52 protein-coding genes and 2 pseudogenes (1 of these 54 running past the window's edge) are annotated in these 56,510 nt (G+C 62.6%); 26 read left to right on the forward strand and 28 right to left on the reverse strand.

The window, feature by feature from the left end; translation table 11 throughout:
- From ACO550_RS06790 to ACO550_RS06810, 5 genes and pseudogenes are all read left to right on the forward strand, one after another.
- Window positions 1-667 (forward strand): sensor histidine kinase (locus tag ACO550_RS06790; protein ID WP_485994458.1); only part of this gene is annotated, 667 nt, incomplete at its 5' end.
- Window positions 652-2,017: pseudogene (locus ACO550_RS06795) on the forward strand (sigma-54-dependent transcriptional regulator). The gene ACO550_RS06790 and the pseudogene ACO550_RS06795, both read left to right, overlap by 16 nt.
- 416 nt (window positions 2,018-2,433) lie before the next feature.
- A complete protein-coding gene (locus tag ACO550_RS06800; RefSeq protein ID WP_315591603.1) occupies window positions 2,434-2,970 on the forward strand; it encodes a hypothetical protein in 537 nt (178 codons plus the stop codon).
- Window positions 2,971-3,005: 35 nt separating this feature from the next.
- Window positions 3,006-4,343 carry an MFS transporter gene (locus ACO550_RS06805; protein ID WP_315591602.1) on the forward strand — a complete coding sequence of 446 codons (1,338 nt, stop codon included), beginning with the start codon at window positions 3,006-3,008 and terminating at the stop codon, window positions 4,341-4,343.
- A gap of 4 nt (window positions 4,344-4,347) precedes the next feature.
- A complete protein-coding gene (locus ACO550_RS06810) occupies window positions 4,348-5,454 on the forward strand; it encodes an AI-2E family transporter (RefSeq protein ID WP_315591601.1) in 1,107 nt (368 codons plus the stop codon).
- Between the two features lie 21 nt (window positions 5,455-5,475).
- Here ACO550_RS06810 and ACO550_RS06815 read toward each other — a convergent pair whose 3' ends face one another.
- Window positions 5,476-6,210: an IclR family transcriptional regulator gene (locus ACO550_RS06815; RefSeq protein ID WP_315591600.1), complete on the reverse strand. Its 735-nt coding sequence runs from the start codon at window positions 6,208-6,210 to the stop codon at window positions 5,476-5,478.
- Window positions 6,211-6,372: 162 nt separating this feature from the next.
- Here ACO550_RS06815 and ACO550_RS06820 point away from each other — a divergent pair, with 162 nt between their 5' ends.
- From ACO550_RS06820 to ACO550_RS06855, 8 genes are all read left to right on the forward strand, one after another.
- The gene (locus ACO550_RS06820; RefSeq protein WP_315591599.1) at window positions 6,373-7,221 is read left to right on the forward strand and encodes a fumarylacetoacetate hydrolase family protein; all 849 of its coding nucleotides are present in this window, start codon (window positions 6,373-6,375) and stop codon (window positions 7,219-7,221) included.
- A 41-nt stretch (window positions 7,222-7,262) separates the two neighbouring features.
- On the forward strand, window positions 7,263-8,957 hold the full coding sequence (locus ACO550_RS06825; RefSeq protein WP_315591598.1) for a bifunctional 3-(3-hydroxy-phenyl)propionate/3-hydroxycinnamic acid hydroxylase: 1,695 nt from the start codon (window positions 7,263-7,265) through the stop codon (window positions 8,955-8,957).
- Window positions 8,954-9,805, forward strand: a complete 852-nt coding sequence (locus tag ACO550_RS06830) for a VOC family protein (RefSeq protein WP_315591597.1) — start codon at window positions 8,954-8,956, stop codon at window positions 9,803-9,805. Before ACO550_RS06825 ends, ACO550_RS06830 begins: the two co-directional genes overlap by 4 nt.
- A gap of 78 nt (window positions 9,806-9,883) precedes the next feature.
- On the forward strand, window positions 9,884-11,197 hold the full coding sequence (locus tag ACO550_RS06835) for an MFS transporter (protein WP_315591596.1): 1,314 nt from the start codon (window positions 9,884-9,886) through the stop codon (window positions 11,195-11,197).
- A gap of 113 nt (window positions 11,198-11,310) precedes the next feature.
- Entirely contained in the window at window positions 11,311-12,387 is a 1,077-nt protein-coding gene (locus ACO550_RS06840; protein WP_315591676.1) for a porin, read from the forward strand.
- 9 nt (window positions 12,388-12,396) lie between these two features.
- Window positions 12,397-13,119, forward strand: coding sequence for a class II aldolase/adducin family protein (locus ACO550_RS06845; RefSeq protein WP_315591595.1), 723 nt, complete (start codon window positions 12,397-12,399; stop codon window positions 13,117-13,119).
- Window positions 13,120-13,159: 40 nt separating this feature from the next.
- On the forward strand, window positions 13,160-14,164 hold the full coding sequence (locus tag ACO550_RS06850) for a tripartite tricarboxylate transporter substrate-binding protein (RefSeq protein WP_315591594.1): 1,005 nt from the start codon (window positions 13,160-13,162) through the stop codon (window positions 14,162-14,164).
- 42 nt (window positions 14,165-14,206) lie between these two features.
- Window positions 14,207-15,676, forward strand: coding sequence for an aldehyde dehydrogenase family protein (locus ACO550_RS06855; RefSeq protein ID WP_315591593.1), 1,470 nt, complete (start codon window positions 14,207-14,209; stop codon window positions 15,674-15,676).
- Here ACO550_RS06855 and ACO550_RS06860 read toward each other — a convergent pair.
- The 3 genes from ACO550_RS06860 to ACO550_RS06870 form a co-directional block, all read right to left on the reverse strand.
- Window positions 15,673-16,578, reverse strand: a complete 906-nt coding sequence (locus tag ACO550_RS06860) for an SDR family oxidoreductase (RefSeq protein ID WP_315591592.1) — start codon at window positions 16,576-16,578, stop codon at window positions 15,673-15,675. The two genes, ACO550_RS06855 and ACO550_RS06860, sit on opposite strands and share 4 nt — an antisense overlap.
- Window positions 16,579-16,637: 59 nt before the next feature.
- Window positions 16,638-17,075: a hypothetical protein gene (locus tag ACO550_RS06865; protein WP_315591591.1), complete on the reverse strand. Its 438-nt coding sequence runs from the start codon at window positions 17,073-17,075 to the stop codon at window positions 16,638-16,640.
- 126 nt (window positions 17,076-17,201) lie between these two features.
- The gene (locus ACO550_RS06870; RefSeq protein WP_315591590.1) at window positions 17,202-17,939 is read right to left on the reverse strand and encodes an SDR family oxidoreductase; all 738 of its coding nucleotides are present in this window, start codon (window positions 17,937-17,939) and stop codon (window positions 17,202-17,204) included.
- A gap of 188 nt (window positions 17,940-18,127) precedes the next feature.
- Here ACO550_RS06870 and ACO550_RS06875 point away from each other — a divergent pair, with 188 nt between their 5' ends.
- A complete protein-coding gene (locus ACO550_RS06875) occupies window positions 18,128-19,018 on the forward strand; it encodes a LysR family transcriptional regulator (RefSeq protein ID WP_315591675.1) in 891 nt (296 codons plus the stop codon).
- A gap of 44 nt (window positions 19,019-19,062) precedes the next feature.
- On the opposite strand, the gene ACO550_RS06880 is transcribed toward ACO550_RS06875, so the two are convergent.
- Window positions 19,063-19,944: a PhzF family phenazine biosynthesis isomerase gene (locus tag ACO550_RS06880; protein ID WP_315591589.1), complete on the reverse strand. Its 882-nt coding sequence runs from the start codon at window positions 19,942-19,944 to the stop codon at window positions 19,063-19,065.
- Between the two features lie 147 nt (window positions 19,945-20,091).
- Here ACO550_RS06880 and ACO550_RS06885 point away from each other — a divergent pair, with 147 nt between their 5' ends.
- Together ACO550_RS06885 and ACO550_RS06890 are read left to right on the forward strand one after the other, a co-directional pair.
- Window positions 20,092-20,595: a hypothetical protein gene (locus ACO550_RS06885; protein ID WP_315591588.1), complete on the forward strand. Its 504-nt coding sequence runs from the start codon at window positions 20,092-20,094 to the stop codon at window positions 20,593-20,595.
- Between the two features lie 38 nt (window positions 20,596-20,633).
- On the forward strand, window positions 20,634-21,293 hold the full coding sequence (locus ACO550_RS06890; RefSeq protein ID WP_485994464.1) for a DUF1294 domain-containing protein: 660 nt from the start codon (window positions 20,634-20,636) through the stop codon (window positions 21,291-21,293).
- Window positions 21,294-22,026: 733 nt separating this feature from the next.
- On the opposite strand, the gene ACO550_RS06895 is transcribed toward ACO550_RS06890, so the two are convergent.
- The 7 genes from ACO550_RS06895 to ACO550_RS06925 all read right to left on the reverse strand — a co-directional run bounded on the left by ACO550_RS06895 (window position 22,027) and on the right by ACO550_RS06925 (window position 28,093).
- A complete protein-coding gene (locus tag ACO550_RS06895) occupies window positions 22,027-22,701 on the reverse strand; it encodes a glutathione S-transferase N-terminal domain-containing protein (protein WP_315591587.1) in 675 nt (224 codons plus the stop codon).
- A gap of 1 nt (window position 22,702) precedes the next feature.
- Window positions 22,703-23,689, reverse strand: a complete 987-nt coding sequence (locus tag ACO550_RS06900) for a tripartite tricarboxylate transporter substrate binding protein (protein ID WP_315591586.1) — start codon at window positions 23,687-23,689, stop codon at window positions 22,703-22,705.
- 33 nt (window positions 23,690-23,722) lie between these two features.
- Window positions 23,723-24,703, reverse strand: coding sequence for an SMP-30/gluconolactonase/LRE family protein (locus ACO550_RS06905; protein WP_485994467.1), 981 nt, complete (start codon window positions 24,701-24,703; stop codon window positions 23,723-23,725).
- Window positions 24,704-24,711: 8 nt separating this feature from the next.
- Complete coding sequence (locus ACO550_RS06910; RefSeq protein WP_315591585.1) at window positions 24,712-25,563, reverse strand: amidohydrolase family protein; 852 nt, start codon at window positions 25,561-25,563, stop codon at window positions 24,712-24,714.
- A gap of 29 nt (window positions 25,564-25,592) precedes the next feature.
- Entirely contained in the window at window positions 25,593-26,606 is a 1,014-nt protein-coding gene (locus tag ACO550_RS06915; protein ID WP_315591584.1) for a tripartite tricarboxylate transporter substrate-binding protein, read from the reverse strand.
- Between the two features lie 79 nt (window positions 26,607-26,685).
- Window positions 26,686-27,501, reverse strand: coding sequence for a glucose 1-dehydrogenase (locus tag ACO550_RS06920; RefSeq protein ID WP_315591583.1), 816 nt, complete (start codon window positions 27,499-27,501; stop codon window positions 26,686-26,688).
- Window positions 27,502-27,529: 28 nt separating this feature from the next.
- Entirely contained in the window at window positions 27,530-28,093 is a 564-nt protein-coding gene (locus tag ACO550_RS06925; protein WP_315591582.1) for a carboxymuconolactone decarboxylase family protein, read from the reverse strand.
- A 148-nt stretch (window positions 28,094-28,241) separates the two neighbouring features.
- Here ACO550_RS06925 and ACO550_RS06930 point away from each other — a divergent pair, with 148 nt between their 5' ends.
- Window positions 28,242-29,129 carry a LysR substrate-binding domain-containing protein gene (locus ACO550_RS06930; protein ID WP_315591581.1) on the forward strand — a complete coding sequence of 296 codons (888 nt, stop codon included), beginning with the start codon at window positions 28,242-28,244 and terminating at the stop codon, window positions 29,127-29,129.
- A 75-nt stretch (window positions 29,130-29,204) separates the two neighbouring features.
- Here the strand turns inward: ACO550_RS06930 and ACO550_RS06935 are convergent, their stop codons facing one another.
- The 3 genes from ACO550_RS06935 to ACO550_RS06945 all read right to left on the reverse strand — a co-directional run bounded on the left by ACO550_RS06935 (window position 29,205) and on the right by ACO550_RS06945 (window position 33,546).
- On the reverse strand, window positions 29,205-30,137 hold the full coding sequence (locus ACO550_RS06935) for an MBL fold metallo-hydrolase (RefSeq protein WP_315591580.1): 933 nt from the start codon (window positions 30,135-30,137) through the stop codon (window positions 29,205-29,207).
- Between the two features lie 253 nt (window positions 30,138-30,390).
- Window positions 30,391-32,121 carry an L-arabinonate dehydratase gene (gene araD, locus ACO550_RS06940; RefSeq protein WP_315591579.1) on the reverse strand — a complete coding sequence of 577 codons (1,731 nt, stop codon included), beginning with the start codon at window positions 32,119-32,121 and terminating at the stop codon, window positions 30,391-30,393.
- 27 nt (window positions 32,122-32,148) lie between these two features.
- Window positions 32,149-33,546 carry a D-galactonate transporter gene (locus ACO550_RS06945; RefSeq protein ID WP_315591578.1) on the reverse strand — a complete coding sequence of 466 codons (1,398 nt, stop codon included), beginning with the start codon at window positions 33,544-33,546 and terminating at the stop codon, window positions 32,149-32,151.
- A gap of 245 nt (window positions 33,547-33,791) precedes the next feature.
- Here ACO550_RS06945 and ACO550_RS06950 point away from each other — a divergent pair, with 245 nt between their 5' ends.
- Window positions 33,792-34,880, forward strand: a complete 1,089-nt coding sequence (locus tag ACO550_RS06950) for a mannonate dehydratase (RefSeq protein ID WP_315591577.1) — start codon at window positions 33,792-33,794, stop codon at window positions 34,878-34,880.
- Between the two features lie 44 nt (window positions 34,881-34,924).
- Here the strand turns inward: ACO550_RS06950 and ACO550_RS06955 are convergent, their stop codons facing one another.
- Window positions 34,925-35,941 (reverse strand): LacI family DNA-binding transcriptional regulator, encoded by a 1,017-nt coding sequence (locus ACO550_RS06955; RefSeq protein ID WP_315591576.1) that lies wholly within the window; start codon window positions 35,939-35,941, stop codon window positions 34,925-34,927.
- Between the two features lie 295 nt (window positions 35,942-36,236).
- Between ACO550_RS06955 and ACO550_RS06960 the strand changes: the two genes are divergently transcribed.
- Entirely contained in the window at window positions 36,237-37,226 is a 990-nt protein-coding gene (locus ACO550_RS06960) for a tripartite tricarboxylate transporter substrate-binding protein (protein ID WP_315591575.1), read from the forward strand.
- A 20-nt stretch (window positions 37,227-37,246) separates the two neighbouring features.
- Window positions 37,247-38,380, forward strand: a complete 1,134-nt coding sequence (locus tag ACO550_RS06965; RefSeq protein ID WP_315591574.1) for an L-talarate/galactarate dehydratase — start codon at window positions 37,247-37,249, stop codon at window positions 38,378-38,380.
- Between the two features lie 95 nt (window positions 38,381-38,475).
- On the opposite strand, the gene ACO550_RS06970 is transcribed toward ACO550_RS06965, so the two are convergent.
- The 4 genes from ACO550_RS06970 to ACO550_RS06985 are packed head-to-tail and all read right to left on the reverse strand — an operon-like array spanning window position 38,476 to window position 41,604.
- Window positions 38,476-38,769 carry a Dabb family protein gene (locus ACO550_RS06970; protein WP_315591573.1) on the reverse strand — a complete coding sequence of 98 codons (294 nt, stop codon included), beginning with the start codon at window positions 38,767-38,769 and terminating at the stop codon, window positions 38,476-38,478.
- Window positions 38,763-40,298, reverse strand: coding sequence for an aldehyde dehydrogenase (NADP(+)) (locus tag ACO550_RS06975; protein WP_315591572.1), 1,536 nt, complete (start codon window positions 40,296-40,298; stop codon window positions 38,763-38,765). Before ACO550_RS06975 ends, ACO550_RS06970 begins: the two co-directional genes overlap by 7 nt.
- 4 nt (window positions 40,299-40,302) lie before the next feature.
- Entirely contained in the window at window positions 40,303-40,752 is a 450-nt protein-coding gene (locus tag ACO550_RS06980) for a nuclear transport factor 2 family protein (RefSeq protein WP_315591571.1), read from the reverse strand.
- Window positions 40,753-40,785: 33 nt separating this feature from the next.
- Window positions 40,786-41,604: an RraA family protein gene (locus ACO550_RS06985; RefSeq protein ID WP_315591570.1), complete on the reverse strand. Its 819-nt coding sequence runs from the start codon at window positions 41,602-41,604 to the stop codon at window positions 40,786-40,788.
- A 198-nt stretch (window positions 41,605-41,802) separates the two neighbouring features.
- Between ACO550_RS06985 and ACO550_RS06990 the strand changes: the two genes are divergently transcribed.
- From ACO550_RS06990 to ACO550_RS07000, 3 genes are all read left to right on the forward strand, one after another.
- Window positions 41,803-43,398: an IclR family transcriptional regulator domain-containing protein gene (locus tag ACO550_RS06990; protein WP_315591569.1), complete on the forward strand. Its 1,596-nt coding sequence runs from the start codon at window positions 41,803-41,805 to the stop codon at window positions 43,396-43,398.
- A 240-nt stretch (window positions 43,399-43,638) separates the two neighbouring features.
- A complete protein-coding gene (locus ACO550_RS06995) occupies window positions 43,639-44,817 on the forward strand; it encodes a UxaA family hydrolase (protein ID WP_315591568.1) in 1,179 nt (392 codons plus the stop codon).
- Between the two features lie 37 nt (window positions 44,818-44,854).
- On the forward strand, window positions 44,855-46,453 hold the full coding sequence (locus ACO550_RS07000; protein ID WP_315591567.1) for a UxaA family hydrolase: 1,599 nt from the start codon (window positions 44,855-44,857) through the stop codon (window positions 46,451-46,453).
- Between the two features lie 58 nt (window positions 46,454-46,511).
- Here the strand turns inward: ACO550_RS07000 and ACO550_RS07005 are convergent, their stop codons facing one another.
- Window positions 46,512-47,060, reverse strand: a complete 549-nt coding sequence (locus tag ACO550_RS07005; protein ID WP_315591566.1) for a 4-hydroxylaminobenzoate lyase — start codon at window positions 47,058-47,060, stop codon at window positions 46,512-46,514.
- A 113-nt stretch (window positions 47,061-47,173) separates the two neighbouring features.
- Between ACO550_RS07005 and ACO550_RS07010 the strand changes: the two genes are divergently transcribed.
- Window positions 47,174-48,154, forward strand: a complete 981-nt coding sequence (locus ACO550_RS07010) for a LysR family transcriptional regulator (RefSeq protein WP_485994582.1) — start codon at window positions 47,174-47,176, stop codon at window positions 48,152-48,154.
- 209 nt (window positions 48,155-48,363) lie between these two features.
- Here the strand turns inward: ACO550_RS07010 and ACO550_RS07015 are convergent, their stop codons facing one another.
- The 4 genes from ACO550_RS07015 to ACO550_RS07030 form a co-directional block, all read right to left on the reverse strand.
- Window positions 48,364-49,275: a hydroxymethylglutaryl-CoA lyase gene (locus ACO550_RS07015; protein WP_315591564.1), complete on the reverse strand. Its 912-nt coding sequence runs from the start codon at window positions 49,273-49,275 to the stop codon at window positions 48,364-48,366.
- A gap of 16 nt (window positions 49,276-49,291) precedes the next feature.
- A complete protein-coding gene (locus tag ACO550_RS07020) occupies window positions 49,292-50,683 on the reverse strand; it encodes a tripartite tricarboxylate transporter permease (protein ID WP_315591563.1) in 1,392 nt (463 codons plus the stop codon).
- Between the two features lie 33 nt (window positions 50,684-50,716).
- The gene (locus ACO550_RS07025; protein WP_315591562.1) at window positions 50,717-51,214 is read right to left on the reverse strand and encodes a hypothetical protein; all 498 of its coding nucleotides are present in this window, start codon (window positions 51,212-51,214) and stop codon (window positions 50,717-50,719) included.
- A gap of 81 nt (window positions 51,215-51,295) precedes the next feature.
- Window positions 51,296-52,585 (reverse strand): hydroxymethylglutaryl-CoA reductase, degradative, encoded by a 1,290-nt coding sequence (locus tag ACO550_RS07030; protein ID WP_315591561.1) that lies wholly within the window; start codon window positions 52,583-52,585, stop codon window positions 51,296-51,298.
- Window positions 52,586-52,714: 129 nt separating this feature from the next.
- Here ACO550_RS07030 and ACO550_RS07035 point away from each other — a divergent pair, with 129 nt between their 5' ends.
- Entirely contained in the window at window positions 52,715-54,103 is a 1,389-nt protein-coding gene (locus tag ACO550_RS07035) for an aminotransferase class I/II-fold pyridoxal phosphate-dependent enzyme (protein ID WP_315591560.1), read from the forward strand.
- 133 nt (window positions 54,104-54,236) lie between these two features.
- Here ACO550_RS07035 and ACO550_RS07040 read toward each other — a convergent pair whose 3' ends face one another.
- A complete protein-coding gene (locus ACO550_RS07040; RefSeq protein WP_485994584.1) occupies window positions 54,237-54,533 on the reverse strand; it encodes a tripartite tricarboxylate transporter substrate-binding protein in 297 nt (98 codons plus the stop codon).
- 159 nt (window positions 54,534-54,692) lie between these two features.
- On the opposite strand from ACO550_RS07040, the gene ACO550_RS07045 reads away from it, so the two are divergent.
- Entirely contained in the window at window positions 54,693-55,907 is a 1,215-nt protein-coding gene (locus tag ACO550_RS07045) for a transposase (protein ID WP_315591559.1), read from the forward strand.
- A 26-nt stretch (window positions 55,908-55,933) separates the two neighbouring features.
- On the opposite strand, the pseudogene ACO550_RS07050 reads toward ACO550_RS07045, so the two are convergent.
- A pseudogene (locus tag ACO550_RS07050) lies at window positions 55,934-56,239 on the reverse strand (Bug family tripartite tricarboxylate transporter substrate binding protein); the annotation flags it as partial.
- Between the two features lie 145 nt (window positions 56,240-56,384).
- Window positions 56,385-56,510, reverse strand: partial view of a LysR substrate-binding domain-containing protein gene (locus tag ACO550_RS07055; RefSeq protein WP_315591558.1) — the final stretch only. It continues 795 nt past the right edge of the window; 126 of the gene's 921 nt are visible here — the last part of the coding sequence; its start codon lies beyond the right edge, outside the window; its stop codon occupies window positions 56,385-56,387.

Consider the following 56,510-nt stretch of genomic DNA (forward strand, 5'->3'; position numbering starts at 1 on the left):
CAGGTTCAGCACGCTGGGGAAAATGGCTGCACAAATTGCGCATGAGATTCGCAATCCGGTAGGCGCAATGAGACTCAAGGCGGAGAATGCGCTCGCTGGCAATGAGGTACGCCGCGAAGCCGCGCTAAAGACAATTATCGAGCAAGTGGGGCGCATCGAATCGCAGGTCGGCAGCCTGCTTGCGCTTACGCAGCCGGTGACCGTCCAGCCGCAAGAGGTCGAACTGCGCGCCTGGTTGGACGATATTGTCAGTATCCATGGGGCACGTGCCGAGGACCGCAATATCAAACTCAGTGCCGAAGCCGAGACGGTTGGGAGTCCGCCGGTATTCGATCCCGGGCATCTGGCTCGTGCGCTCGATAATCTCGTTGTCAATGCACTGCTGCATGCACCATCGGCCGGTGGTCAAGTACTGATCCGCTGCCTGAAAGCAAGATCGGAAGAAGGCGAGCGGCTCAGGATCGAAGTCATCGATAACGGCCCCGGTGTCAATGCGGCGGATCGCGAGCGCATCTTCGAGCCGTTCGTGACAGGTCGTCCAGAGGGTTCGGGGCTGGGTCTGGCTGTCGTACGTGAAATTGCGGGGGCGCATGGCGGACGCGCCTACCTTGCCGAGGATTCGAGCGTGACGCGGTTCGTAATTGACTTGCCATGGCGACCATACTGATCATCGATGACGACGATGCTTTCCGTGAAGGCCTGGCGGAAACCGTACAGGATCTTGGGCACAGGCCGCTCGAAGCCCGTTCAGGCGAAGAAGCGTTTCAGTTGTTGCGCGAGTGCAATCGACCCGATTGCACTCGACTTCCGGTTGCCGGGCGCGGATGGACTCACCGTGCTCGAATCATTCCGCAAAACACCAGCCTTTCAAAACGTGCCGGTAGTGATGTTGACGGCGTACTCCAGTAGCGCCAACACCATCGGCGCAATGCGGCTCGGCGCGTTCGAACACCTGACCAAACCTGTGGGACGGGACAAGATCGCTGACCTGCTCCAGCGAATACTGTCCGCGCCGACGGACTTCCCAACGGTGCGGGCATTCACGGATGAGGTTCATGCTCGGGAGCCACAACTACTCGGTGTAAGCGACGCCATGCGTGAAGTGCAGAAGCGCATCGGCCGTGCGGCGGGCACCAACTCAACCGTGCTCATTACTGGCGAAACGGGAACCGGCAAGGAAGTCGCCGCGCTCGTGCTCCATCGTGCGTCTGCGCGTGCAAACGGCCCCTTCGTCGCCGTGAATTGCGCGGCAATCCCCGGGGATTTGCTTGAAAGTGAACTCTTTGGCCATGGTAAGGGCGCATTTACTGGCGCCCAGGGCGACCGAAAGGGCCGTGTAGAAGAGGCGCAAGGCGGCACGCTTTTTCTTGATGAGATCGGCGACATGCCGCTCACAATGCAATCCAAGCTCTTGCGCGTGCTCCAGGAGCGGCAAGTCACGCCACTTGGGACGAACCGCGTCGTGACGGTCGACGTACGCGTTATTGCTGCCACCCATCGTGATCTTGGCTCTATGGTTGAAGCGGGCACCTTTCGGCAAGATCTTCTGTTCCGCCTCAATGTAATCCCGTTACACCTGCCCCCACTGCGGGAGCGTGTGGCGGACATCCTGCCGCTTGCCGAGCATTTTCTGGCGTCAGCGTCCACCGACAGTCAGCGCAAGTATATTTCCGCCGATGCTCAGCGCATGCTCGCTACGTTTTCCTGGCCCGGCAACGTCCGGGAGCTTGCCAATGCAATCGAGCGAGCGAGTGCACTTGCGCCGAGACAGGTGCTCTCGTGCGACGACTTCGGTTTCCTTATGACGAGGAAAGTGGGCGCGGACGACGCAATACCCTTGGAACTCCTCGAACTTCCCCTTTTGCAGGCGATTGCTCGACTGGAGCGTGCGGCGATAGTTCACGCGCTTGCCGCGTCAGGAGGGAATCGCGCAGAGGCCGCGCGCAAGCTCGGCATCAGCCGCCAGTCCCTGTACACGCGGATGTCGAGTTTCGGGATATCCGAACGCACATCGTGAACGTCGACGTGTCAAGGAAACGGACACCATGCGTCCGATCCCTTGACGCTTTTGCAGGGCATCAGGGCTTCGAATCCCTGAAGACCTCGTCGAAGGAAACATGGCATAGCCATTGCAGATAACTCCTCACTACTCAAAGAGAGTAAATCAAGGAGTAAATCATGCAATGGACCAAGTACGCCAAACAGCGAATCGCCATCCGCTCCGTTAGCCTGATAGGTCTTGCAGCCACGCTTGCGGCTAGCGCCGGATGTGCAGCGCAGCCCCAATCCGACGGGGCAATGATTCCCCTGCCGCCCGTTGCGGAAGACGCTGCGCCACCTCCTCCAAACGTAGCTCCGCCGGCGCCTCCTCCTCGGCCCGGACGTAAGGATCGGCGGTCCACTGCGGAAGCGGTCCCGGCAACGCAAGTCACGTTGACACGCTTTCTCACCAATCCTGACGGCGATGTCGATGGCTTCCTCACCGGTGAAGGCTGGTTGGTGCGGTTCCCACCCCATATGGGCGCTCAGCTTACGTCGGTGGTTCGCAAGGGAGATGCCGTGCAGGTGAGTGGGTATCGCGACGCCGGAGGCAGCGTCAAGGCCGAACGTATCACCAACGTCCGAAGCGGGCAGGTACTTGTTGATCAACCGCCGCTACCGGATGCTCGCCCCCTGCCACGTAACCTGCGAGGGGCAGGTCTCTCACGCCTGAGTACCCAGGGCCAGGTCGCGTACGTTACAACCACAAGGCGAGGCGAGCCGGACGGCGTGATCCTCTCGGACGGCACGGTGATCAAACTCACGCCACCGGTCGCTCAACAATTCGCAGCGCTAGTCCGAACCGGCGCGACAGTGTCGGCGCAAGGCTACGGCACACGAAATCAGTACGGCACCGCCCTCCAGGCAACGTCGTTTGGATCCCCGGGCAACCTGACTCAGATCTACGACCGTACGCCGACCGCGCCCTGATCGGGCCTCTCGATAAGTACTGGTGGCTAGACACCATGAACCCCCGATACGCGCTCGAAGGGCTTGGCTTTTTCATGGCCGATGTGCAGGCGGGCATCGGACCATTCCTTGGCGTCTTTCTTCAGGCGCAGGGCTGGCACACAGATGCGATTGGGACCGTGATGGCCTTGGGAGGCATTGCCGGCATGCTCGCGACATCACCGGCCGGTGCGTTGGTCGACGCGACGCATCACAAGCGCGGCCTCATCATCGTCGCGGGTGTCATGACTACGCTTGCATCGTTGGTGCTGTGGCTGTCGCACAGTTTCTGGATGGTAGCCGCCTCCCAGGTTTTCACTGCTGTAACGGGCGCGGCGCTGGGGCCGGCCGTTGCCGGGGTTACGCTCGGCATGGTGCGCGAACAAGGATTCGACCGACAATTTGGCCGCAACCAGGTGGCCAATCATTCGGGGAACGTGGTAGCTGCGGCGCTCTCGGGGTGGCTGGGATGGCATTACGGCTTCGGCGCGGTTTTCGTGCTCGCCGGCGTGTTTGGCGTGATGACTGTGGTGTCGACGTTGCTCATTCCTCGTGACTCGATTGATCACGACAGCGCACGGGGTCTGGTGACTTCGTCAGCGACAGGGCATGAACAGGCGAGCGGATTTCGCGTTCTACTGAACTGCCGACCTTTGCTCCTGTTAGCCGGCTCGCTCGCGATATTCCATCTGGGCAATGCGGCAATGCTTCCACTCTACGGCCTCGCGGTCGTCGCGGCACGACAGGGTGACCCCAGCGCCTTTACTGCTCAAACGATTGTGATTGCGCAGCTTGTGATGGTATTCGCGGCGTTGTTTGCGAACCGCCTTATCCAGCGCGTCGGCTACTGGGGCGTGATACTGATTACGTATCTCGCGTTACCTGTCCGTGGACTTGTCGCTGGAATGTTCATTGCCGGGTGGGGAGTCTGGCCAGTACAGGCGCTTGATGGTATTGGCGCGGGCCTGCAAAGCGTGGCCGTGCCCGCGCTGGTGGTGCGGCTGCTGCAGGGAACCGGGCGGGTCAATGCCGGGCAGGGCATCGTCATGACCGTGCAAGGCCTCGGCGCCGCACTCAGCCCGGCTCTGGGTGGTGTCCTCGCTGAGCACTTCGGATACTCAACGGCCTTCCTTGCGCTGGGTGCCTTGTCAACAGGCTCGCTCGCGATCTGGCTTCTGTTTGGCGCATCGTTGAAACGGGCATGCGGCATTTGCCGTGATGTCACCAGAGCGAAGGGGGGCAGCCCGCTTGTCCTACAGGAAAATGAGCGGCCATCCGACAATCGCAACGAGCCGGCGGAGATACATTGCAAGGCGACCTGTACCGTGAGGGGCAAGTTCGACGCCGCCCAATAGAATCATGAAAAATGCGATCGGCACCGAGAAAAAGGCCTTCCTGTCTTTGACCATCCTGGTAACCGTGGCCTTTGTTTGGATCATGCTTCCTTTCTATGGGGCGATCTTCTGGGCCACGATTACGGCAATCATATTTTTTCCTTTGCAGCGTCGACTGACGGGTCTGTTGTGGGGAAACTCCAATCTTGCCGCGCTGGTCGCCCTCTTGCTCGTTCTCCTGCTGGTGATCCTGCCGTTAGCGTTGATTGCCGGATCGTTGATTCAGCAAGGTTCCGTGCTATTCGAGAGCATTCGTTCCGGTGATATCAATTTCGGTGCCTATCTTCAGCGAGCCGTTGATGCATTGCCGGGATTTGCCAGGGAATTGTTGGCGCGCTTCAATATGACCAATGTTGCGGCGATTCAGGACAAGTTGAGTAGCGGCGCACTGTTTGTCAGCAAGTTCGTGGGTGCGCGCGCATTGGATATGGGGCAGAACGCTGCTCACATCCTGATCGGCTTCGGAATCATGCTTTATCTATTGTTCTTTCTGCTTCGAGATGGGCCGATGCTCTCCAGGCGGATTCGATCGGCCGTTCCCCTGAATGACCAGCACAAGAGACATCTGTTTAGAAAGTTTGCAACGGTGGCGAAGGCTACCGTCAAGGGCAATATCGCTGTCGCCGCCGTACAAGGCATATTGGGTGGCGTCATCTTTGCGGTGCTAGGTATCCAGGGCGCCCTGTTGTGGGGAACCATCATGGCGTTCCTGTCGCTGCTCCCCGCAATCGGCTCGGCCATGATCTGGGGGCCAGTTGCCATTTACTTCCTGCTGACCGGCGCGGTTTGGAAGGGCGTCATCCTGATCGTTTTCTGCGTCGTCGTGATTGGCTTGATCGACAACGTACTGCGTCCGCTGCTGGTCGGGAAAGACACGCAGATGCCAGATTACCTTGTTCTGATTTCAACGCTCGGTGGAATGGCGGTCTTTGGCTTGAACGGCTTCGTGATCGGACCCCTCATCGCCGCGCTGTTTATTTCTTGCTGGGATCTGTATGGCGCCGAGAAGCACGAAGCGAGTCCGCAAGCGGAAGATCGCGCTTTCAGTTCGGGTTCGCGCGTGGAGGGATAGGCGATCCAGATCGCGCGCTGCCTAACCGCGAATCTCCGCCGCAGCAGGCGTGAGCAGATGAACCAGCCGGCTGACGCCGCGTTCGTCCACTTCCGACTGCGCGACGACAAAACTCAGGCTTCCTACCGCACGTCCATCTTCATTGACTATCGGCGCGGCAATACCTACCCGACCGGGATCGATCTCGCCGTATGACACCGCATGGCCCTGTCTGCGCAGACGCGTGAGCGTTTGGCGGAACGCGGCCCAGTCTTCGCCCAGGCCCGCGGCGCCAATTTCGGCAGCGTACTTCGTATAGATGGCCTGCAGCGTGCGGGTTTGCTGAAACGCGAGAATGATGCGCGACGTGGCGCCACGAAACATGATCATCGGGCGGCCGCGCTCGTAGCTGACCACGGCCTGCGGTCCCTGGTTGTGCATTTGGTGCACGCAGAGAACCGAGTCGCCAAACGCACGGCAAAGCAGCATGACTGACCCCGGCGGCGCATAGCCGATCAGTTCCTCCATGATCGGACGCGCCTGCTGCAACATTGGATCCGTCAGCTGAATCTGGCGGTCCAGTTGGATGATCGCCGGCCCAAGTACGTAGCGGCCGGCGCCAGCCGTTGCCACCAATCCCAAATCCATCAGGTTGGACAAGTAGCGATACGCGCTGCTGATCGACACCTCGAGCCGGCCCGCCACTTCTTCGGCGGTCCAAACCGGCTTCTCCAGTGAAAACAGCGTCAACACGCCAAGTGCCCGATCCGTGGCCATACCGCCAATGCTCCTGAGTCAGATGTCGGGAGCATAGCACCAAAGTCGGTCGCGACCGATGCAAGATTCTCGCCATGTGAGGTTAATGGTAAACGTGAACTGCATTATTCGCATATTGTGCGAATAATGCAGACATCCAAACGGACCAGCGAGATCCTGCACATGAAACTCATCAGCTATGAACACGATGGCCGCCAAGGCTTTGGCGTTGTTGTCGGTCAGCATATTGTCGACCTTGCTGCACATTCGGCGGAAGTTGGCATCAGCCTCAAGGACGCGCTGTCGCGTGGCACGCTGGGCCGCATTGCCGAAATTGCCGCCACCACGCAGCCCACCCTGGCGCTCGCCGATGTGCAATACCTGCCGGTCATTCCCGACCCGGAAAAGATCCTCTGCGTGGGCATCAACTATGCGTCGCACGTACGCGAGACCGGCCGGGAGATGCCACAGCATCCGATGTTCTTCACGCGCTTCGCTGATTCGCAAGTGGCGCACGAGCAGCCAATCGTCCGGCCCCGCGCGTCGCATAAGCTGGATTTCGAAGGCGAACTCGCGGTGATCATCGGCAAGACTGCCCGCCACGTGCCGGCCCAGGATGCGCTTGGATATGTCGCGGGCTATGCCTGCTACAACGACGGCAGCGTGCGCGACTGGCAGAAGCACACCATCCAGTTCACGCCGGGCAAGAACTTTCCGCTGACCGGCGCTTTCGGTCCGTGGCTTGTCACCGCAGATGAGATTCCCGATCCGTCGCAACTGACGCTGACCACGCGCCTCAACGGCGAAGTTGTGCAGCAGGCTCGCACCGACGACCTCATCTTCAGCGTGGGCGATGTGATCGCGTATTGCTCCACCTTCACCGAACTGCGTCCTGGCGACGTGATCATCACCGGCACCACGGGCGGTGTGGGAGCGTTCCGCAATCCGCCGCTGTGGATGCGACCAGGCGACACGGTCGAAGTCGAAATCTCCGGCATCGGCATCCTGCGCAACGGGATTCGGGATGAATAAGCAGTGCGTTGCGTATTGGATTGCCCGGTAAGGAGAGAGCCATGACCCATTCCCCCACGCACACCACGGCGGTGCTTGTGGTCGGCGCCGGTCCGACGGGCCTGACGCTGGCCAATATTCTGGGCCAGCAAGGCATCGACACGATCGTGATCGATCGCAAGCCCAGCACCGTGGCAGAACCGCGTGCGGTTTCCATCGACGACGAGTCGCTGCGCACGATGCAGGCCATTGGTCTTGCCGATGCGGTGCTCAAGGACGTAGTGGCCGGCTACGGCGTGCATTACCTGACGCGGCCGGGTGGGCGCTGCTTTGCGAAAGTGGAGCCGAATGCGAGCGAATACGGCTTTCCGCGGCGCAATGCATTTCGTCAGCCGTTGTTCGAAGCCACGCTTCGCGAAGGGCTGCAACGCTTTGCATCGGTGCGGGTGCTCTTCGAGCATACGTTGCAGTCGCTGACGCAAGACCAGCAGGGCGTGCACGCCGTGGTGGAAGGCCCCGACGGTGTGGTCGCTGTCGATGCGGCCTATGCGGTCGGCAGCGACGGCGGCCGCAGTTTCGTGCGGCAGTCCATCGGGGCCACGCTGGTTGGCTCGTCGTTCAAGGCGCGCTGGCTGGTGGTCGACACCGAGAACGACGCCGATCCGTTCTGGCAAACGCGCGCCTACTGCGATCCGTCGCGTCCCATTGTCGAAGTACCCGGGCCGCACCATACGCGCCGCTTCGAGTTCCTGCTCAAACCGTGCGAGACCGACGACGAGATCCTGCGGCCCGAGCGGATTACCGAACTGCTGCGCCCGTTCCTTGGCGAACGTCCCGCACAGGTGGTACGCAAGACTGTGTACACGTTCCATGCACGCGTGGCGGACCGCTGGCGCGTGGGCCGCATTTTCCTGGCAGGCGACGCTGCCCACCTCACGCCTCCATACGCGGGGCAGGGCATGAACAGCGGCGTACGCGATGCGCACAACCTCGGCTGGAAACTGGCGGCCGTCCTGCATCGCAAGCTATCGCCGGCCGCGCTCGATTCCTATGAGGCAGAACGTCGCGATCATGCCTGGGCTCTGATCCGGCTCGCGTTGAACCTCGGCATGGTCATGGCGCCGCGCAACCGCGTTGTGGCATGGGCCTGGACTGCATTCTTCAGCGCCACGGCGCTGGTGCCGCCGGTGCGCGACTACTTCCTCCAGATGAAGTTCAAGCCCAAGCCACGCTTTCACGAAGGTTTGCTGGTGACGAGTGAAGCCGATACCAGTGATCTGGTGGGAACGATGCTGCCGCAGCCGACGGTACGAACGGTCGATGGCAGGACGGTGCCGCTGGACGACATCACTGGACATGGATTCGCCCATATCGCGTTCGGCGCCGACGCCATGATGACCGGCAAGGATCTGGACGATGCGACAAGAGCGATGTGGAGCAGTCTGGAGACGCGGCGTGTTGTGCTGCTACCGGTGGCCGATGCACATGCCGAGCAGCTTGCCCATGAGCGCGGCTATATCCCCGTGGTGCTCCCTGCGGAGTCGATGCCGAAGACGCTGAGTGCGCTGGCCGGCAAGGTGGTAGTCGTAAGGCCGGATCGCTATGTCGCCGGCGTGTTCGGTCGCAACGATGCCTCGGCCTGGGCCAACACATTCCGCCTGCGTCTCGGTATCGATGCCGCGATCGCCGATCAGGCTGACGCAGCCCGGGCGATCTCCGATCCCGTACTGAACCGCTACAACTCCTCGGTGTCATGATGACCACGCTCCAGACCACTACGCCGCTCCGGCTGCATCATCTTCATCTCTACAGCAGCGCGCCAACGGCGTTGGCAGAGTTCTACAAGGATCTGTTCGAACTGCAAGCGCTGAACGCGCCCGACGGCGTGCTGGCGCTTGGCGGTGGTGAACGCGCCGTAGTGATCCATACCGGCCAGCCCGGCCCGGCCGGGGCGCTGGCAATGGCCGCCTATGCGGCACGTTGCGAGGAAGAACTGGCCGCGCTGCGCGCAAGGCTGGCCGATATCGCACAGGACGCTGGCGCGGCAGCTGAAATCTTCTTCAACGCGGGGGCATTCGAGGTGAGCGATCCGCAGGGCCGCCGGCTGCTGTTTGGTGTGCCACGCACGCGCCGGGCACCGGACCGCATGGCCGCACGGCTGCAGCACACGGTATTCCAGACCACCGATCTCGCGGCTACGGTGGAGTTCTACGTCAACCGCATCGGGTTCACGATCTCGGACGAGGTCGTGGCGGACGACGGTGCCGTCGCCACATGCTTCCTGCGGTCGGACGACGAGCATCACTCGCTGGCGTTCTTCCAGGGTTCGAACAATGTGTGGGATCACCATTGCTACGAGACCAGTTGCTGGAACGACATCCGCGACTGGGGCGACCGGTTCGCACGTGTGCGTCGCGGCATCTTTTTCGGCCCGGGGCGACATGGTCCTGGCAATAACCTGTTCTTCATGGTGACCGATCCCGATGGCAATCGCGTGGAGTTGTCCGCCGAACTGGAGCAGGTCAGCGCCGACACGGCGCCCGGCATCTGGCCGCACGAGGAGTACACCCTCAATTCCTGGGGACGCGGCTGGATCCGTACCTGAGCGGGCGGGCCCCCATCACACCGCAATACAGCAACACACAAAGAGGGGAATACCCCCCGAAATACTGGAGACAACCTCATGATTGCGCAGGGACAGCCCCTTCTGGTTCAGGACGTTATCGATGCCCGTCCGCTTGGCCGCTTTCAATGCATCGCCATCGGTCTGTGCATTCTCGTGGCGGTGCTCGACGGCTTCGACACGCAGACCATCGGCATGCTGGCGCCGTCGATCGCCGTCAGTCTCGGCGTACCGGTCAAGGCGTTCGGGCCAGCACTGAGCGCGGGCCTGATCGGCATGTTGCTGGGCGCCGTCACCCTCGGGCCGCTGGCGGACCGCTACGGCCGCAAGACGATGATCGTGTTCTCGTGCGTGTTGTTCGGCAGCCTTTCGCTAGCCACTGCCTATGTCACCACGCTCGAGCAGCTCTTCGTGCTGCGGCTGCTGACCGGCGTGGGCCTGGGCGGCGCGCTTCCCAACGCCATCTCGTTGGCGTCCGAGTATGCACCGCAGAGGCATGCGCGCACCACGGTGACCACGCTGATGTGCGGCATGCCGCTTGGCGCCGTGCTCGGTGGGCTGGTATCCGCGGCGTTGCTGCCGCGTGCGGGATGGCACGCGGTGTTTATCGTGGGCGGCGTGCTGCCCCTGGCGGTGGCGGTACTCATCGCTTTGATCATGCCGGAATCCGCACGCTTCCTGACCACGCGAGGTCGCGACCTGGCCCGGCTTGGGCAGATCATGCGGCGCATCGCGCCTGAATTGCGCGGCGACGAGCAATTTCACGCGGCCGAGCCGGCGCGGCGCGCCAATGGCGTGCCTATCCGCTTGCTGTTCACCGAGGGGCGCGCGCTCGCAACGGTACTGCTCTGGATTCCGTACTTCCTGAATCTGGTCGTGCTGTATTTCATCGTGAGCTGGATGCCTGCCGTATTGATCGGCGTGCATCTGCCCGCGTCCGCCGGCATTGCGGCGATTTCCGCCTTCAGCGTGGGCGGCGTGCTCAGCTCGGTCATCCAGGGGGCACTAATGAACTGGCTGGGCGCCCGGCGCGTGCTGTTGTGCGAGTTGATCGCCTGCGCCGCGCTGATGCTGGTGCTGGGAATGTGGCCGGAAGACTTCGCACTTGTGGTGGCCGTCAGCTTCGGGATCGGCGCCGTGGTACAGGGCGCGCAAGCCGGCTTCAACGCGCTCGCGGCCGAAATCTATCCCACCCATATGCGCGCCACCGGCGTGGGCTGCGCGGTTGGCATTGGCCGTATCGGCTCGATCAGCGGGCCGGTGCTAGGCGGTGTGCTGCTCGCGGCGAACTGGAGCCCGGGCGCCATCTTCATGGCCGGTGTCGTACCCGCGCTGATCGCTGCCGTGGCGGTGGCGGCCAACCGGTCGAAGTAAGCGGATATAAGCGGAAATAAGCGGAAATAAGCGAGGCGGTCTCGAACTGCAGACCACTCGACAAAAAGAAAACCACTCAGAGGAGACCTCAATTGAAGCATTCTGCATTGGCCATGACGCTGTGCGCGTCGATGGTCGGGGTGGGCTACGCCCATGCGCAGTCGTCGGTGACCGTCTACGGCGTGTTCGATACCGGCGTGGAGCTTGTGACCAATGTGGGCGCAAGCAAGAACAGTGTCGTGCGCATGCCAGGCCTGGCGGGCACCGTGCCGTCGCGCTGGGGTTTGCGCGGGACCGAAGACCTGGGCGGCGGACTCAAGAGTCAGTTCGTGCTCGAATCCGGATTCGCTGCCGATTCGGGCGTGTCGAACCAGGGTGGCCGGTTGTTTGGCCGGCAGGCATGGGTGGGCCTGTCTGGCCAGTGGGGACAGGTGGCGTTCGGGCGGCAATACACCATGCTGTTCTGGTCGATGCTTGAGCCCGACATGCTCGGCCCCAACACATTTGGCTCGTCATCACTCGACAGCTATCTGCCTAGCGCGCGCACCGACAACGCCATCTCCTACAAGGGCAAGTTTGGCGGCTTCACCATTGGCGGCACATACAGCTTTGGCCGCGACACCGTCAATGCAAACAGTCCATCGGGTACGAACTGCGCTGGAGAAAACCCGGCGGACCACCGTGCATGCCGGGAGTGGTCCGCGCTGCTGATGTACGAAGGCGGCTCATGGGGTGTGAGTGCGGTGTATGACTCGCTGCGCGGCGGCCCGGGTGCATTTGGCGGCCTGACCAATAGCGGCCTCAAGGACGATCGACTTGGGCTCAATGGCTACGCGAATATCGGCAAGGCCAAGGTGGGTGGCGGCGTGTTGAGGCGCGACAACGACGGTAGTGCCACGCCCCGCAGCGACATGTGGTTCGTGGGCGTGTCATATGCGCTAACGCCGGCGCTCAGCGTGGATGCCGAAGCGTTCTACCTGCGCTTTCACAATAGTCCCAACAAGGCTTTGCTCTATGTGGCCCGGACCAGCTACGCATTCAGCAAGCGCACCTCACTGTATGCAACGGCCGGCTTTCTCGATAACCGTGGCGACCTCGCGTTATCGATCAGTTCCGGCGCTGCGGGCGCCATCCCGGCGCCGGGCAACAACCAGATCGGCGCGATGGTCGGCATGAAGCACATTTTCTAGGGAAGAAGCATGGACCAAAACCTGATAACGGATCTGGTGGACGCCGGCCATATCCTGTTCAACCAAGGCGTGCTCGATGCGTTTGGCCATGTGAGCGTGCGCCATCCCGATGGCAATCGCTTCCTGCTGTCGCGCAGCATGGCACCGGCCCAGGCCACGGCGTTCGACATTCTCACTTTCGGGCTCGACGGCGAGTGTATCGATACGGGTGGGCACAAGGTGTTTCTCGAACGGTATATCCATGCCGCAATCTACCGCGCGCGGCCCGAAGTCAACGCAGTCGTGCATAGCCACGCTCCCGAGCTGATTCCATTCGGTGTGGTGCATGGCGCCGAACTGCGGCCGATCTGCCATATGAGCGGATTCCTCGCGCGTGGTGCCCCGGTGTTCGATATTGCCGATGCGGCGGGCAATGCCACGGACATGCTGATCCGTGACAACCATCTTGGCGATGCGCTGGCGCGCAGCCTTGGCGACAGCCGGATGGTGCTGATGCGCGGGCATGGCAGCACCGTTGCTGCCGATTCGCTGCGCAAGGCCGTGTACTGCGCGGTCTATGCGCAGCTCAACGCGCGGCTCGTGCTCGATGCCAAACGTCTGGGTGGCGAGATTCACTACCTGTCACGCGAAGAAGGGCTAGCGGCTGAAGCCGCCAATGACGGCCAGATCAATCGCGCGTGGGATCTCTGGCGACGTGCGGCCGACCATGACACCGCCATGTTCCGCCCGTAACCACAACTTGAGCTTGCTAATACCTATTCAGGAGAAACTCATGTCTGATTCGACAACGCTCGCGTTCCGGCGCCGCCGTGCCGTGACGCTCGGCGCGCTATGCCTGGTGGCCGGTATGAGCGGTAAGGCGCAGCCGGCGCTCGCGCAAGATGCGTGGCCTTCGCGTCCCGTCAAGCTGATCGTGCCTTCGGCGCCGGGTGGTGGCACCGACGTCTATGCAAGGCTCGTGGCCACGCAGCTCTCGAAGTCGATGAAGCAGTCGTTCGTCGTGGACAACCGGCCAGGCGCGAGCGGGCATATCGGCACGCAGGTCGTCGCCCACGCGCCGGCGGATGGTTATACCTTCCTTGTCACGGCCAACGCGGCGGTGGCGATCAGTCCATCGCTGTACAGCAAGTTGCCGTTTGACGTGGAAAAGGACCTTGTGCCTGTGGCGCGTGGCGTGCTGGCGCCAATGGTGCTGGTGACCAACACCGCGTCGGGGATCAATAGCTTCAACGACCTGATCAAGCGTGGCAAGGAACTTCCCGGGCAGATTCCCTATGGCTCGGCTGGTGAAGCCAGTCCACCGTATCTGAGCGTGCGCATGATCGAGGAAGCCACGGGCACACGCTACCTGCATGTGCCGTACAAGGGAGTGGGCGCAGCCTATCAGGATCTGCTGAGCGGACGTCTCCAGTTCATGTTCACGGATCTCAGCTCCGTGCAGTCCTATATCAAGGCGGGCAAGCTCAAGCCGCTCGCGGTCAATCAGAAGACGGCGCTGCTTCCCGATGTGCCGTCGTTGGCCGACCCCGGACCTGCCCGCATCGATGTTGCTACCTCGTTCAGCGTATTCGCGCCTGCGGGGGTGCCGGCATCCATCGTCACGAAGATGAGCGAGGAAATCAACGCAGCGATGAAGTCGCCCGATCTGGCGCATGCACTCGAAACCAATGCCTTTGTGCCGGTATTTGATACCCCCGCCGCGTTCCAGACGTCAATCCGCAAGGAGCGCGGGCAGTGGGCGGCGTTTATCAAGCGCAATGGCATTCGCATCGAATGATGCGTCGCGGCTGGTTTTTGTATTTACCGTGGAGATGATTTGATGAAACTTGGGCCAAACAACAAGCGCACCATGCTGATCGACGGCGAGCTCACCGAAGCCGCCGGCGGTGGATGGCTGGAGAGCGTGAACCCGGCCACCGAGGAAGTGATCGGACAGGTGCCGGCTGGTGACGTTGCCGATGTGGACCGTGCCGCCGCGGCGGCCAGGGCCGCGTATCCGGCATGGCACGCGCTTGGCGTCGAAGGTCGTGCGGCGTGCCTGCGCGAGTATGCGAACCGTATCGAGGCAGCGGCGGACCAACTGCTTGAGGTGGAGGTGGCCGATACGGGCAACACGTTGGCTGCATTGCGTGGCGATGTGAAGGCGTCGTCCTGGGGGCTCAACTACTACGCCGGACTTGGCTACGAAATCAAGGGCGAGTCGATTCCAGCCACAACCCCGGACAATCTGCACGTCACGGTGCGCGAGCCGTATGGCATCGTCGGCCGCATCGTGCCGTTCAATCACCCGATCATGTTTGCCACGGCCCGCACGGCAGCGGCGCTGATCGCGGGCAACGCGGTGATCGTCAAGCCCCCTGAGACCAGTTCAATGTCGGCGACGATGCTGGCCGAGATCGCGCGCGATGTGTTTCCGCGCGGGGTCATGAATATCGTCACCGGGACGGGCCGCGACGCGGGCGATGCCATTGCGCGCCATCGCGATATCAAGCGCATCGCATTTATCGGTTCGCCCCAGACTGCACGGCAGATTCAGCGCAGCGCGTCGGAGGTATGCGTCAAGCATATCTCGCTCGAACTCGGTGGCAAGAATCCGCTGATCGTCTATCCCGACGCCGATCTGGACCAAGCGATGGACGCGGCGGTGCGCGGCATGAATTTTCTTTGGCAGGGCCAGTCATGTGGGTCGACGAGCCGCGTCCTGGTGCACGATAGTCTCTACGACCGCTTTGTCGACGGCGTGGTCGCCCGCGTGCAACAGGTGCGCCTTGGCGATCCGATGGCGCCGGACAGCACCATGGGGCCGATCAACTCGAAAGGTCAGTATGAGAAGGTGCTCGGCTATATCGAGATCGCCAAGCAGGACGGCGCAAGGCTGGTAACGGGTGGCAAGCGCCCCGATGGCGGTGCCTTTGCGCGCGGGTTCTGGGTCGAGCCCACGGTGTTTGCCGACGTGACACCAAGCATGCGCATTGCGCAGGAGGAAGTATTCGGCCCGATCCTGTCGATCATGCGCTGGTCGGATCCAGACGAAGTCATCACGATGGCCAATGGCATCGAATATGGGCTGACAGCATCGATCTGGACCCGCGACCTCCACACCGCATTGCGCACCACCCGTCGCCTGGAAGCCGGCTATATCTGGGTCAATGGCGTTGGCACGCATTTTCATGGCGTGCCATTTGGCGGCTACAAGAACTCCGGTGTGGGCCGCGAAGAAGGGATCGAAGAGATGCTGAGCTATACGGAGACCAAGGCCATCAGCTTTCTCGGTGCCATGATCCGCTAGAACGCCGCCTGGGTACGTGGCGAAAGAAGATCGACCAGCCCGATCGCGGTGAACATCTCCCTGCGCACCCGATCGGCAACGGCATTGACCACTTCCGCGCCATCCTGGGAAGGATCGACGTGTACGCGGAACGGGCGCTTGCCATGCGGCAGGCCGACCACCTGTACGATCTGGCGGGCCACTTCCTCAGGATCGGCATCGGCCGGCTCAAGGCTCGCCAGTCCCTTCAGTGCCTGTTCGGCGACACCCGCATATGGGCCGTTCTCATACTCGGCAGCGATGTGGCTATCTGCGGGCTTGCCGGAATGACCGAAGTGATTCGTGCCCTTGGTAAAGGCGCCGGGCACCATGATGGTGGTTTCGATGCCCCAGCGCGCGAGCTCCGCCGAGTACGAAACCGCCAGCGCATCCATGGCTGCCTTGGCCGCGAAGTACGGCGCAAGGAACGGCGGCGTTCCTCCGCGAGTGGAAGAGGAACCGACCCAGACCAGCAGTCCCTTGCGCTGCTTGCGCATGAACGGCAACGCCACGCGATTCACGCGCTGCGCGCCCAGCACATTGACGTCGTATTGTTGAATCAACTGTTCCGGAGTAAAGGCTTCCGCAGGACCGAAGACCATGTGGCCCGCATTGTGCACGATGACGTCCAGGCCGCCCGCATCAGCCAGCACCTGCTGGATTGCCGCAGTGACGGAAGCCTCGGACTGCACGTCGAGTTCGACAGTGCGCAGGTCCGCGGCATGTTCAGCGGCCCATCGGGCAATGTCGTCGACGCGCGGCGCATTGCGCCCGGCAGTCTCACGCATCGAGGCGTAGACGGTGTGGCCGGCCTGGGCAAGGGATTTTGCGGTCATCAGGCCGAAGCCCGAGGACGCGCCGGTAACGAGAATGATGTGAGACATGATGGTTGGCATCCAGATAGGAGTAAAGCATCGGCGCCGGCGTGGTGCCGGCGGATTGGCTAGGGTGCGGTGACGGCCTGCAACGGCGCGGAGAGCTTGCCGTAGAACGCCATGCCTGCTGCGAGGTGGCGGTCGAAACGGAAGCCGCGCGCCAGCATTTCGTCCATGTCCTGATTGGAGATATTCAGCACGAAGCTATGGTCCGTGGCTGCAAGACGGAACGCGCGCGTTGCAACCAGATCCCGGTCGAACCATTTGCCCGGGTCCGCGTGGCCGCTGGCATGGTGCTGGCCCCCAAGTTCGAGGTCCCAGCGGCCATCCAGCAACACCCAGTAGCCGGCACCGTCACCCGCTGTGTCGCTGCTGACAATGGTTCGTCCAGCCGCGACTTCCCATTCACGCGAATGCTGAATGACCCAGCGTAGTTGGTCGGTGTTCAGTTCAGTGAAGAACGGCGTGTGACGCAGCAAATGCAGGAACGTGATGGACGGTTTCATCGATTGGTCCTCCTGCGCTGTTCGAAACGCACAGGCTGTGGTTGCGCCGATAACCACGAGGATGAACAGGGCGGCGAGCGCCTTGCAAGACCTGGACAAGGTTGCACCATGGTTGGCCTCCATCGATCAAGCCACGCCGCCGTTGGCGCGCAGCACCTGGCCATTGACCCATGCACCGTCCTTGCCAGCCAGGAAGGCCACCACGCCTGAAATGTCTTCCGGCTGACCCAGGCGTTCCAGCGGCGGCATCTTGGCGAAGGTCTGGATCTGCTCCTCGGTCTTGCCGTTGAGGAACAGCGCCGTGGCCACCGGTCCGGGCGCCACGGCATTTACCGTGATTCGGCGGCCGCGCAGCTCTTTCGAGAGCACGCGGGTGAACGCTTCCACGGCAGCCTTGGTACCGTTGTAGATCGCATAGCCGGGCAGGTTCAGTGCCAGGGTGGTGCTCGACAGGTTGATGATGCGTCCGCCGTCGTTCAGTCGCGTAGCCGCCTCGCGCAGCGTATTGAACACGCCCTGCGTATTGATCGCGAATTGCTGTGCGAACAGGTCGTCATCGGACTGTGCCAGCGGAGCGGTCTTGAGAATCCCGGCGTTGTTGACCAGGACATCGATCTTGCCAAGCTTCTCTTCGACGGTGCCGAACATGGCACGCACCTGTTCAGACTTGGAGACGTCTGCCTGCACGGCGATGGCAGTGGCGCCGGCCTGGGTCAGCTCAGCAACCAGCGCATCGGCCTCGGCCGCGTTGGAGGCGTAGTTGATGGCGACAGCGAAGCCGTCATGAGCAAGACGGCGTGCGATGACTGCACCAATGCCGCGTGCGGCGCCGGTAACCAGGGCAATTTGAGAGGTAGTCGACATGGTCAGAATCCTTTGAGTGGAGAGGGTTAGGGGGTGAGATGGATTCTGGACTGTTCTCTCTCAAAGATAATTACGGCAAAATTGCGATCACAATTCGATTTGCTTTAACAATAACCAAGGCAAGCCACCGCGATTTCATGGCTGCCCACGTTCGTGTATTGTTTAGATCACTCCAACCATGGATGCCGATGGATCGTTTCCAGGAAATGCAGGTGTTCGTACGCATTGCTGACCGCCACAGTTTTTCGCTGGCGGCCGAGGATCTTCGAATCCCGCGCGCAACGGTCACCAACCTGATCAAGCGGCTGGAGCAGCGTCTTGGCATCCGACTGCTGGAGCGCACCACGCGACAGGTTCGTCTGACGCATGACGGCGAGGCCTACTACCACCGCTGCGTGCGGCTTCTGACGGATCTGGAGGAAGCAGAGAGCGCGTTTCGCGATGCACCGCCCAAAGGCTTGCTGCGTGTGAACCTGCAAGGGACATTGGCCCGGCATTTCGTCATGCCGGCGCTGGGTGAATTCATGGCGGAGTATCCCGACATCACCCTGCATGTTGGCGAGGATGATCGGCTGGTCGATCTGGTTCGCGAGGGCGTGGACTGCGTTCTGCGCGCCGGTGTTTTGCAGGACTCGTCTCTGGTAGGTCGCCAGGTCGCGCTACTGGAACAGGTCACCGTGGCGAGCCCCGACTACCTTGCGCGGCATGGCGTGCCGATGACGCTGGGCGATCTGGAAAGCCATTACGCCGTGGACTATGTATCCAGCGCGACGGGGCGATCGATCAACCTGTATTTCCAGAACGACAAGGAGACTGTCGATCTACGACTCAAGTCGAGAGTCTCAGTGACTGGGGCCGATCTCTATACCGGTGCTGCCATCTCAGGCCTCGGACTTGTTCAAGTGCCCCGGTACCGGATCGAAACTGAACTGTCCGAAGGCCGGCTACGCATCGTCTTGCCCGACATCCCGCCCCCACGGATGCCGGTATCGGTGCTATACCCGCACAGCCGGCAGCTATCGGCACGCGTACGAGCATTTTCACAATGGCTGGCAGCCCGTTTCGAGGCACGGTCGTGACCACCGACAGCAGGGTCTCCTTCCTGCGCCCATCCTATTCAGACTCAAGCCACTATCGAGCCCTCGATGCAGGTAACGGACTGGCCGCCGACGCGGATGCTGCTCGTGCCTTCGAAATCCACGGTCAGCTTGCCTGCGCGACCGACCACTGCGCCCTGCGTGGCTGCGTAACCGGTCCCGAACTTCCCGATCTGCCCGGTATCGCGGATAAAGGCTGCCACTGAGCCATTGCCGCTGCCGCAGACAGGGTCCTCGTTCACGCCCGCGCTCGGCGCGAAGGCCCTCACCTCGATGGCAACTGCTGTGCCTTTGCCATAAGCCCCGAACACGACGATGCCGATGGCCTTGTTGCGCTTGTCGAATTCGGCCATGCGTGCAAAGTCCGGGCGGAGGTCCAGAACTGCCTGCGCGCTCTCCAGTTGAACGATGGTCCATACAGGCCCGACATTGACAAGCTTCGGCATGTGTTCGCGCACGATAGCCGCGCCGAGGATGGCCTCCATCTCGTCAACCTGAGCGTCGGACATGGCGACCAGATGAGGTTCCGGCAACTTGAAGGCAATCAGCGGACTGGAGCCTTCGCAGGGTGTGACGGTGAGCTCTACCAGACCTGCTCCGCACTCCTGAACCAGCTTGCCGTTCTTGGCCGAGATGCGGCCTGCTTCCATCAAGGCGTGCGCCGTGCCAAGTGTCGGGTGACCTGCGAACGGCAGCTCCGACTGTGGCGTAAAAATTCGCACCCGATAGTCCGCACCGGGCTGAGTCGGAGGCAACACAAAGGTGGTTTCCGAAAGATTGGTCCAGTTGGCGATGCGTTGCATGGCTTCCGGGCTTAATCCCTGGCCATCGAGGATGACGGCGACCGGGTTACCGAGATAAGGCGTGTCGGTGAAAACGTCGACCTGCTTGAAAGGAATGAGGGACATGGTGCTGTTTTCCTTGCAGTTTTCTGAGTTCAAGCCCCCTATCAGGAGGGAGCTTGGCCGCTTGATTGTTACTGTTTGTAACAGATAGTATTTGCCCCCGCTGAGAACCACACAGAACCACAAAGAAACCACAACAGGGGAGAGAAAATGAAAAAGACGCTTGCAGCTAGCGTAGCAGCACTGGTACTGAGCGGTTGCGCCAGCATCATCAGTGGCGGCACGCAGCCCGTGACCATCAAGAGCGTACCTGACGGAGCCACAGTCACGGTGACCAACCGTGCTGGCGAGAAAATTCACAATGGCACTACTCCGCTGACGGTGACGCTCAACCGGGGCGCCGGATACTTCAAATCGGAAACTTATAAGGTCGAAGTCACCAAGGAAGGTTACGAGTTGGGGCATCTGGACATCGTCAGTACCGTCAACGGCTGGTACATCGGCAACCTTCTGTTTGGCGGCGTAATCGGCTTCCTGGCCGTTGACCCGGCTACCGGTGCCATGTATTCGTTCCCGGATTCCGTCAATGCGACGCTGAACGCTTCGGATAAGACGACCGCTGCTGGATCAGCGCAACCCTTGACCATCGTCTCGACGGAAAACGTGACGCCCGAAGCCATGAAGGAAGCCCGCATGGTCGTTGCGCCGAAGTAATTCGCTTCGCGTTGTTGTTGGGGGAGAGCCGGGCCAGGATGGCCGGCTTTCAGCGGGAGGCACAATCCCATCGCCTACACTTCACCGCTCCGGCAATACTGACCCAAAAAAGAATGAAGAAAGCAGGGCGCATAAAATCCTGGCATGCCGACAAGGGCTATGGGTTCATAGACATCCATGCAGATCTCAAGGATGTCTTCTTCCATGTCACCGCATTGCAAACTCGCTCGGTCCAACCGAAGCCGGGCGACCGCGTGAGCTTCGAGCTTTCCAAGGGGAAGGACGGCCGGATGCAAGCACTCAACGTCGCGATAGCGGGCGCGCCCAAGTCTGCCGCCGGCAGCGGAGCAAACTGGTTCCCGGCGCTCGTCGGCCTGGCGGCCCTGGCGACCATAGCCATTGGCGCGCTCGGTGGTTACCTGCCTCGACTGGTCGGCATTGTCAGCGCCGTGGCCAGCGTCATCGCATTTTTTGCGTACGCTGACGACAAGGCAAGGGCAAGGCGAAGTGCACGGCGAACTCCTGAGGTCAACCTGCATTTCATAGCGCTCTGCGGAGGATGGCCAGGTGCGCTCGCTGCCCAACACCTGCTGCGGCACAAGAACCGCAAGCCATCGTTCCAGGTGGTCTTCTGGGGTACCGTTGCGTTGAACATTGCCGGGCTGGTGCTTTGGAAGACGGCCATTGCCAACGGGTAGTTGGTATCGCAAATCTATAGCCCGCGCAGCCGGAGAGGGGGCGAAGCCGTAGGCATTTTAGATTCTGTCGGTGGGCTCCCCTCGCCCGCTTGCGGGAGAGGGGCGGGGGAGAGGGCTGGCGGTGCAAGCCGAGACAGGTCGCAATTTGAACCTCATGCCCTCACCCCCAACCCCTCTCCCGCGCTGCGGGAGAGGGGAGCTGGTCAAGGCCCTTGCGAATGACGTCGATGAGTCGATCCACATCGACGTGGAGTTAGATCAGCGCGAAGGTCGCGCAAGCGCACCAGCGGGTTGCCACACAGGGGTAAGCCGCAGCCAGATCGTGGAGTTTTGGTACTAGTTGCCAGTCAGCGCAAATGCCTGCCCGGCAAGGTTGGTTTCGCGTATCGCCCGTTCGCTTCAGCCATTCCCGCGTCGCGCGGGCCTCGGGCTTGCGCCGTCTTCTTCTCCGGCGGATTACGGTGCTTCGTCCGAGCGTCCGCATGCGTGTCGAATGCACCGAGTTGAATCGGCTCGCCCATGCCTCCGACCAAGTGCTGGGCGTACGCGCTGGGGGTACTACCCAATAGCATCACCGCCGAAGCCAACAGGCCTAGTGCTCGAATGATGGTCACAAATGCTCTCCTCGTGGTGCAGCGGTCTTCACTGGCCGCTTGCGCCCGCGAGCATATCGATCTTGAGCAAACAAGGTTGTAATCGTTTGTGAGTGCTACCCGGAACTATCGAGGCTCTGTCATCCGCCTGACGGCATCGTTGCCTGCATCGAGGCCCGTTGCTCGAACTGCCCGAACCACCCGGATAGCGCTGGAACGCCGTCACGCCACGCAAGGTCTGGGAAGCGAAAATCGAGATAGCCCACTGCGCATGCAATCGCGATCTGGCCGATACAGACCGGTGCGTCGGCGAGCTGCCCGGCTTCCCGGTCAAGCGTGGCCAGTGTGGCGGTGAATTTGGCGCGCCAGGCGGCGATGGTCGGCGGGTGTTGCTGCTCCGCCGGGCGCAGCCGTTCATTGCGCCACAGCACCAGCAGATCGGTCAGGCCGTGCCCGAGCGCGTGCCAGCGCATGGATTGCATGCGCGCCGAATGGGTTTGCGGAAACAGGCGGGGCGGGGTGGCGACACCATCCAGGTATTGGCAGATCAGCACGGTGTCCGACAGCACGAAGCCGTCGTCGGTGATCAGCGTGGGAATCTTGTTGAGCGGGTTGATCTGCATGAGCTGCGCATGGCAGCCCGTCATGCCAACCACGGTGTCGATGCAGGTGATGCGGCCGGCAAGATCGAGCTCGTGCACGGCCACCATCACGCGGCGCACGAACGGCGAGCGCGGCGACCAGCATAGCCGTAGCTCACCGGGATGCGCGGTGACGCGGAAGGCTTCTTCGGTCGGGGCGACTACAGTCGTCATGTCATTCTCCGCGGATGTTTTGCGACTTGATCACCTTGGCCCACCTGGCGGTGTCCGTGCGGATGATGGCGGTGAACTCGGCTGGCGTGCCGGGCGCCGGCTCCAGGCCCAGTTGATCGAGATTCTTGCGGACCTCGGGCGCGGCCAGCGTACGGCGCAGCGCGTCATTGACCTTCCTGACGACATCCGGCCCAGTGCCCGCAGGGGCCATCAGCCCGTACCAGTTGCTGGCCTCGACATTGGCGATGCCCTGCTCGGCCAGCGTAGGCACGTCGGGCAGGAAGGGCAGGCGTTTCGGGGCCGCCACGCCGATAGGCCTCAACCGCTTCGACGTGATGTAGGTCATCAAGCCCGAGGCGTCGCCGAAGAATGCGTCCACCTGCCCGCCGAGCGTGTCGGTGATGGCAGGCGCCGCGCCCTTGTACGCCACGTGCAGGAAGTTCACGTGGGTGGATATCTTGAACAGCTCGATGGCCATATGCGGCATGCTGCCGATGCCGGTGGAAGCCAGGCTGGGCGATTTGCCGGCAGTCTGGGCGCGCTTGACGAATGCCGCGGCGTTGGCCACGGTGTCGTCGGGCTTTACCACCAGCACTTCCGGCGTATTCACCACCAGCGAGATCGGCGTGAGGTCTTTCTGCGGATCGTAAGGCAGGTTCGGATACAGCGCCGGGTTGATCACGATGGCGCCGGCACTGGTAAGGAACAGCACGGAGCCGTCGGTGGGTGCCTTGGCCACGGCGTTGATGGCGATGGCGCCGTTTGCGCCCGGCCGATTGTCGACGACCACGGTTTGCTTGAGTTCGGCCTCGAGCTGGCGCGACAGGGTGCGCGCGAGCGTGTCCGCCGGGCCGCCGGCGGGGAAGGCCACCACCAGTCGGGTGATGGGCGCCGCGCTGGCCGGCAGGGCCGTCCATGTTGCGCCGGTGGCGAGCAGCGTGGCGGCCAGTGCCGACATGGCGCGGCGGCGTGTGAAGCGGATGTGCATGACGATGTCTCCTGATTGGTGCTGGCGTGGCGGTCAGCCGCCCGCAGCGCCTTGTGTGTTCACGTACAGCGAGTAGATGGAGGTGCAGGACGCCATCAGCAGCCGATTGCGATGGCGGCCGCCGAAGCAGAGGTTGGCGCAACGCTCGGGTAGCGAGATATGGCCGATCGCCTCACCGTCGGGTGAAAACACGCGCACGCCGTCGAGTTCCGGCGTACCCATGCCCCAGCCGCACCAGAGATTGCCGTCGACGTCGACGCGGAAGCCATCCGGCGTGCCGGGACCCGCATCGATCAGCACCCGGCTGTCGCTCAGGCGTGTGCCGTCGGCATCGACGGCGAGCGCGCGGATGCGGCGTGGCCGTGCGCGCGACTCGATCACGTACAGCGTGCGTTCGTCAGGCGAGAATGCGAGGCCATTCGGGCCGCTGATATCGTCGGCCACCACAGTGGCCTTGCCGGTGGCGGGGTCGAGCCGGTAGACGCGCTCGGGCAATTCCTGTTCGGCCTGCTCGCCCTGGTAGTAGCCGGCAATGCCGAAGGGCGGATCGGTGAACCAGATCGAGCCATCGGACTTCACCACGACGTCGTTGGGGGAGTTCAGGCGCTTGCCGTCGAAGCGGTCCATCAGCACCGTGATACTGCCGTCGTACTCGGTGCGCGTGATACGCCGGCCACCGTGTTCGCAGCTGATCAGGCGGCCTTGCCGATCGCGTGTGTTGCCGTTGGCGTGGCCGGACGGTGAGCGATAGACGCTGACGATGCCGGTTTCTTCATCCCACTTGAGTATGCGGTTGTTCGGGATGTCGCTCCACAGCAGGTAGCGGCCGTCGCCGAACCAGACCGGGCCTTCGGCCCAGCGCGAGCCGGACGCGATGCGCTCGACGGCGGCCAGGACCAGACGGTACTTCTCGAATGCGGGGGCAAGAACCTGTACGGCCGGATCAGGATAGCGTCCGGTCGGCATGGCAAGGGTCGGGATGGTGTTCATGGTCGGTCCAGAAATGGGGCTCATGATGCGGCTCATGCATACAGGCGCGATGGATTGGTGCGCAACACTGCTTCGTCACCGTCTGCGTTGCCGAACACGTCGCGGCAGACGCGTCGAATCCATGCCAGCAACTGGCCTTCGTCGGGTACGGGATAGGCGATGTTGGGGTGCGGCCAATCCGTGCCCCAGATGGCACGCTCGGGCGCGAGGGACAGTTGTCGGCAGGCAATGGCGTGTGCGGCCTCGTAGGGTGCCGCGCCTCCTGTGATGCGGTCCGCGCCGGACAGCTTGATCCACACGTTGGGCAGCGCAAGGCAGCGTTCCAGCGCGGCGAACGCCGGATAGTCGATGCCCTTGGCCGCGTCGACGCGCGCCATGTGGTCGATCACCAGCGTGACGCCGTGCGGCGCCAGGACGTCAAGCGCCTCGACGACATCGCCAATCTCTCCATGCACCAGCGCATGCCATCCGTATGGCCGGATGCGTTCAAGCTGAGCCGCCATGCGTCCGGCATCGGGTTTGCCGCCCAGGTGCGACATCAGGCCCAGGCGAATGCCGCGGATGCCGCGCGCATGCATCTGTTGCAGGTGGTCCTCGTCCATATCGGGCGAGATCAGCGCCACGCCGCGGTACATGCCGTCAGTGCCGTCGAGCGCAGTCAGCACAGCGTCGTGATCGTCGCCATAGCAGGCACCCTGCACCAGTACGCCGTGCGTGATCCCGAGCGAACGGTGCAACGCACGCAGCGCGGAGAACGGCGCCGCAGGCGGGCGGTAGACGGCGTTCGGCGGCAGCGGGTGTTCTGCATACGGGCCGAAGATATGTGTGTGGCAATCCCAGATACCGGCGTGGACCGGCGTATCGTCATGGTTCCGTGTGGTCATCCCGGTCTCGGTGAAAGAGAGGTAATGGTTTAGTCCGAGCGTGCGCCGGTTTCCTTCACCACCTGCGTCCAGCGCGCGTACTCGGTCTTGATAAGTTGGCCATAGGCCGCGGGCGTGCCTCCCGTGGGTTCGGCACCCTGCGCGCGCAGCGCGGCCAGCGCATCGGGGTCTTGCAACAGCGCCACGATCTCACGGTTGAGCCGGTTGACTATGTCGGCGGGTGTGTGGGCCGGCGCGACGACGCCTTGCCAGGTGCCGGAGTCGAAGCCCGGCACGATGGTTTCAGCGAGCGTTGGCGTGTCGGGCAGCACCGAGACGCGCTGGCGTGTAGTGGCGGCAATGGCGCGCAGCCTGCCGTCCTTGATAAACGGTAGTGCGGCGTTCAGGCTGCCCGACATCATGAAGTCCAGTCGGCCAGACAGGAGGTCGGGCAGCGCTGCGGCGTTGCCCTTGTAGGGGATATGGTTGAACGCAGTATGCGTCTTCGCCGCGAACAGCACGCTGGTCAGGTGGTCGATGGTGCCGTTACCCGACGAGCCAAAGTTGAGCTTGCCCGGATTTGCCTTGAGCTGCCGCAGAAAGTCTTCCGGGGTCTTGATTGGGCTGGCCGCGTTCACGATCACCACCAGTGGCACGGTCGCCACGTAGGCCACAGGCGTGAAGATCTCGGTCGGGTTGAGCTTGGGATTGCGGAACAGTGCCGGCGAAATCGCGATCGACGAGCTGTTGTAGAGCAGCGTGTAGCCGTCGGCCGGAGACTTGGCAACCTGGTCCGACGCGATATTGCCGCCAGCACCGGGGCGGTTGTCGACCACCACCTGCTGGCCGAGGCGCTCGCCCAGCTTGCGGGCAATCACGCGCGCGATGATGTCCGTCGGGCCGCCGGGCGAGAAGGCCACTACCAGTCGCACTGGCTTGTCGGGGTAAGTCGCCGCTTGCACCGGTGATGTCAGCCATAGCGGGCTGGCGAGCACGGCTGATGTGGCGAGCGCACGGATCAGCGCGCGCCGACGCGCTACGTGCATGGGTTGGTTCGATGGCATGCTGGCGTTGTCTCCGTTTTCTGTTTTGTTGACGCCATCGCATCAGGGCGAGCGTCCAGTTGCGTGTCGGGTGTGATATTCAGTCGCAGCGCACGCTCATGCCGCCGTCGACGACCAGCTCGGCGCCGGTGACAAAGCGGGCTTCGTCCGATGCGAGGAACAGTGCGGCGTTGGCAGTGTCCCGGCCATCTCCCATGAAGCCCAGTGGGATGCGAGCCTGGCGCTGTGCCAACAGCGTGTCGACGTTGCCGCCCGCGCGCTGACCGGCGAGGCGTGCTTCCACCATCGGCGTGTGCATCTGGCCGGGAATGACCGTGTTCACGCGGATGTTCTTCTTCGCATATTCCACCGCCACCACGCGCGAGAACTGGATCACCGCGGCCTTGGCCGACGCGTAACCGACCTGCGCGGCGCCGGTCCATCGAATGCCCGAGGTCGATGCGGTATTGACGATGGCGCCGCCGCCCTGTGATTCCATCAGCGGCAGCACGTATTTGCAGGTCAGGAATACGCTCTTCAGGTTGAAGTCGATCTGCTTGTCCCACACTTCCTCGGTGAGCTCCACCGGACCGCCGCGCGCCGAACCGCCGACGTTGTTCACGAGGATATCGACGCGGCCAAAGCGTGCCACGCAGGCGTCGACCATGGCCTTCACGTCCTGGGCCTGGGTCACGTCGCATGTGTGGGGTTCGATCTCCGCACCGGGAATGGCGCGAACGCGGGCCAGCGTCTCTTCCATCGCCTCGGCGTTCTTGTCGGCCGCGAAGACCTTGGCGCCTTCCTCGGCAAAGCGCACCGCGACCGCGCGTCCATTGCCCCAGCCGGGGCCGACGCACCCGGCGCCGGTTACCAGTACGACTTTTCCTGCAAGCCTGCCTTGTGTTTGTTGCGACATATTGATGCTTCCTGTTGGATTGGCTGAATCAGCGCGCGGCGGGCTGGCCAAGTTCGAGGGGCGTGCCATCGGGTGGCATGACTTCGAACGCGTTGATCGTCATGGAGATCAGCGTGTAGTACCCCGCCAGGCCGACCAGGTCGATCACGGCGTCCTGACCGAGCACGGCTAGCGCGCGCTCATAGAGCGGGGCGGGAATACGGCGTGCCTCGTTCAGGCTACGCATCACCGCGTAGACCGCGGCTTCATCGTCGCGCTCGAAGGTGGGCTCGGCGCCGGTGCGAATGGCCTCGACCACGGCCTCGTCGATACCGGCTTTCAGTGCGATTGGCTTGTGCGCCCACCACTCGAACTCGGCGCCCCAGAATTGGCCCATCACGAGGATGGCCAGCTCGGAAAGCCGCTGGGGCAGCGAGGAGTCATAGCGGCAGTACTGGCCAAGTGCCTGTGCCTTGGCCGCGAGGCCGGGCCGATGAAGCCACACGGCCAGCGGGCCACGCACCTGGCCGCGCGGTCCCGCCACGATGGTGGCGTGCACTGCGCGCTGGTCTTCGGTCATCTCTTCGGGAAGCAGGGGGCGGATGCGTGTCATGCGCAGTTCTCTTCGAAGGGGTTACAGATTGGATAAGGTCATTCTGCTGAGTGCCGCTTCCATCGTCCAATATATTTTTGGGAGCACAGTAATTCCGAAATAGAATGAGTTCCCGCCATCCCCTACGCACCATTGACGCGTACTCACCATGGAAATTCGCGACCTTCGAATGTTTCTTGCGCTTGCCGAGGAATTGCACTTCGGCCGCGCGGCGGAGCGGCTGCGCATCTCGCAACCGCCGTTGACCAAACATATCCAGCAACTGGAGGCCGAACTCGGTGTCATGCTGTTCGACCGCAACAAGCGCAGCGTGAGGCTGACAGCGTCTGGCGGTGCGCTGGTGCAAGAGGCACGGCGGATCATCGGCCAGGCCGATATGGCACGCGAGGTGGTGCGTCGCGCCGAGGCGGGCGAGACCGGCACGCTTCGGATCGGTTTCGTGGCGGCGCTGCTCTACATCGGCATGGAAAAGTTGATCGCGCGGCTGGAGCGGAATCTGGCGGGGGTGGAGACGGTATGGGAGGAGATGGGATCGTCGGAGCAGATCGAGGCGCTGCGGCATGACAGGATCGACCTCGGATTGGCGCAGGTATCGCCTGGGGCGAGCGGCGCCGGAGAGATGCATATTCACCCGATCGCGCGCACGCCTCTGATGGCCGCGCTACCGGATCGGCATCCGCTTGCGCAGCGCAGGCAGATCGATCCGGCGGATCTGGCTGGCGAGCCGTTTATCGTGATTCCGCGCGAGAGCGCACCGGCTTACTTCGATCTGATCGTCGCCACGTGCCTGCAGTCGGGCTTCAGCCCGAACGTGCGGCACTACGCGCGACATCTGCTATCTGTGGCCAGCCTCGTGGCTTTGGGGCGGGGCGTGTCGCTGGTACCGCGTACGCCAGAGCGCGCGCAGTTGCCTGGCGTCGTGCTCAAGCCGCTGGCAGGAAAACCCGCGCATGCCGAGTACTCCGTGGTGTGGCAGCCGGGCAACCGCTCGCCAGTGGTGGAGAGGGCGTTGGGGGTACTGGGAGTGGGCAAGTGATCGTTTACAAAAGAACGCCGCGAGTCTTGTGAACTCGCGGCGTTCTTGTTTGCCAATCGTCAGTGCAGCATCAAATCAGTAATCCCACAGCACCGGCACGAAGCGGAAGCCTTCACCGTTCTTGGCAACGTGACCAATGGACGGGAACGCGATATGCGCTGCGGCCAGCATGGAGCCGGTTTCGGCGGCTTCGTTGAGCAGCGTGATTCGCACGTCCACCGCCCCTTCAGGATCGTGCTCGAAGCCATTCTGCCATTCGGGGTTGTCAAAGCCGACCTCGAAAATCGCATCCCCAACGAACGTCAGCTTCTCGCCGTTGGATGCGACGTCCACCACGCAGTGCCCCGGCGTGTGCCCACCCGTCACGCGTGCCGACACGCCCGGAGCAACTTCCACGGTCTGGTCGAACAGCACGATATTCTTGCTGTAGAGTTCCACGAACGTTGCAGCAGCCTTGCGCAGCGCCGGAGGAACCGTTTCCGGCATTACCGTCCTGCTGAAGTCCGGATTCTTCCAGAACTCCAGTTCCGCGGCCGCTACGTGAATGCGCACGTCCGGGCGCAGCTTGGCCTTGACGCCATCGACGTTCAGCCCGCCTACGTGATCCATATGCATATGCGTAATCACGATATCGGTGATCGCTGCCAGATCGATTCCAGCCGTTTCCAGCCGCATCACCGACCGGCCGGCACGCGTGAAATACTCGAAGCCGTCGCCCACGCCCGAGTCGATCAGGATCAGGCGTTCACCACTGCGCACCAGCGCGATGTTCAGTGCCCAGTCGAACATGTCACGTTGCAGGAAGCGGCCATCGAACCATTCGTTACGGTCCGTTTCGCTTACGTTGGTGGACATGGTGGAGGTCGGCAGCGGCAGCAGGCCATCGCTGATCAGCACCACGTCGACGTCACCCACGCGCACGGCGTAGCGGGAAGACACAAGTTCGCCTGAACCTTCCTTGCCAAGGTTGGCGATAACCGGTTGCACATTGCGGGTTGTTTCGCTCATTTTCAGTAGTCCTGTAAATTGAGTGGGGAGGCCGCACCGGATTGGGGAGTCGCTGTTGACCGGTGCGTGATTTCAACCGGCCGTGTGTGAAAGTGGTTAGGTCTGCCTCGTTGCGCGGACCTCCTCCTCGACCGTTGCAACGGATTGTAGGAAGGAGGGACGAACGCCAGTAGCGTCGCGGAAGCCCTCAGTATGTTGACCGGATGGCAACAATCCCGAGGACGCGCAGTGCCCGCCGAAAGGTTGGCGTGGCCTAGAAGATGTCGGGCTCTCCGGCCGTTTCACCAAATGCCGTCTCCAGGAAATCCAGATCACAGCCCTTGTCGGCCTGAAGAATATGCTGGCTGAACATCCAGCCGTAGCCGCGGCCAAAGCGTTGCGGCGGCGCGATCCACTGGGATCTGCGGCGTTGCAGTTCCTGGTCGGAAACGTTCATGTAGATGCTGCGGTTCGGCACATCAATGTGGATGACGTCACCGGTGCGTACGAGGGTGAGGTTGCCGCCGACGTACGCCTCTGGCGCGACGTGCAGGACGCAGGCACCGTAGCTGGTGCCGCTCATGCGCGCGTCTGAGATACGCAGCATGTCTCTTACGCCTTGCCTGAGCAATTTTTTAGGAATCGGGATCATGCCCCATTCCGGCATGCCAGGCCCGCCCTTCGGTCCGACATTGCGGAGCACGATGACGTGGTCGGCCGTCACGTCGGCATCCTCGTCTTCGAGCATTGCTTTCAGGGTTGGATAGTCGTCGAAGACAAGCGCTGGCCCGCTATGGACCATGAATCGCGGATCCATTGCTGCAGGTTTGATTACGCATCCGTCGGGTGCCAGGTTGCCGCGCAGCACGGCCAGCGAGCCTTCCGCATAAACGGGGTTGTCTAGCGGGCGAATCACATCATCCTGGAACACACGCGCGTTGGCGATGTTCTCGCCGAGCGTCCTGCCGGTAACGGTCAACGCATCAAGGCGAAGATGGTCGCGCAGCGTCATCATCAGCGCCGGCAAGCCACCAGCGTAGTAGAAGTCCTCCATCAGGTATTCGCTCGTACCGCTGGGTCGCACGTTGGCCAGCACCGGCACTTCACGGCTGACGCGATCGAAGTCGTCCAGGCCAATGTTATGCCCCGCGCGCCGCGCCTGGGCGATGACATGGATGATGGCGTTGGTGGAACACCCCATCGCCATGGCAACCGTGATTGCATTCAGGAAGGCATCGTGGGTCTGGATTTGTGCCGGGCGGAGATCCTCGTGCACCATCTCCACAATGCGTCGGCCGACGTTGGTGGCCATGCGCTGATGACTGGCATCGACCGCCGGTATCGATGAGGCGCCAGGCAGCGTCCAGCCCAGTGCCTCGGCGATGGCTGTCATCGTGCTGGCCGTGCCCATCGTCATGCAGGTGCCATGGCTGCGCGCGATGCCGCCCACGATCTGCTCCCATTCGTCGTGACTGACGATGCCGGTGCGCCGGTCATCCCAGTACTTGAACGCATCGGAACCCGACCCCAGCGTCTTGCCACCCCAGTTGCCCCGCAACATGGGACCGGCCGGGAGGAAGATGCTGGGCAGGCCGGCGCTCGTGGCGCCAAGCAGCATGGCCGGCGTGGTCTTGTCGCAGCCGCCCATCAGCACGACCCCGTCGACGGGGTAGGCGCGGATCATCTCTTCGACTTCCATCGCCAGCATGTTTCGATAGAGCAGGGCCGACGGCTTGATCAGGTTCTCGCCAAGCGAGATGGTCTGGACTTCCATCGGAAATCCGCCGGCCTGCAGCACGCCTCGCTTGACCTCTTCCACACGGTGCTTGAAGTGCATGTGGCAAGGGTTGTAGTCCGACCAGTTGTTCAGGATGGCGATGACGGGCTTGCCTTCCCAGTCACGCTTGTCGTAGCCCATCTGCATGACGCGCGAACGGTGGTTAAACGTGCGGAAATCCTCGTTCGCCAGCCACCGCTGGCTTCGCAACTTTTTTAGTTCGGCCATTTGAAGGTATGGTTTCGACGTCCAGGTTCAGGGTTTCGCGTCGGCAGTAGACTCACGATAGCCGTGGCGTGGAGCGGTTGGAGGGCCGGGTTCCTGCGCGGATACATCGGGCAATTCCATTCGTTCGATGCGGCCCACCACGAGCCAGTAGCAGAGGATTGCCACCAGGCCGTGTGCGCCCACGTAGACCAGCGCGCCATTGAACGATTTCGTCTCGGCGATGATGTAGCCGATCACGATCGGTGTGACGATCCCTGCAATATTCCCCACGGCGTTGAACACGCCGCCCGTGCTACCGACAATACGGCTCGGTGCGGTATCGGCCACGACCGTCCATCCAAGCGAGCCAAAGCCTTTGCCGAAGAATGCGAGGCTCATTAGCGCAATCACGAGCCAGTCGGTATCGACATAGTTGCACGCGATCATGCTGGCGCTAAGCAATAGCCCGATCGTGATGGGCAACTTGCGGGCCAGGGTGAGTGATCCGGAGCGCCGGAGCAACGCGTCGGACACGAAGCCCGTGGAAACCCCGCCGATGAAGCCGCAGATGGCCGGCACGGCGGCAACGAAACCGGCCTGCAAGATGGAGAAGCCGCGTCCGTTGACCAGGTAGCTCGGGAACCATGACACGAAGAACCACGTAATCGACGTAATGCAGTACTGCGCGATAAAGATGCCGACCAGCATTCGGCTGCGGAACAGCAGGCCGATATCGGCGAGGCGCGGCGGTGCGGCATCGCTTTTCCGTTTGCCTCCAAGGTGCACCAGTGCGCCGCCCGCTTCGATATGGGCAATCTCGGCGTGCGAGACACGGGGATGTTCGGCAGGTGAGAAGTACATGCGCACCCAGACGATTGCCAGGAGGATGCCCAGTCCGCCCATGACAGTAAAGATATGGTTCCAGCCGAACCGGTGATCGAGCCATCCCATCAACGGCGTGAAAACGACCAGGGACAGGTACTGCGCGCTGTTGAAGATCGCACCTGCCACACCGCGTTCGGACGACGGAAACCATGCGGCGATTACGCGTCCGGAAGCGGGGCCGACCGGTGACTCCATCGCGCCCAGCACAAAGCGCAGCACGAGCAGGGCTGCGAACGCAAAGCTGAACCAATGCACCGCGCCCATCAGTAGCGTCGTCAAGGACCACAGCACCAGGCCGACTGTAATCGCGGCCTTGGCGCCAATACGATCTACCAACCATCCTGCCGGCACCTGGCTCAGGACATAAGCCCAGGCAAACGACGAGAACAGCCAGCCCATTTGAATGGCGTCGAGGCCCAGATCCCTCGCCATATGAGGTCCAGCCACCGAAAGCGTGGCACGGTCGCCGGTGCTTAGCGCCAGTACGATGGTGATCAGGGCGAGGGTGATATAGCGATAAAAACCGGCCTTTGGGACGGCCGGGTGATGCGTGCCGGACATGCAGTGTCTCCGAATCGTTCTGTCTTGCCCTGGCGGCATGAATTGCGCAGGGCTACTGAGCCGAATCGTAGTGAACACGTGCACACGCCGGAAGACCGTCTTCGACAACCTGCCCGACGCGTCCCAGTGGGTGGGACAAATCCTGATGTGGGCATCGTTCACCGACTGATTGCGACTTGCCGCGCGCACGGCTATGGCTCAACAATGAACACGTGTTCATTCGGTAAAAATGACGGAGACTGTACATGTACATTAGCGAGCAATTGTTGAATCCGGACGAGCGTCGCTTGCGGCTTTCCACGCAGCTCGGCGTGCAAAGCGTGGTGCTGGACAACCGTGGCACGGAACTGGTGTCTGCGGCAGACGGCGTGTCCGCATGGGACGCCAGCAAGCTGACTGCGTATCGGAAGTGGGTGGAAGGTTTCGGCCTGAAACTTGATGTGTTTGCGCTCGATGTCGGATCGATCCTGCTCGACTCGCTGGTCGACCTGGACAGTGCGCGCAGGCAACGCGACGTGTTGGCGCAGAACATCCAGAAGGCGGCCGACGCGGGCATCACCTGCCTGAAATACAACGTCCAGATGGTGGGCATCACGCGTACAGGGCTGAAACCGGGTCGCGGGGGTGCGCAGAATTCCGGCTTCGTGTACGCCGAGTATTCGCCCGAGGAAGACCAGAAGCATTCGTACTGGGGCGTCGGCTATCCAACCAACCAGGAAGAAGGGGGTGCACGCAGCGCAATGCTGTGTGGTCAAAAGATGGCGCGCGATGTTCCAGCCGTGACCGAGCAGGCCGGTTGGGATGCGATCGAATTCCTGGTGGAAGGCCTGGTGCCGGCGGCAGACCGTGCAGGCGTTCGATTGGCCTGCCATCCCCACGATCCTGCCTACCCGGTGGGCGGGCTTAATGGCATCGAGCACGTGGTGGGTTCGGCTGATGGTCTTCGCCGCTTCCTGGCCCTGAGCGACAGCAGGAACCATGGGCTCAATTTCTGTCAGGGCACGGTGGCTGAAATGTTCACCGACCCCGGCCGCGCCATGATTCCGGTGATCGAAGAGTTCGCGTCGACGGGCCGCATCTTCATGGTCCACTTCCGAAATATCCGGGGAGGCTACCTGGACTTCCAGGAGGTGTTTCCTGATGAAGGCGATGTCGACATGTTCGAGGCAATCCGTGCCTACCAGCGTGGCGGGTATCAGGGGCCACTGTGTCCTGACCATGTGCCCGTCTCCGATCTCGATGAGAATCGCGAGCGCTTCATGTCATTCGCGCTGGGCTATACGCGTGGACTGCTGCAGGCAGCCGGCGTGTGGACGACGCCCGCCAGGCCCTGACCACGCCAGCAGTTGAGGGCCGGCGTGCCGGCTCGCAACTGCTCTCAACTGCTCTCGCGCGCGATCACGGTGAAACCGAGGTTGGCCACCGGCGCCACGGGTTCGCCGCCATCGGTCAACCGCGCAAGCAGCATGCGGGCCGCCTGCCTGCCCATCTCGCGTGCCTGCACGCGGACGCTCGACAACGTGGGCTGGCTGGCCGACGCAATCGCCAGGTCAGAGAATCCGACGATGGCCATTTGCCGCGGCACATCCCAGCCTTCCTGACGGCATGCCAGCAAGGCGCCCACGCCGAGCGTGTCGTTGCTGCAGTACACGGCCTGCAGTTGGGGCACGCGAGCTTTCAGCATGCGGATCAGCCTCGCGCCATCATCGATGCTCGATGGTGGCTCCACGACTTCTGCCTCGACGCCTGGCAGGCCCAGCCGAGCCACTTCATTGCGAAAGCCGGCCAGCCGTTTGTTCGCGCGGTGCTCGTTCGCCCCGAGAAAGCCCAGATGCCGATAGCCGCGTTGCGCCAGATACTGTGCTACCGCCGCGCCGGCACCGTCGTTGGAGAACCCGGCCACCATATCGATAGGTTCATCGGTCAGGTCCCATGTTTCGACCACTGGTTTGCCGAACGCGCGCAACTTGCGCCGCACGGCATCGGGATGCTCGACGCCTGTTAGCACCAGACCGTCCACCTGACGACCGACGAACGTGTCGATCAGTGCCTCTTCACCAGAATCGCGGTAACGGGACTGGCCCAGCAAAAGCTGGTAACCGCCCGATTCAAGCACCTCGCCCAATCCATCCATGGTCTCGGCAAACCACGCGTTCGACAGCGTAGGCACGATGGCGCCAATGATGTGCGAGCGCCGCGTGGCCAGGCTGCCGGCGTTGAGGTTTGGCACGTAGCCCAGCTGGGCGATCGCGGCCTGCACCTGCGCCAGCGTGTCGGGTGACACCATCTCTGGATGACTGATCACGCGTGATACGGTGACGCGCGATACACCGGCGACGCGTGCCACGTCGATCATCGTGCTGCTGGTGCCGGAAGAGCGGAGTTCGGTGGGCATTGAAGGCGGATAGTCGTGGCTCGGACGCTGCAATGTGCGGCAAACGTCCGCAGTTTCAGTCGGACCTCGCGATCCGTCCCACGCCGTGGGACGCATCACGCGCCGGGCCCGCAGGGCGCTTGTATTGTCAGTGAGCTTCTCAAAGAATGGAAGCACGTTAGAACCACAGGATCGGTCACGGCTGGCAATCATCGCGACGTATTGAGCGGTCCGGATTGCCAGACTAACGGGATCAAGAATGCCGGGCCCGCGCCACCAATCACAAAGAACGGGCCATCCACAGACAGGAGACACTATGTTGCACCGCAGAGGCTTTCTTGCGGCGTGCACGGCTGCGGCCGTCGCTACGCTTTGCGCTTCGGGCGCCGTACTTGCGCAAGGTCCTGACAACTGGCCCTCACGGCCAGTGCGAATCATCGTTCCGTTCCCTGCAGGCGGTACCAGCGACATCATGGGGCGAATGATTGCCGACCAGCTTGGCAAGGCGCTGAAGCAGCCGTTCATCGTCGAGAACAAGGGCGGTGCAGGTGGTGTCATCGGCTCAGAACAGGCGGCGAGGGCGCCGGCGGATGGCTACACGCTACTGCTATCCGGTATCGGCAGCAACGCCATTGCACATGGCATGTCGCCAAAGCCGAACTACGATTCGTCGAAGGATTTTGTCCATATTTCCCAGCTTGAATCGGGACCCAATGTACTGGTGGTCAATCCGTCGTTCCCGGCGAAGACCTTCAAGGAATTCGTCGCCTATGTCACGGCGAATCCAGGCAAGGTCAACTACGGTGTCACCAACGCGTCGTCTGGGCACCTGGCGATGGAACTGCTTCGGCAGACGGCCAAGCTCGACATGGTCGGCGTGCCATATCGCGGCGGCGGCCCCGCCCTTACCGACGTGCTGGCAGGGCAGATCCCGACGATGTTTGTGAACCAGGATGCCGTGCTGCCCTATGTAAAGGCCGGGAAGCTGCGTGCGCTGGCTGTGACCAGCGAACAGCGCAACCCGCTGTTCCCCGATGTGCCGACCATCGCGGAATCCGGCTTTCCCGGTTTTACGGCGGTGTCGTGGGTTGGACTGTCGGCACCGAAAGGCACGCCGAAGCCGATCGTTGACAAGCTTGAAGCGGTCATGACCACGGCGTTCAAGCAACCGGCCGTACGCGAGAAGCTCGAAGCCAGCGGCTTTGTGGTGGTCGCATCGAACTCGCATGACTACACCGCTTTCGTGAAGACCGAGACCGCACGCTGGGCCAAGGTCATCCAGAACGCGGGCATCAAGCCCGAATAACCCCTTGCTGAAATCGCACCATGACCACTCCAGACCGCATTGAATCCATAGACCTCTCGCTGGTCATCCTGCCGCTGGCCGCGCCCATCAGCGACGCCAAGGTGCTGACGGGCCGCCAGCGCCCACTCACCGAGATAGCCTTTATCTTTGCCGAGATCTTCACCCGGGATGGCCACTCGGGCACTGGCTTCGGCTACTCCAAGCGCGCGGGTGGCCCTGGCATGTTCGCGCATGCCAGGGAGATCGCCGATGAACTGATTGGCGAAGATCCTAACGATATTGGCCGGCTGTTCAACAAGATGCTGTGGGCCGGGGCGTCGATGGGGCGCAGCGGCATGACCACGCAAGCCATCGCCCCGTTCGACGTGGCGCTGTGGGACCTCAAGGCCAGGCGCGCCGGGTTGCCGCTGGCCAAGCTGCTGGGTGCGCATCGTGATTCGGTGCAGTGCTACAACACGTCGGGTGGCTACCTGTCGATGCCGCTCGACCAGGTGCTCAAGAATATCGACAAGTCGCGCGAGAATGGCATTGGCGGCATCAAGATCAAGGTGGGCCAGCCGGACACTGCGGAAGACCTGCGTCGCGTGAAGGCCGTGCGCGAGCATCTTGGCGACGCCTTTCCGTTCATGGTCGATGCCAACCAGCAGTGGGACCGCGCTACGGCCCAACGCATGGGACGCACGCTGGAGCCATATAACCTGGTCTGGATCGAGGAGCCGCTCGATGCCTATGACAACGAAGGCCATGCCGCGCTCGCTGCTTCGCTGGACACGCCAATTGCCACCGGCGAAATGCTGACCAGCTTTGGTGAGCACGCGCAGTTGATCACTGGGGGTGCCTGCGACTTCGTTCAGCCCGATGCGCCGCGCGTGGGTGGCATCACGCCGTTCCTGCAGATCATGCAACTGGCGGATTTCAAGGGACTGCGCCTGGCACCACACTTTGCAATGGAGATCCACTTGCATCTGGCGGCTGCATATCCACGCGAACCGTGGCTGGAACACTTCGAGTGGCTGGAGCCAATGTTCAACGAACGGCTGGAACTGCGCGATGGCCGGATGGTGGTGCCGAGCCGTCCTGGGTTGGGCTTCAGCCTGAGCGAGCAGGCGAGGCGCTGGACCAGGGAGAGCGCGAGCTTCGGCAAGCGCCCGTGACCGGGATAGGGTCACGAAGATGAAAAAGGGGCGCCTCTCAACAGGCGCCCCTTTTTTGCATGCCGGCTGCTCGGCGTCAGGCGGTGTAGTTCACCTCAGACGGTGTAGTCCACCGCAGCCCATTCGAAATACGGCTTCAGGTCGGCCACCAGGGCCTGATGCAGCGGGTGGAACAGATAGGCGTCGAGCGCTTGCGCGTCAGCTACTTCCGATTCCAGCACGTAGTCCCAGCAGATCGGGCGGTCCATTTCGTTCTTCCCGAAACGCCAGAACATGATGGCGGGAATGTCCCCGCCCAGCGCGGCCATGCGGGCCGCAAGCGCGGTTTCCAGAGCCGGATCCGGTGCGACGTCGCGCTTGCGCCGAAACAGGACGATATGCCTCAGCATGGCACCCCCTTGCGGTCGGTCAGCCAGGCCGGCGCGTCCTGCAGGGCCACGGGGCGCAGGAAGCGGTCAAGCGCGGCGTAACCCACGGACGTGGTCGATGGCGCGGTCGAGGCCGGGAACGGGCCACCGTGATGCTGCGCAGCGGTGACCGCGACACCGGTCGGCACGCCACCGAACAGCACGCGACCTGCCACTTCGGTAGCGGCACGCACCAGCGCGATGGTGTTGCCGTCCGGTAGCGTGCCGGACGGATCGACGCCCCACAGCGTGACCGTCAGGGAGCCACCCACGGCGCGCAAGACGTCAACGGCTTGTGCCGGGTTATCGATGCGCACCACTAGTGCTGCGGCACCAAAGACTTCCTCGTGCAGGCTGGTGTTCGCAATGAAGTCCAACGCATCGACTTCCGCCAGATGCGGGCGTGGCGCCGCATTGGCGTCGCTTGCGTTGGCTAAGTTGGCTAAGTTGGCTACGTTGGCTACCTCGGCGACCAACGGGCGCACACCGGAAGTATTGCGCCAGCGTGTCACGCCGTTGTCAAAGGCGCGACGGATACCCTGCGTCAGCATCGCGTGCGGTGCAAGGCTGGCAAGGTGCGTGGCCAGTGCATCGACGAACGCGTCGCCAGCCGGGTCTTTCTGGACCACGATCACGCCGGGGCTCGTACAGAACTGGCCGCTGCCCTGGCAGATCGAGCCTGCAAGCGTCTGTGCCAGTTCCGTGCCGCCAGCGTGCAATGCGTCGGGTAGCACGATCACAGGGTTGACGGAGCCGAGTTCACCGAAGAACGGAATGGGACGGGCCCGCTCCGCGGCGATCCGCGCCAATGCCGTGCCGCCAGCGAAAGAGCCAGTGAAGGCAACTGCCGCAATGGCATTCGCCTTGACAAGCTGCACGCCGGTTGCAATCGAAGCGCCTTCGACAAATCCGATCAGTCCGGCTGGTAACCCCTGTGCGGCCAGTACCTGCCGGGCCAAGGCAATGGTCTGGCGCGACAGTTCCGGGTGCGCCGGATGCGCCTTGATCACGACCGGGCAGCCGGCGGCCAGCGCCGAGGCGGTGTCGCCACCAAGCACAGAGAACGCGAACGGAAAATTGCTGGCCGCGAACATCGCCACCGGGCCCAGCGGCACGCGCACGCGGGTCAGGCGAGGGCGGCCAGCGGGCGGTGCGCCGGCGACTGCCGGATCGTCCTGCACTGCAAACGCGCCGCCGCGTTCGGCCACGTCGGCAAAGCCGCGCAACTGGTATGCGGTGCGGTCGAGTTCGCCATTGAGTCGCGCCGTGCCAAGCGCGGTTTCGCGGTCGGCCAGCGGGACCAGCGTTTCACGCGCGACTTCCAGTGCTTCTGCCAGGCTGCGCAGCAAGCGTGCCCGCGTGCCGCCATCGCTGCCCGCCCAGTTGGCTGCGGCAGCCGACGCCTCGGCGACCGCGATGTCGATCTGTTCGGGTGTCGATGCCGCCCACGGTTCGCCGGTCGGCTGGCCAGTGCGCGCGTCGATCGATTGCAAGGTGTTGTTGTCGGTCACGCGCCTACTCGCTCTTGAGGTGATAGCCGCGCGCGGCGTAGTCGAAATCCACCAGTTCGTTGATGGTCGCTGTCTTGTCGGCTGGAGACGCGTAGTAGGCGCGAATCTCCTTGATCTTGCCGGTGGCCGGATCGAAGTCGTACCACTCGGCACCGCGCAATGCGGTGCCGCTCTTGTTCTTCCAGTGCGTCCATTCGATCATGGCTTCGGGCTTGTCGTGGCTGATCAGGATGCGTTCGATGGTCCACTGCGATCCCAGCGTGTCCACGCACCAGATCCATTTCCTTGCAATGGTGTCGGCGGTGCGCCAGGGCACTTCGGGCAGGCCCGCGGGAAAGTAGTGGATCGCGTCGAGCGTAAAGCAATCAACCAGCGCCTGGTAGTCGGCGGCGTTGCAAGCGGCGAAGTAGCGGCGGATCAGGGCGTCGTAATAGTCAGGTGTGAATGTCGTCATGCGGATTCCTTGGCATTCCTGGGGACCGGAGGGTTATCGGCTGTTGGCGGCCACGAGCGGCGCGGCAGGGGCGATCGGCGGGCGCCCGGCGGCAACCCATTCGCGATGCTGGGCGCGCGTGGTTTCGCTGGGCGGATACAGGCCCCACAGTGCTTCGCCCGCTTGTACGCGCAAGGCCAGGTACGCTTCGATATCGTCGCGGCGCTCGCACAGGTCGGCCATTTCCTCGGCCAGATGGGCGGGCACGACCGTGATGTTGTCGCCGTCGCCGTGGATCACGTCGCCGGGATAGATGGCCACGCCGGCGCAGCCAATCGGTACCTGCAGATCGGCCACATGGTGGTAGGAAAGTCGCGTGGTGGCGGTGACACCGGTGCTCCAGATCGGGAAGTCCATCTGCGACAGTTCGGTGCCGTCGCGGAACGTGCCGTCGGTGATCACGCCGCGCGCACCGCGCATCATCATCCGCGTGATCAGCATGTTGCCCATTGACGCGGCACGCCCGTCGCGATTGCTGTCGATCACCAGCACGTGGCCCGGTTCGATCTGTTCCACGCCAACCCACTGCAGGTTGTCGGCGGACGGTTCCGTCGTCAGGTTGCCGTAGACATCGACGTCCTCGCGCGCCGGGATGAAGCGCATCGTGTAGGCGCGTCCCGCGAACGGCTTGATCTTCGCGTTAAGTGCCTTCAGGCCGTGCAGCACAGGCTGGCGGAAGCCCTTGATGTAGAGCTGGGTAGTCAGCGATCCGCTGGTGACCTTGGCCAGGCGGTCCAGTACGGAATCGGGCACATAAGGTGCCGGAGCGTGTTGCGGAATGGTGGTGAGCGGAGCTGGGTTGACGGCGCGCATGCTTTGTCTCGCGGGATGGAATGATGGATTCGTCTCGATTTGTCCCATATGCTGGGACCGTCGCGGCCGGCGCGGATGGCTTTCGTCCTGCCGTTGCCTTGCAGGCATCCTAGACAGCTTTTGGCGGTTTTAGAATGGCCGCTAGCTGACGCCGACAGCGAATCGGCGGCTGATTTCCAAATACTGAGACAAACTGCCATGTCCGCGAATCCTGGTGATGGTACCGGCGCAATCGAGAAGGCCATCGACGTGCTCGAGGCCGTTGGCGCGGCTCCCGATGGGCTGAGCCAGACCGAACTGACCGAACAACTGGCGTTGCCCCGCACGACGATCTACCGCTTGCTGGCCACGCTGGTAGCGCGTGGCATGCTGCGGCGCGACCCGGCACGCAAGGTCTACCGACTGGGCTTCCGCTGTTTCGAGATGGCACGGCAGGCCTACACGATGCCGGACCTCGTGGCGGCGGCCGCCAACGAAATGCGGGGGCTGCGCGATCTGACCGGCGAAACGTGCTATCTCGCGACCCTCGACGGGCTGGAAGTCATTTCGCTGGAACGCTGCGACGGTGCCCATAGCGAGCGTTCGGCCGCGTCTCTGGGCCAGCGCAAGCCATTGCACTGCACCAGCCAGGGCAAGGCGATCCTCTCGGCGATGAACAGTGCCGCGCGCGACTCCATCGTGCGCGAACTGACGCTCAAGGCGTTGACGCCCCTGACGATCACCGACCGTCGCCGCCTGAACGCCGAACTCAACATTACGGCCGCACGCGGCTATGCCATCGACGATGAAGAAATCGTGCTTGGCGTTCGATGCGTCGGCGCGCCCATCGTCGACAGCCAGGGCGCGGTGCGCGGCGCCATCAGCGTGGCCGGCCCGGCCTACCGGCTCACGCGCGAAAGGCTGGAACTCCTGGGTCCCGAGCTTGCCGAGGCAGCGCGGCGTGTTGGCGCGGAAATTGGCGCGCTCAAGCCCGTCGCACCGGGTGGCGCCGTACAGGTAGTGCAGGGGCCCTGGGCGTTCCAGGGTGCTTTCCCGTTCTGGGACGCAGGCGCAAGCCGTCTGCTGTGGGCCGATGTACTGGCGCCGGCTGTCCGCTGTCTCGATGTGGCGCCCGATGGCGCCATGCAATCTCGCGTGCTGGCGCGTCTGGAGTCGCCCATCCGCGCGATGCTGCCGACCGCCGACGGCGTGCTGGCGATCCATGACAACGGCGTGGCCATCGTGGGCACCGATGGTGGCGTGCGGCCCGCGGAAGATTGGCCTGCCTCAGCGCCAAGTGTGATGGCGCTATGCATCGATGCGGACGGCACGCCATGGATGGCTGTGCCGACACAGGCAGGTGGATGCCAGGTGGGCGCCTGGCGTAGTGGGGAAGCGTGGCAACCGCAATGGACGATCGCGGAACGCGTACAGGCGCTGCGCTGGTCCGCGGACGGCGCTCACCTCTATGCCACAACGCCGGAATCAGGTTCGATCCTGATACTCGATCCCGACAGCCGGACAGTGCGCCGGTTGGCCACCGTTCCGAAGGGCGCAGGCAGGCCACACGGGCTGGCGATCGACGATGGCGGCGGTATCTGGACTGCACTGTGCGACGGCTGGAGCGTAATGCGCTTTCTGCCCGACGGCACGCTCGACCGCGTGGTCGGCATGCCGGTGCCGTGCCCGTCAGACGTATGTGTGGGGGGACTCCAGCGCGACCGCTTGTTCATCACGTCATCGCGACAGCAGGTGCCGCTCGATGTCCTGGGCAAGGCTGCGTTGTCGGGATGCCTGTTCGAGCTTCACCTGTAGTGGACATCTGTAGCGGACATCGCATGGCAGGAGCCAATCATCGATAACAATCTTCCGGTTTTTCCATATGCTGGAACTCGCAGGGCGTTGCGCACGGGATCGTCGCGTTCGGTGATTTCGAAACCGTGCGCGGGTCTATAGCATGTCAGTCATACCTCGGGCCGCTGGCCGCGAGGTCGCCATACGCAAAGACAAAGTCCAGGTCGTGGAATGGCCTGGCGATATCGGAGACCCCAATCCATGACCAATGCTGCTAACACTTCGGCGCCCCAGTTTCAGGGATATGTGCGCGCCGATGGCCGCGTGGGCACCCGAAACTATCTTGGCGTGCTGATCGTCGGCAACTGTGCCGCTACCGTGGCACGCAAGGTGGCGGACCATTTCACCGCCGGGCGGCTGGCGGCATTCCCCAACGTGGATGGCGTGGTGCCCTTTATTCACGAACTCGGTTGCGGCATGGAAAAGAGCGGCGAGCCCATGGATCTGCTGCGCCGAACGCTCGGTGGCAGCATCCGCAACCCGAACGTGGCCGGTGCTGTGGTGCTCGCGCTGGGGTGCGACCGGAACAACATCTACGCCTTCCTGGAACAGGAAGAACTGGTGGAAGGCCCGATGCTGCATGCGGTGGTGCTCCAGGAGGTGGGTGGTACCGCCAACGCCATCGATGCCGGCGTGAAGGCCATCGAGGCGATGTTGCCGGCGGCCAACCAGTTCGAGCGCCAGACGGTTTCGGCTGCGCACCTGACCGTCGGCCTGCAGGGCGAGGCGCTCGACGAAGAAGCGTCGCGCGTGCAGGCCGCTATCGGCGCTGCAGCCGACCAGCTCATCGCGGCGGGTGGCACGGTCATCGTCTCAGACACGCCGGCCACCGGTGCCCGGCTTGCGCAGCGCGCCAGGACCGATGTGCTGAAGCAGGAAGTCGAACAGACCATCGTCTGGTGGCGCGATTACACGGCAGGACGCAACACCGCGACGCCGGTCGAGGTTGCCGCCGGCCTGCCGGCCTGGTACGGCACGGGCGCGCTGGACGCGGCCGTAAGGTACGCTGAGCCGCTTACGCAAGCCCAGCGCGGCCTGGTGCTGATGGATTCGCCCGGCCATGAAGCCGTATGTGCCAGCGGGCAGGTAGCGTCGGGCGCAACGCTGCTGTGCGTGGCGCGGCCGGAAGCCACGGGTTTCGGCGCGGCTGCCGTGCCGACGGTCAACGTCGCGGTGACCGCCGCGCAGTTTGCCGATTACGAGGACGACCTCGATATCGACGGCTCGCAACTGGTATCCGAAGGCGCCAGCGCGGAACAGGCCGGCGCGCTGCTGTTGCAGCAGTGGCTCGCGTATGCATCGGGCAAGGAAACACAGAGTGAGTACTTTGGCACGGGCGAATCGAAGTTCATGCCCTGGTCGGTCGGCGTCTTCGCATAAGCCACAAGGTATCAGGCATCAGGCATAAGGAATCCCCATGAACAAGGTAACCGTAGAACCGAAGCCGCTGCGCATTCCGCCAGCCCCAAAGCCTTCCGCCGACGCACTGCGCAACCCGTTTATCCGGCTCGACCCGAAAGACAACGTCGTAGTGGCGCGCGTCGAGGTGGAAGCCGGCACGCTGGTGCCCAACGAGGGCGGTGGTGGCCTGCTGACGCTGCAGATGGTGCCGGCCGGGCACAAGGTGACCACGCGGGCCATTCAGCGTGGCGAGCCGATCCTCAAGTACAACACGGTGATTGGATTCGCATGCGAAGATCTTCCCGCCGGCACTTGGGCGCACAGCCACAACATTGTGTTCGATGCTGTGGTGAAGGACTATCGCCATGGACTGGACTACGTGCCTACGCAAATTCTTCCTCCGGAGAAACGCGCCCGTTTCATGGGTATCGTGCGGCGCGACGGTCGCGTGGCCACGCGCAATGTCGTGGGGATCTTCGCGATCAGCCATCGGGCTGGCGCCGTGGTGCGCAAGATCGCCTCGGCATTCCAGCCGGACGCCATCGCTGCGTACGCGAACATTGATGCCGTGGCAGGCTTTGCCCATGACCAGGGTGCCGGAATGGAACTGAGCGGCGAGCCGATGGCGATGTTGCGGCGCACGCTGGGCGGCACTATCCGCAACGTCAATACGGCTGCCGCGCTGGTAGTGGCCTATGGCGAGGAAGAGAACGAACTGCAGGCGTTCCTGCAGGACCAGGGTCTGGAGCCCGGACCCACGCTGCGCACGCTGGTGATTCGCGAGGCAGGCGGCAACCGCAAGGCCGTGGATGCCGGCGTGGCCATCATTCATGACCTGCTGCCCTATGCCAATCACGTGCATCGCGAGCCGGTCTCGGCCGAGCATATTTCGATCGGTATGCAGTGTGGCGGCTCGGACGGGTTTTCGGGTCTGTCCGCGAACCCGGCGTTGGGACGTGCCATGGAACTGCTGATCGAGAATGGCGGCACGGCGATCCTGTCAGAGACGTCGGAGATTTTCGGCGTCGAGCATACGCTGACGGCGCGGGCCCGCACACCGGAGGTCGGCCAGAAGCTGGTCGCGCGCATCGACTGGTGGCTGCGGTACAACGCCGGCCGCGACACGCAGATCAATGGCCAGGTCAGTCCGGGTAACAACGCAGGCGGGCTGGCAAACGTCCTTGAAAAGTCATTGGGCGGCGCCAAGAAAGGCGGCAATGCACCGCTGATGGAGGTGTACGAGTACGCTGAAACCGTCACGCAGCACGGCCTTGTCTTCATGGATACACCGGGTTACGACCCGGTTTCCGCGACAGGACAAATCGCGGGTGGCGCCAACCTGATCTGCTTTACCACTGGCAGGGGCTCATGCTTCGGCTCCTTGCCGGCGCCGACCATCAAACTGGCGAGTAATACGCCAATGTACGTCCGGATGGAAGCGGACATGGACATCAACTGCGGCCCGATCATCGACGGTGACGCCACGATTGAGCAGATGGGCCGCCAGATTTTTGAGCAGATCCTCGAACACGCCTCTGGCACGAAGACCAAGAGCGAGGCGCTTGGGGTGGGGCAGCACGAGTTTGTGCCCTGGCCCGTGGGTGTCACGGTCTGACTCGTCGCCTGAAACGCCGCAAGCGCTTGAACGCTTGCTAAGCGAACCCCAACATGACTTACTCCTGCGGAGCATCGACGTAAGAAATCCGGCCGGACGGCAGGAAGAACAACGCGATAACGGCGCCACCCTTTGCTTCCGGATAGTGATGGCTGCCCGGCGCGGGTGCGGTCCAGCCGCCAGCGCACCAGCCGTTCGGCCCGTTCAGGGCGGCGCCCGGGTTCAGGGGCACCACCATATTGAACTCACCGTACGGGTGGCCATGGTATTGGCCCCGGAAACGATGGTCGGGATGGCCCTGCTGATTGTTAGCGCTGTCTATATACACCGCGGTGATGCTGAAGTGGAGGGTACGCTCCGAAGGCTCCGCGATGCGACTGCGACGGTAATGTGAGCCTTCAATCTCGATATTGGCGGCCCAGCCGTCCTCCACGCCCTTCCTTACCATGGCCGACAGCGTCTGGAACAGATCGCTGTGTGGCCCGTACTTCTGGTTCAGCCAGCGCTCGACCGCAGCGTCAGTGGTCAGGTCCTTCACTTCTTCAAGAAAGGGGATGCACTGCTCGATCAGTGCTTGTTGGTCGCTGTTCAGTGTTTCGGTCGTCATGGTGTCGTCTCCTGTCCAATGGCTGGACGCCATCATGCGCCGGCTGTGAATTGAATGGAATTGATGTCTGTGCAATAGCATAATGAATGCCATTCAATGAACAAGGCGCCATCATGAGCATCGGACGCATGGACCTGAATCTTCTGAAAGTGTTCGAGGCCATCTATGAGGAACGGAATCTGATTCTGGCGGGCAAGCGACTCCATCTCACGCAATCGGCGGTCAGTCATGCGCTCCGGAGGCTGCGCGAGGTGGTCGGCGATGAACTCTTCATACGGATGGGGAAAGGCATGGTGCCGACTGGCCGCGCCACGGCGATGGCGCCAATCCTGCTGGAGTCGCTACGCCGTATCGAGAACGCCTTGGGTGTGGACCCGTTCTCCCCAGATCAATCACGGCGCCAATTCGTCATTGCAGCGAACGATCACGTCACGGAGGTGCTTATTGCCCCGTTGTCGCGTGAACTGCGAAAGGTTGCGCCGGGCGTGGACCTAGTCATTCGGCCGTCGACGCGGCTGGACCTTGCAGAGCAGATCGATCTGGGACGCATTGATCTGGCCATCGGCATCTTCTCCCAGGTGCCTGCCCGGCTGAACTCGCGCACCCTGATGACCCAGGGAGAGTCCATCTTGATGAGCAAGGGTCATCCCGCTTCACGTCGGAAGCTCAAACTCCAGGATCTGACGAAATATCCGCTCGTAACGTTGTCTGTCGGCGGGCTGGAGGAAGGTGCCGTCGGAGGATTCATCGTCGAACGCGGCCTTGCACGCCAGTCCGAGATGTTCGATCGACGTGCGTTGGAGCAGGCGCTGCTTCAGTCGAAGGAAGCGCCGCGGCTAAGAGTCACCGTCCCGCACTCGCTCGCCATTCCGGCACTGCTTCGTGATACGGACATGCTGTCGATCGTGCCCGCGTCACTGGCCATCGCACTCGCAAAAGGCGGCGACCTGGTTCGCCGCGATCCGCCATACGAAGCGGGTACCGAACTCATGCGAGCGGTCTGGCATCGCCGCAACGATGAAGATGAGGGGCACACCTGGCTACTCGAGATGATTGCGATGACGGCCCACACCGTTGAAAAGGCTCTGAAGTAGTGCGTAGAAACTGACTGTAAATTGCACAGTCGCTTAAGCCAGGTAGAGGTTGCTGCCCACCCTTGGTGGTCTCCCCTCTCCCGCCCGGCGGGAGAGGGGCGGGGGAGAGGGTCAGCGGTGCAAGCTGAGACAGGTCGCCATTTGAACCGCATGCCCTCACCCCCAACCCCTCTCCCGCGTACGGGAGAGGGGAGCTGGACGCGACCCTATCAAGCGCCGGCTGATCGTGAGCCGGGCAGCAGCGCGCGTCCCGCCCGCGACATATTGATTCGACCCAGTGCGCGGCTGATGAAGTCTCCGACTTCGGCCAGCTTCACAAGATCGACACCAGTCTCGTAGCCCATGCCGTGCAATAGGAAAACCACGTCCTCGGTTGCCACGTTGCCGCTGGCACCCGCGGCGTAGGGGCAGCCACCCAAGCCTGCAACCGAACTGTCGAAGGTACGCAGCCCCATTTCAAGCGAAGCGGCAATGTTGGCGATTGCCATGCCGTACGTATCGTGGAAGTGGCCAGCGAGCTGGGTCGCAGGAATCTGGCGTAGACAGGCATCGAGTAGTCGACGCGTGGCGTCTGGAGTGCCGCGGCCGATGGTGTCGCCGAGTGAGATTTCATGGCAGCCCATCTCGAGCAACCGGTGCGCCACGTCCACTACCTGTTCCGGCGAGACATCGCCTTCATAGGGACACCCCAGGACGCAGGATACGTAGCCGCGCACGCGGATGCCTGCGGCCACTGCGGCGCCCGTAACTTCTTCGAAGCGATGCAGGCTTTCCTCGATCGAACAGTTGATGTTCTTTTGCGAGAAGGCCTGAGATGCCGCCCCGAATACAGCCACTTCCTTGCAGCCGGCCTCGATTGCTGCGTCCAGGCCTTTCCGGTTAGGTGTCAGTGCGCTGAAATGAAGGTCGTGCCGCCGGGGCAACCTGCGCATGACATCCGCGCTGCCAGCCATCTGCGGCACCCACTTGGGCGAGACGAAGGAGGCCGCTTCAATGTGAAGCAGTCCGGCGTCGACGAGGCGTTCGATGAGTAATACCTTGGTGTCGACGTCGATGTTGCGGGATTCGTTCTGCAGGCCGTCGCGCGGCCCTACCTCGACGATCTTGATGGCCTCGGTCATTCCGGTTCTCCGCGCTTCATTGTCCGGCCAGCTTGAGCAGAGCCGGCACGGTCAGCACCGCCGTGTAGTAGCCCATGAATTGCACGCCGGTATTGAAACCGATGATGCGGGACAGCAGTCCGCCAAGCAGGCCCATGGTCAGGATTACCAGCAGACCGACCAGCCCGCCTTCCCAGACGCTGATGACCAGGATGAGTCCCACGAATGTGCCGATAATGGCCTCGTGCGAAATCTTGCGCGACACGAACAACGCGGAACGGCGTGCATAGTTCATCGCGAACGGGTAGGCTACCAGCGAAGCCAGCAGGACCGAAAGCAGTCCATATCCCAGGAATTCCCAGTGGCTGAGCAGGTTGTGCAGGTTGTGCGTCTGGCCCGAGCCGGCGTTGACGGTGAAGACCGGCGGCGCATTGAACAACGGGGCGGCCGGGCCGGCGGCGACCGGGCTCAGCGGCAGGCCGAAGGCAATCAGGGGAATCAGCGCTTCGGCAATGTAGGTGGCTTCAGTCACGCCATTGCGCACGCTCAGTACCGTGGTCAGGCGGTGATAGGCGTGGCGGATACGGGCGCCCACCAGTTCACCCAGCACCACGGTCATGGCGACCGGACTGAACACGAACGTCGCGCTCGACACGGCTGCGGCACCGAGCGTCCATTTCACCTGGCTCTTGTCCAGCACGCGTGCGGGATTCGGAAAGTAGCCTGACCAGCCTTTGACATCGGGCGCGAGCGCAAACGTACGAACCTTGTCGCGCCGCATGCGGATGCGTTCCTTGGGCGACAGCAGCGAGAACAGGTCGGCGATCAGCGGTCCGATAGCGATCCCGAGGAAGTAGCTGATGCTCAGCTTGGTGCCGAACTTGGCGGTCAGGGCCTGCAACGCGACAATCACGACGACGAACGGCACCAGCGTTGCAACCGACGCCCACTTGCCTGACGAGCAATACGCAATGATGACCGCCGCCACGACGAAGATCCACGGCGCTGCCTTGGTGATGGTGGGGCCGAATGGTGCGAGCAATACGGCGAACAGGACCGCCAGTGGTACCGCGACGAACGCGGCAATGATGGCGCCGGAGATCATCTTGCGCAGCGCGATATGGGGCACGCCAAGATTGCGCAGGTGATTGGCGTCCTGCAGCAGTGGCGTAGCCATCGTGTCGCCGGGGATGCCAAGCAGGGCGGTCGGAATGGCGTGCGTCATGTGCTTGGCGACCGCACCTGCCAGGAAGAATGTAAATACGCCTTCCGGGGGTACGCCGAGCAGCACGACGAGTAGCGTCAGTGGTGCCAGCGTGGTGGTCTCGTCGGTTCCTGAAATCAGGCCGATGGCTGCAAACGCTACTGCGCCAGCCAGGCCCATGCCTGCCGCGATAAGGATGTGCGACAGCAATGCTGATTCGATCATGATGCGTCTCCGATGAATATAGGCAGGCTTGGGTCAGGCGCTTCGATCAGCCAGCGCTGGGGCTGGCTTCACGGGGCTATCGCTTGCGCTATCGGCTGCCTTTCGGCTGATGCCGGGCTCGCTGGAGGCGAACAGGTCGAACAGTTGCAGCTCCTTCAATTCCTGGACGGCGGCTGGCGGAAGATCCGCGATGGAACCGAGGCCGCCTGGTTCCATGGCGAGGCTGGCGAGGACTTCTTCGCGCCAGCTCGGGTCCGATGGTTCGCCCTCGATGACTTCGCGCTTGGGGGAGAACAGCGCTGCGCAAAGCACGCCCGCAACCAGGCAACCGACCAGACCCGCCAGCATGGCGTACGCTCTCGCCAGTTCGGGGGAGCTGACAAGGCTGGTAAGGAGACGCGCCGCGACCAGGAATCCTCCAAGGCTGACGGCTCCACCGATCACGATTGACCAGGCCAGGTGCCAGATGTCGGCGGTGTCGCCCCACACTTCGATCAAGCGCGGGGGCGCCGATTTGTCGTTGGTATTCATCGGTTGTCTCCTTGATGATGTCACCTGGGCCGGAAGTTCGGCCTGGATGCTCACCGGTTTTATGTTCTACCGCGTTGGTATTCAGCGCGCGGCGCGCAGTTCCGCCAGCAATTCCACGGCGCGATCCGTCCGTACGTCGTGTTCACTGGCTAAACGCTTGGCGATAGCGTCGACCTCATTGCCTACGGCGCCGGCGACCAGCGCGATGTTGCGCGCATGCAGCGCCATGTGGCCGCGCTGGATGCCTTCCGTAGCCAACGCGCGCAGGGCGCCGAGGTTCTGCGCGAGACCCACAGCCACGGCGATCTCACCAAGCTCCTGCGCGGATTTGACGTCCAGGATTTTGAGTGCCGTGCGTGCCAGCGGATGCGTCTTCGTGGCGCCGCCCACCAGCCCCACCGGCATCGGCATCTCGATCGTGCCCACCAGCGCACCGCTAGTATCTTTCTCCCAGTGGGTCAGGGACGTATAGCGTCCGCCCCGGCATGCATAGGCGTGAGCACCGGCCTCTACCGCGCGCCAGTCGTTGCCGGTTGCAACGATCAGCGGATCGATCCCGTTCATGATGCCCTTGTTATGGGTGGCTGCGCGATACGGGTCAATGGCGGCGAACGTGTATGCGTCGATCACGCCTTCGATGATTTCGGCGCCGCTGCGCTCTTTGGTGGCGAGCACCGTTTCAGTCAACCGTACGCGCGCCCGCGCCAAGCGCAGGTCGGCGAGGTTGGAAAGAATCCGCAGGCGTACCGAACCGCCGGTCAATTTCTCGACCAGAGGCGATACGGCTTCGGCCATCGTGTTGACGGTATTGGCGCCCATTGCGTCGCGCACATCGACGATCAGGTGCATCACGATCATGGGGCCGCGAGGCGTATCGGGAAACACGTGGACTTCAATGTCGCGGCAACCACCGCCAAGTCCGATCAGCACCTTGTCGCGGCTGTTGGCCACAGCCAGGATCTCGTCGCGCTGCTTCAGCAAAGCCAGTCGTGCGCCATAGGGGTCGCCGATGCCCAAGACCTGCACCTGGGCGCGCATCAGTGGGCCAGTGCTCGACGTCTCGAAGCCGCCACACTCGCGCGCCAGTTTCGCCATGTACGACGCCGCCGCCACCACGGAAGGCTCTTCCACCACCATCGGCACCAGAACATCGCGGCCATTGACCTGAAAGTATCCAGCCACACCGAACGGCAGTTCAAAGGTGCCAACCACGTTCTCGATCATGCCATTGGCGAGGTCGACCCCGAGGTCTCCGGGCTGGGAGATCAGCCGGACTTCCGCCGACGTCAGCCCTGCGGCGGTTGCAATATGCTCAAGACGCTGTGCCGGGGTCAGGGCGCGAAAATTGGGCAGGACGGAACTGGCAGCCATTTGTGTCTCCATGCAGTGGTGGCTCAATATGGCAGACAGATTAGGCAAACTGTACCAGTGGGTAAAGGTACAATTTTCCGGGACAATTGGTATTCTTCAGTTCATTGCCTACCTCCGGCTGGACTTCATATGGCCCCCAAAGCGCCTTCGTTGGCAGTTACTCTCGCGGATTCCCTTGCCAGACAGATCGCCGAGGGCGCCTACGGCGTAGGTGAGCGCCTGCCATCGCTACGCGACGTGGCTGCCATGCATGGCTACAGCAAGAACACGGTCGTCGCCGCTTTCGAGTTGTTGGTCGAGCGTGGGCTGGTGGAACCGCGACGCGGTGCCGGTTATTTTGTTTTGGCCGGCGTGGCAAAGGCCACTCACGAAGACGATGCCGGATCGCTTGGCCGTGCGATGGACATCGTCTGGCTGATGCGTGAGCAACTGAAGAGCCGTCCCGATGTACTGTCGGTAGGCGATGGTTTTCCGCCTGTCGAATGGCTGGCGGAAACCCGCCTGGACAAATATCACCATAAGGTGGTGCGCACCGGCCTGGGCGCCTTGTTCCGCTACGGGAATCGTTTCGGCTACGAGCCATTGCGCATCCATCTCGTACGCAAACTGGCGGCGATCGGGATCGGTGCCGATCCGAACCAGATCGTACTCACACACGGCGCAAACGATGCACTCGACCTGGTAATCCGCTATTTCGTGCCCGCCGGCGCCGCAGTCCTAGTCGACGATCCAGGGTATTACCCGCTCTTCGGCAAGCTCAAGCTGGCAGGCGCCAAAATTATTGGCGTACCGCGGCTGCCCGATGGGCCTGATATCGAGGCGCTGGAGCGACTACTGACGACCGAGCGCCCCAGGCTCTTCTTCACGCAATCCGTGGCGCACAACCCTACGGGATCTGACTTGTCGGCAGCCAAGGCTTATCGGATTCTGCAGCTCGCGCAGCGGTTCAACCTGCTGCTGGTGGAAAACGATGCGCTGGCTGATTTCAAGCCGCCATCACTCCCAAGGCTTTCCGCGCTGGACCAACTCGAGCGCACCATCTATGTGGGAAGCTTCTCCAAATCCTTCTCCGCTGCGCTACGCGTGGGGTACATCGCATGCGGATCGGGATTGGCCTGCGACCTCGCAGACCTCAAGGCGCTGATCCATGTCAGCAGCTCGGAATACTGCGAGCGGACAGTCGACGTGATTCTCAGCGAGGGGCATTTCCAGCGCTATATCACGCGCCTGCGCTCGCGTCTGGCCCATGCCACGGAGAAGGCCTTGACGTTGTTCGACCGGCTGGACGCCCGCGTCTTTGCCCGGACAGAAGAAAGTCTTTACCTGTGGGGTGCGCTTCCTGGCGTGGATGATTCGCTGCCGGTCGCCGAGCAGATGCTGGCAAGGAAAGTCATGATGGCGCCGGGCCGCGTCTTCTGCGTTGACTCCGAGGCGACCTCGCCGTGGTCGCGCTTTAACGTGGGGGCGGTCATGGATCCGCGGTTCGAGGCGGCGGTCAGGGGCGTCATGGGCGGCTAGGGGCTGCCGTAACAGGCGAGCTGCGCGCCGTTCTCTGTTCCCGATATTTCGTTGGCTCAAGCAAAAAAAGCCCGGCGAGGAGCACGGGCGGGAAAGGAGAACGACTTGGGCGATGGGTATCAAACGGTGCCGTTCACTGCTTCAAGTTAAGCGAGGCCATGAGCTTCTTGAAGCTTTCGCTTTGTCGAAGGATGGCTGCTGAGAATTCAGGCGTGTCCGCGTAGGCCATCGTGAGGTTCTGCTTCTGGACAGTCTCCTTGAACGATGGCGTTTCAGCAATCTTCCTCGCGGTTTCGCGCAGCTTGTTTACCACCTCGGGTGGCGTCGATCTTGGTAGCGCAATACCCCGCCATACGCTGTACTGCAGGTCCATGCCGCGCTCCTTGAACAGGGGCGCGGCAATCCTCCCCCGTTCAGGGGGAGGAAGGATAGCGTGGACGGCGAAGCCGTCCTTTTAGGAGTCGTCTTCTGCGTCGAACTCAACCAACGCTGATTCGAAGTCGGCGCGCACGCTTACGAAGACAGCACAATGCCGTCCGTTGCCGAATGTCAATGTCTCTGCTCATCGACCACTTGTACCATGTGGCCGATGCAACGACTCCAAGCCTTCAGATTCGTACTGATGCCCACCGGCGACCAGGCGCGCAAGATGCGTCAGTTCGCGGGCGCGTGCCGTTTCGTCTACAACAAGGCGCTGGCGTTGCAGAAAGAGAACCACGAAGCGGGGGGCAAGTTTATTGGCAAGTTCGCAATCGGGAAGCATCTGACCGAATGGCGAAACAGCGCTGAGACGCCATGGCTCTCGGACGCTCCGCGTCATGCGCTCATGATGGCGACACAGGCATGTGATCAAGCTTTTCGGAATTTCTTCGCCAAGCGCGCGAGCTTTCCCCGCTTTAAGCGCAAAGGCGAGGGCGACGGATTTCAGTTTCCTGACAAGAATCAGATCGAGGTCGATGGCAGCAACGGGCGTATCAAGGTTCCGAAACTCGGCTGGCTGCGCTACCGCAACAGCCGTATGGTGCTGGGCGAGGTTCGTAGTGCAACTGTATCGCTACGGGCGGGCAAGTGGTACGTGTCCATTCTCACGCTGCGCGAGGTCGAGCAACCGGTCCCGCACGGACCGGCCGTCGGCATCGACGTCGGCGTGGTGCGTTTCGCGACCCTGAGCGACGGCTCGTATATCTCGCCGCTCGCGAGCTTCAGGAAGCACGAACAGCGACTTGCGAAATATCAGCGCCGCATGGCGCGCAAGGTCAAAGGTTCATCGAACTGGAAGAGGACGAAGGCCCGCATCCAACGCATCCATGCGCGCGTCGCTAACGCGCGGGCAGACTTCCTGCACAAGGCGTCGAACACGATCAGCAAAAACCACGCAATGATCGCCATCGAGGACCTGCAGGTTCGCAATATGACCAAGTCTGCAAAGGGCACCGCTGACGCTCCGGGACGTAATGTCCGCGCGAAATCGGGCCTGAACAAAGCCATTCTGGACCAGGGATGGGGCGAGTTTCGTCGGCAACTGAAGTACAAGACGGCATGGCGCGGTGGCTTTTTCGTTGCCGTACCTGCGCACAACACGAGCAGAACGTGCCCGAGCTGCGGTCATGTTTCAGCTGAGAACCGTAAGACGCAGGCGCTGTTCGTCTGTGTCCAATGCGGGTACAAGAACAACGCCGATCACGTCGGCGCGATCAGTATTTTAGAGCGCGGAAAGCGCTTGTTAGCCTGTGGAGAGCCGGTGCAGTCGGGCCGCTCGAAGAAGCAGGAACCCACCGAGGCGACTCAGGCCCTCGCGGCCTAAGCGCGGAAGGAATCCCCGTCGTCGTTTAGGGCGGGGAGGATTTCAAGATTCATGCCGCCGAGATACAGCGTGTAGCCATCAGGCGCGGCACGCGCGACGAATGTCGACGCAATGGTTGTGGCGCCGCCAGGCCTGTTGTCGATGACGACTGGCTGCCCTAACTCCTTGCCGAGCTTGTCGGAAACGATGCGTGCGACTGCGTCGGCAGCGCCGCCAGGAGGGAAAGGAACCACAAGGCGAACCGGCCTGCTGGGCCAGTTGTCTTGCGCTACTACGGTCCCGGCAACGCAGATCAATGCCACAGGGACAATCTTCTTTACCAACGACTTCATGAGGCTCTCCAAAAGCATCGGCGGCACGCACGGTCCATTTCGTGCGGTGGTGCGCTGATAGCTGCGAATATTAGAGAGCGGATCAGGAAAGAAAAAGGCGATCAGATGTGACTCTATGAGTAAGAAAAACCTTCTCTCGCCATGTTCATGAAGCAGTCAGTGCGGCTTCGGGAGGCACTGCTGCTTCAAGAGCGTTCAGCACCGCCCGCACTGCGGGGCGCCGTGCAGCGCCCTTGGGCAGCGCGACAAAAATGCGCCTGTTAAGGATTGG

The sequence above is a fragment of the Cupriavidus sp. genome (genome assembly GCF_057315035.1).

What these genes read in the sequence shown, in the direction of transcription:
- ACO550_RS06805 (WP_315591602.1), top strand. Translation starts at nt 3,006, where the DNA reads ATGAACCCCCGATACGCGCTCGAAGGGCTTGGCTTTTTCATGGCCGAT.
- ACO550_RS06810 (WP_315591601.1), top strand. Translation starts at nt 4,348, where the DNA reads ATGAAAAATGCGATCGGCACCGAGAAAAAGGCCTTCCTGTCTTTGACC.
- ACO550_RS06815 (WP_315591600.1), bottom strand. Translation starts at nt 6,210, where the DNA reads ATGGCCACGGATCGGGCACTTGGCGTGTTGACGCTGTTTTCACTGGAG.
- ACO550_RS06820 (WP_315591599.1), top strand. Translation starts at nt 6,373, where the DNA reads ATGAAACTCATCAGCTATGAACACGATGGCCGCCAAGGCTTTGGCGTT.
- ACO550_RS06825 (WP_315591598.1), top strand. Translation starts at nt 7,263, where the DNA reads ATGACCCATTCCCCCACGCACACCACGGCGGTGCTTGTGGTCGGCGCC.
- ACO550_RS06830 (WP_315591597.1), top strand. Translation starts at nt 8,954, where the DNA reads ATGATGACCACGCTCCAGACCACTACGCCGCTCCGGCTGCATCATCTT.
- ACO550_RS06835 (WP_315591596.1), top strand. Translation starts at nt 9,884, where the DNA reads ATGATTGCGCAGGGACAGCCCCTTCTGGTTCAGGACGTTATCGATGCC.
- ACO550_RS06840 (WP_315591676.1), top strand. Translation starts at nt 11,311, where the DNA reads ATGACGCTGTGCGCGTCGATGGTCGGGGTGGGCTACGCCCATGCGCAG.
- ACO550_RS06845 (WP_315591595.1), top strand. Translation starts at nt 12,397, where the DNA reads ATGGACCAAAACCTGATAACGGATCTGGTGGACGCCGGCCATATCCTG.
- ACO550_RS06850 (WP_315591594.1), top strand. Translation starts at nt 13,160, where the DNA reads ATGTCTGATTCGACAACGCTCGCGTTCCGGCGCCGCCGTGCCGTGACG.
- ACO550_RS06855 (WP_315591593.1), top strand. Translation starts at nt 14,207, where the DNA reads ATGAAACTTGGGCCAAACAACAAGCGCACCATGCTGATCGACGGCGAG.
- ACO550_RS06860 (WP_315591592.1), bottom strand. Translation starts at nt 16,578, where the DNA reads ATGTCTCACATCATTCTCGTTACCGGCGCGTCCTCGGGCTTCGGCCTG.
- ACO550_RS06865 (WP_315591591.1), bottom strand. Translation starts at nt 17,075, where the DNA reads ATGAAACCGTCCATCACGTTCCTGCATTTGCTGCGTCACACGCCGTTC.
- ACO550_RS06870 (WP_315591590.1), bottom strand. Translation starts at nt 17,939, where the DNA reads ATGTCGACTACCTCTCAAATTGCCCTGGTTACCGGCGCCGCACGCGGC.
- ACO550_RS06875 (WP_315591675.1), top strand. Translation starts at nt 18,128, where the DNA reads ATGGATCGTTTCCAGGAAATGCAGGTGTTCGTACGCATTGCTGACCGC.
- ACO550_RS06880 (WP_315591589.1), bottom strand. Translation starts at nt 19,944, where the DNA reads ATGTCCCTCATTCCTTTCAAGCAGGTCGACGTTTTCACCGACACGCCT.
- ACO550_RS06885 (WP_315591588.1), top strand. Translation starts at nt 20,092, where the DNA reads ATGAAAAAGACGCTTGCAGCTAGCGTAGCAGCACTGGTACTGAGCGGT.
- ACO550_RS06890 (WP_485994464.1), top strand. Translation starts at nt 20,634, where the DNA reads ATGGCCGGCTTTCAGCGGGAGGCACAATCCCATCGCCTACACTTCACC.
- ACO550_RS06895 (WP_315591587.1), bottom strand. Translation starts at nt 22,701, where the DNA reads ATGACGACTGTAGTCGCCCCGACCGAAGAAGCCTTCCGCGTCACCGCG.
- ACO550_RS06900 (WP_315591586.1), bottom strand. Translation starts at nt 23,689, where the DNA reads ATGCACATCCGCTTCACACGCCGCCGCGCCATGTCGGCACTGGCCGCC.
- ACO550_RS06905 (WP_485994467.1), bottom strand. Translation starts at nt 24,703, where the DNA reads ATGAGCCCCATTTCTGGACCGACCATGAACACCATCCCGACCCTTGCC.
- ACO550_RS06910 (WP_315591585.1), bottom strand. Translation starts at nt 25,563, where the DNA reads ATGACCACACGGAACCATGACGATACGCCGGTCCACGCCGGTATCTGG.
- ACO550_RS06915 (WP_315591584.1), bottom strand. Translation starts at nt 26,606, where the DNA reads ATGCCATCGAACCAACCCATGCACGTAGCGCGTCGGCGCGCGCTGATC.
- ACO550_RS06920 (WP_315591583.1), bottom strand. Translation starts at nt 27,501, where the DNA reads ATGTCGCAACAAACACAAGGCAGGCTTGCAGGAAAAGTCGTACTGGTA.
- ACO550_RS06925 (WP_315591582.1), bottom strand. Translation starts at nt 28,093, where the DNA reads ATGACACGCATCCGCCCCCTGCTTCCCGAAGAGATGACCGAAGACCAG.
- ACO550_RS06930 (WP_315591581.1), top strand. Translation starts at nt 28,242, where the DNA reads ATGGAAATTCGCGACCTTCGAATGTTTCTTGCGCTTGCCGAGGAATTG.
- ACO550_RS06935 (WP_315591580.1), bottom strand. Translation starts at nt 30,137, where the DNA reads ATGAGCGAAACAACCCGCAATGTGCAACCGGTTATCGCCAACCTTGGC.
- araD (WP_315591579.1), bottom strand. Translation starts at nt 32,121, where the DNA reads ATGGCCGAACTAAAAAAGTTGCGAAGCCAGCGGTGGCTGGCGAACGAG.
- ACO550_RS06945 (WP_315591578.1), bottom strand. Translation starts at nt 33,546, where the DNA reads ATGTCCGGCACGCATCACCCGGCCGTCCCAAAGGCCGGTTTTTATCGC.
- ACO550_RS06950 (WP_315591577.1), top strand. Translation starts at nt 33,792, where the DNA reads ATGTACATTAGCGAGCAATTGTTGAATCCGGACGAGCGTCGCTTGCGG.
- ACO550_RS06955 (WP_315591576.1), bottom strand. Translation starts at nt 35,941, where the DNA reads ATGCCCACCGAACTCCGCTCTTCCGGCACCAGCAGCACGATGATCGAC.
- ACO550_RS06960 (WP_315591575.1), top strand. Translation starts at nt 36,237, where the DNA reads ATGTTGCACCGCAGAGGCTTTCTTGCGGCGTGCACGGCTGCGGCCGTC.
- ACO550_RS06965 (WP_315591574.1), top strand. Translation starts at nt 37,247, where the DNA reads ATGACCACTCCAGACCGCATTGAATCCATAGACCTCTCGCTGGTCATC.
- ACO550_RS06970 (WP_315591573.1), bottom strand. Translation starts at nt 38,769, where the DNA reads ATGCTGAGGCATATCGTCCTGTTTCGGCGCAAGCGCGACGTCGCACCG.
- ACO550_RS06980 (WP_315591571.1), bottom strand. Translation starts at nt 40,752, where the DNA reads ATGACGACATTCACACCTGACTATTACGACGCCCTGATCCGCCGCTAC.
- ACO550_RS06985 (WP_315591570.1), bottom strand. Translation starts at nt 41,604, where the DNA reads ATGCGCGCCGTCAACCCAGCTCCGCTCACCACCATTCCGCAACACGCT.
- ACO550_RS06990 (WP_315591569.1), top strand. Translation starts at nt 41,803, where the DNA reads ATGTCCGCGAATCCTGGTGATGGTACCGGCGCAATCGAGAAGGCCATC.
- ACO550_RS06995 (WP_315591568.1), top strand. Translation starts at nt 43,639, where the DNA reads ATGACCAATGCTGCTAACACTTCGGCGCCCCAGTTTCAGGGATATGTG.
- ACO550_RS07000 (WP_315591567.1), top strand. Translation starts at nt 44,855, where the DNA reads ATGAACAAGGTAACCGTAGAACCGAAGCCGCTGCGCATTCCGCCAGCC.
- ACO550_RS07005 (WP_315591566.1), bottom strand. Translation starts at nt 47,060, where the DNA reads ATGACGACCGAAACACTGAACAGCGACCAACAAGCACTGATCGAGCAG.
- ACO550_RS07010 (WP_485994582.1), top strand. Translation starts at nt 47,174, where the DNA reads ATGAGCATCGGACGCATGGACCTGAATCTTCTGAAAGTGTTCGAGGCC.
- ACO550_RS07015 (WP_315591564.1), bottom strand. Translation starts at nt 49,275, where the DNA reads ATGACCGAGGCCATCAAGATCGTCGAGGTAGGGCCGCGCGACGGCCTG.
- ACO550_RS07020 (WP_315591563.1), bottom strand. Translation starts at nt 50,683, where the DNA reads ATGATCGAATCAGCATTGCTGTCGCACATCCTTATCGCGGCAGGCATG.
- ACO550_RS07025 (WP_315591562.1), bottom strand. Translation starts at nt 51,214, where the DNA reads ATGAATACCAACGACAAATCGGCGCCCCCGCGCTTGATCGAAGTGTGG.
- ACO550_RS07030 (WP_315591561.1), bottom strand. Translation starts at nt 52,585, where the DNA reads ATGGCTGCCAGTTCCGTCCTGCCCAATTTTCGCGCCCTGACCCCGGCA.
- ACO550_RS07035 (WP_315591560.1), top strand. Translation starts at nt 52,715, where the DNA reads ATGGCCCCCAAAGCGCCTTCGTTGGCAGTTACTCTCGCGGATTCCCTT.
- ACO550_RS07045 (WP_315591559.1), top strand. Translation starts at nt 54,693, where the DNA reads ATGCAACGACTCCAAGCCTTCAGATTCGTACTGATGCCCACCGGCGAC.